Source organism: Pseudomonas sp. XK-1 (assembly GCF_038069885.1).
Classification (GTDB): domain Bacteria; phylum Pseudomonadota; class Gammaproteobacteria; order Pseudomonadales; family Pseudomonadaceae; genus Aquipseudomonas.
The window spans coordinates 392441-448837 of record NZ_JBBPES010000004.1 but is presented as its reverse complement, the minus strand read 5'-3'; the positions used below and the strand labels follow the sequence as shown (position 1 = coordinate 448837).

Below are 56397 nucleotides of genomic sequence, written 5' to 3'. Positions count from 1 at the left end.
TGGCTTGTTGCTCCAGCGTGCTGCGCGCCTGGCTCAATTCCGCTTCCCGGGTGGCCAGGGTTGCCTCGGCGCGTTGCTTGGCCAGCTCGAAGTCAGCGCTTTCTAGCACCAGTAGCAATTCGCCTTGTTCGACGTGTTGGTTGTCCTGCACCAACACTTTGTCGATGCGTGCGCCTAGCTGGCTGGACACGCGGGTAATTTCGCCCTGTACGTAAGCGTTGTCGGTGCTTTCCAAGTAGCGGCCGATCAGCAGCCAGTGGCCGAAGAAGGCGGCGATGATCAAGCCGAGGATGGTCAGGAAGACAAATAGACGGCGTTGCAGTTGGGCGGGCATGGCAGGTGCTCGAAGGTCGGGCAAAAATTGTAAGTGAATCTAACAGTGTTCCTTTCGCGCCTGTAGTCACTAGAATTCATAAACTTTGTTGCTTATAGGGAACAATAATGGGGCTGGATGATGCGCTGATCTTCACTCGCGTGGTCGAGTGCCACAGTTTTACCCAGGCGGCGCAGGGCCTGGGCATGCAAAAGTCGACAGTCAGCCGGCGCATTGCCCTGCTTGAAGAGCGGTTAGGCGTGCGCCTGCTCAATCGCACCACGCGCAAGCTGCGCCTGACCGAAGTGGGGCAGGCCTATTACGAGCGCTGCCGGCAGATCATGCTCGACTTCGCCGAGGCCGAGCAGGCGGTGATGCAATTGCAGCTGGCTCCCGCCGGTCTGTTGCGCATCAGTGCGCCAATCGAATTTGGCCAGCTGTTTCTCGGGCGGGTGCTGGGTGAATTTATGCGTCAGTACCCGCAGATCACGGCCGAGGTGGAGCTGACCTCGCGGCGCGTTGACCCGGTCGAGGAGGGTGTGGATATCGTCATCCTGGTCGGTCAGCCGCAGGACTCCACCCTGATCGCGCGCAAGGTCTATGAGACCAGTCGGTGCCTGTATGCCAGCCCCGACTACCTGGCTCGGCACGGTACGCCGCAGGCCGTTGCCGAGCTGGCCGGGCATCGTGCGGTCGTGCTGCCGAATGATTCGACGCGTTACTGGCCGCTGGAGGGGGAGAGCATTGCCTGCCAGGGCGTGCTGTCGTGCAACAACATCACCTTTGCCCGCGAGGTGGCCATGGCAGGTGCCGGGATTGCCGGCTTGCCGATCATGATCTGCGAGGCGGCGGTGCAGGCCGGGCAGCTGGTCGCGTTGCTACCCGAGGCGCGCCTGCCGGTAGGCGAGCTGTATGCGGTCTACCCGTCACGGCGCTTCCAGGCCATGAAGGTGAAAACCTTTCTCGACTTTCTGATTCACAGTCTGCCGTTGTCAGCTGGTCGGCTGCTGGAGCCGCCCATGGCTGGCCTGTTAACATCGGCGACTTAATCCGCGTTCACTGCAACTCTTCGAGACTTTCCATGACCACCGTCCGCACCCGTATTGCGCCGTCGCCCACTGGTGATCCGCACGTAGGCACCGCCTATATCGCCCTGTTCAATCTGTGCTTCGCGCGTCAGCACGGTGGTGAATTTATCCTGCGTATCGAGGATACCGACCAGCTGCGCTCGACCCGTGAGTCGGAACAGCAGATCTACGACGCCCTGCGCTGGCTGGGTATCGAGTGGAGCGAAGGCCCGGATGTCGGCGGCCCGCACGGCCCCTATCGGCAGAGCGAGCGTGGGCATATCTACCAGAAGTACAGCGCCGAGCTGGTGGACAAGGGCCATGCCTTCCACTGTTTCTGCAGCGCCGAGCGCCTGGACAAGCTGCGCGCCGAACAGATGGAAGCCAAGCAGACGCCGCGTTACGACGGCCACTGCATGCACCTGCCCGCCGCCGAGGTGCAGCAGCGCCTGGCCGCCGGCGAGCCCAACGTAGTGCGCATGAAGGTGCCGACCGAAGGCGTGTGCGTGGTGCCGGATATGCTCCGTGGCGAAGTCGAGATCCCCTGGGATCGCATGGACATGCAGGTGCTGATGAAGACCGATGGCCTGCCCACCTACTTCCTGGCCAACGTGGTCGACGACCATCTGATGGGTATCACCCATGTGCTGCGCGGCGAAGAGTGGCTACCGTCGGCACCCAAACTGATCCTGCTCTATGAATACTTCGGCTGGGACAAGCCACAGCTGTGCTATATGCCGCTGTTGCGCAATCCGGACAAGAGCAAGCTGTCCAAGCGCAAGAACCCCACCAGCATCACCTTCTACGAGCGTATGGGTTACCTCCCCCAGGCGATGCTCAACTACCTGGGCCGCATGGGCTGGTCGATGCCGGACGAGCGCGAGAAGTTCAGCCTCGACGAGATGGTCGAACACTTCGATATCAACCGGGTTTCCCTCGGCGGGCCGATCTTCGACCTAGAGAAGCTGTCCTGGCTCAACGGCCAGTGGATGCGTGAGCTGAGCGTCGAAGAGTTCGCTGCCGGTGCGCAGAAGTGGGCGTTCAATTCCGACTACCTGATGCAGATCGCGCCCCATGTGCAGGGCAGGGTGGAAACCTTCAGCCAGATCGCGCCGCTGGCCAGTTTCTTCTTCGCCGGTGGCGTCAGCCCCGATGCCAAGCTGTTCGAGAGCAAGAAGCTGTCGGCCGATCAGGTGCGTCAGCTGATGCAACTGATTCTGTGGAAGCTGGAAAGCCTGCGGCAGTGGGAAAAAGACAAGATCACGGGCTGCATCCAGGCCGTGGTCGAGCATCTGGAGCTGAAGCTGCGTGATGCCATGCCGCTGATGTTCGCTGCCGTTACCGGCCAGGCCAGCTCGGTGTCGGTGCTCGATGCCATGGAAATTATCGGCCCGGACCTGACCCGCTTCCGCTTGCGCCAGGCTATCGAGCTGCTCGGTGGCGTGTCGAAGAAGGAAAACAAGGAGTGGGAAAAGCTGCTGGCAGCCATTGGCTAAGCAGCTGAATGCCCCGTCCGGCCGTCGTTTTGGCGCGCCTGGATGGGGTAAGTGGTTGTTCTGTCAGCATAAAGAATGCATGTATAGGTAAAAATAATGTTGACAGATGTGGGGCGCGCTCTTAACATGCGCCCCGTCCTTGAGATGGGGCTATAGCTCAGCTGGGAGAGCGCTTGCATGGCATGCAAGAGGTCGACGGTTCGATCCCGTCTAGCTCCACCATCTTCAAAGCCGAAAGGCTTGCCACAATCAGCTCTCGTAGCTGGTTGCGTTGTAGAAGGGTTACGTCCCCTTCGTCTAGTGGCCTAGGACACCGCCCTTTCACGGCGGTAACAGGGGTTCGAGTCCCCTAGGGGACGCCAGTATCAAAAAGCAGTGCCGGTTTGGGCTGTGAGCCGAGAGGCGATAAATCTGGGGGTATAGCTCAGCTGGGAGAGCGCTTGCATGGCATGCAAGAGGTCAACGGTTCGATCCCGTTTATCTCCACCAATTTTGCAGTAGTAATCACTGCCACGGGGCCAGCGTAAAGCTGGCCTTGTTCTTCGAAGGTTTCGTCCCCTTCGTCTAGTGGCCTAGGACACCGCCCTTTCACGGCGGTAACAGGGGTTCGAGTCCCCTAGGGGACGCCATTTTTGCCCGCTCTGCGGGATTTTGAAGGGTCATTCTTTATGGAATGGCCCTTTTGTTTTTATGGCCTGCCATCCCTGGCGGCCACCCTGCGGGCCGTTGCTGCGCAACGTTAAAAATCGCTCCCGACGATTTTTTATGGCCTGCCATCCTTGGCGGCCACTCTGCAGGCCGTTGCTGCGCAGCGTTAAGAATTGCTCCAGGCAATTTCGCCTCCCTCCCGAGAGTTTTTCCTGTCGCCCGATCAGTGGTCGCATTCAGCGCTTGCTATAAATTATTACGAGCATAATATTACGAGCGTAATAATTGTGGAGGCGAGCATGAGCGACAAGAAAGCGCAAACCCGTGAACGCATTCTGGCCGCGGCCAGTACCGCACTGCTGCAGCGCGGTCCGGTTGAACCCAGTGTCGGTGAAGTGATGGGCGCAGCTGGCCTGACCGTCGGCGGTTTCTATGCCCATTTCGAGAGCAAGGACGCGCTGATGCTGGAGGTCTTCCAGCAGATGCTTTGTCAGCGCCGCGAGTTGCTCGGGGCGTTGGATCAGGAGCTGCCGGCGGACCAGCGGCGGGTTCTGGCGGCCGCCTTCTATCTGTCGCGCAAGCACCGCGATGCCGGCGATCAGGGCTGTCCCTTACCCAGTTCGCTGGGGGAGTTGACCCGTTTGCCCGAGGGGTTTCGCCAGGCGTTGGCGCAGCATCTGGAACTGATGACGGCGCAGTTGGCGGGCAGCCCCGAGGAGACCGACAAGGTGCTGGCCGATATCGCTTTGATGGTTGGGGGGCTGGCGCTGGCGCGGGCGCTGGGTCCCTGTGAGTTGTCTGACCGCGTCTTGCGCGCCGCCAAGTCGGCAATCCTGTGAGGAGAATGGCAATGAACAGCATCAGCTGGATTCGTGGTTTCAATGCGTCTGTAGGTCTGCTGGCCCCCCATGCGTTGGCCAGTAGGTTGCGTCGTGAGTTTATAACCCCGCGTGAGTCGTTGCCGCGGGATTGGGAATTGCCGCTGCTGAGTCGGGCCGAGCGCATCACCCTGCGTTTCGGTCTGTCGGCCTTGCGCTGGGGCAGTGGCCCGACCGTACTGCTGATGCATGGCTGGGAAGGGCGGCCAACCCAGTTCGCCGGCTTGATCGGCGCGCTGGTCGAGGCCGGCTATGGCGTGGTGGCGCTGGATGGGCCGGCCCACGGTCGTTCGCCTGGGCAGGAGGCCACCGTGGTGCAGTTTGCCCATGCGCTGCTGGAGGCGGCCAACGAGTTGCCGCCGCTGAAGGCGGTGATCGGCCACTCCATGGGTGGGGCCAGCATGCTGCTGGCCACTCAGATGGGCTTGCGCGCCGAAGCGCTGGTAAGCATTGCCGCGCCGAGCCGGATTCTCGCCGTGCTGCGCCGTTTCGCCCGTTATATGGGTTTGCCGGCGCAGGCCGGGGCGCATTTCGTGCGCCTGGTCGAGGAGAAGGCCGGTATGCCTGCGGGCAAGCTGGATGTTAGGCAATACCAGCTGGATATCCCGGGCCTGATCGTGCACGCCGCGGATGACCCGGTGGTGCCTTTCGACGAGGCCGAGGCCATTCACCAGGCCTGGTTCGACAGTCGTCTACTGCGTCTGGAGGCGGGTGGCCACCAGCGGGTGCTGGCAGATCCGCGTCTGCACGAGGCGGTGGTGCAGTTGCTGGGTGCTGCCCGTCATACCTCGTCGAGCGCGCTGGCTTCGTAGCACTCCACCCGGTTGCGCCCGGCGGCCTTGGCGCGATACAGGGCCTGGTCGGCGCGGCGCAGCAGTTGTTCGCTGTTGCTGTCGGCTTGCGGTACCAGCGCGCAGACGCCGATGCTCAGGCTCAGTGCGATATTGGTACCCTCATGCGGGCAGGGATGGCTGGCCAGGTCGGCGCGCAGCTGTTCGGCCAGTTCGGCCGCGCCAGCTAGGTCGGTGTCGCTCAATATCGCGGCAAACTCTTCGCCGCCGAAGCGCGCCAGCAGGTCGTTGTTGCGCATGCGCTGCTGCATGCGCTGGGCGGCGTGGTGCAGGCAGGCATCGCCGGCCAGGTGGCCGTGCTCGTCGTTGACCCGCTTGAAGTAGTCCAGGTCCATCATCAGGATTGCCATCGGTTGGTGTGAGCGCTTGGCCTGGGCCAGTGTTCGCGCCAGTTCTTCGTTGAGCACCTGGCGGTTGTACAGGCCGGTTAGGCTGTCATGGCGGCTGAGTTCGGCCAGGCGGCGGTTGGCCGCGGAAAGCTCCTGCATGGCCTGCTGCAGTGAGGCGGTGCGTTGTTCTACGCGCAGTTCCAGTCCCTCGCTGATCTGTTTTTGCAGGTCGAGACTTTTCGCCTGTTCCGCGCACAGCTGCTGCTCATGGCTGAGCAGTCGGGCCTGGGCCAGTCGTTCGGCCTGCTGGGCCTGGCGGATGCGCGTGCCCAGGGCGATGGAAAAGATCACCAGTTCGAGCAGGCCGCCGATCTGCTGGGCGTGCAGGGTCAGCAGGGAGTTGGCGATCACCCCCGTGCCGCTGAGGATACTGAACAGGCTGGCGCAGATCAGCATGGACCAGCCCAGGGCAAACAGCTTGGCCGGCTGGTAGCCGGCACGCCAGCGCAGCAGGGTGAAGGCGAAAGCCATTAGCGCGCAGATCACCAACAGAACGAAGCTGGCCATCAGTGCCACGCTGTAGGGAGCGGCCAGTGCCAGGACAATGACTGCCAGGCTGCCGGCCAGCAGGGCCTGAGTGATGCGGGTATAGGGTGCGGGACAATTCTTGAGGTCGAGCACGCCGTAGGTAAAGAGAATGCCGAACAGGGTGGCGAGCGCGGAACTGAACGGAAAGCTCAGCTGTTGCCACCACAGGGCCTGAGGCCATAGCCACTGGAAGGCAAAGCCCAGTTGAATAAACTGATAGAGGCTGAAGCTGGCGACAAACAGGCTGTACCAGAGGTAGTTGCGGTCGCGGGTGATGACGAAGATCGACAGGTTGTAGATCAGCATCACCAGCAAGGCCCCGAAGAACAGGCCCTGCAGCAGCAACATCGACTGCTCGTGGTGGTTGAAGGCGGAGGCCGTCATCAGGCTGGCGCTGAGGTTGGCCGAGCCCTCGGTCTGCATGCGTAGGAACAGTTCGCGCTGCTCGCCAGCGGCCAGGCGCAGGGGCAGCACGAACTGGCGATGTTCGACCCAGCGTTGCTGGAAGGGCCGCTGATCGCCGGCCTGGTACAGCCGTTCGCCATCCAGGCCGTAAGCATCCAGGTAGTCCAGCAAGGGGTTGCCGATCAGCAATACCCAGTCCATGGCCTGTGTTTCGGGGTTGTGCAGCTTCAGGCGCAGCCAGTAGGTCTGGCCGCCATAGCCGAAGCTGGCATCACGCCTGGCCACCGCCTGCCAGGCCGAATCGGGCAGGCTGCGTACGGTGGCTATCTGCGCCTGACCTTCGGGGTCCTGCCAGACCTGCATAAAGGGGGCCGGCAATACGGGCTGTTCACTGGCCGGCAAGGACAGCAAAGCCGTGTGGCCCGTCAGGGGCAGTAACAGCAGTAGGCACAGACGGAGCAGGGCGATCAAATGCAAGTTACTCGCTGTGGTGGGGGCGGGGTGTTCGGCAAGGACGTATTATGTTGCTCCCTTGTACCGTGCCGATAGCTTAGTGCCAGTGTGCGTGCTGGCGTATGCCCTGTGTCAAGTTAACTGGCTGTTGATCGCAATCGCTGGCTAACGGCTTTTGCGGGGCTCGCGACGGTCTGAGTGCGCTGTTTTAATTGGTCAGCCCCTGGGCTGGCGCAACCCGCGTCTTGAGCGCAAACATGGAGCCATAGCCATGAGTTGGGATCTCGCCAACCCGTTTGTTATCGATATCGAGGTCGTTGATGAGGACATCGACGGTCTCGGTCATGCCAATAATGCGGTCTATGTCAGCTGGCTGGAGCGCTGCGCCTGGCGGCATTCGCAATATCTGGGGCTGGACCTGGCCGAGTATCGGCGTCTCGATCGGGCCATGGCGGTGCTGCGTCATGAGATCGATTACCTGGCCAGCGCCTATGCAGGCCAGGCGCTGCAGATGGCCACCTGGATCGTCGAGTCCGACCAGCGTCTGAAGATGGACCGGCGCTTTCAGCTGCTGCGTCCGGAGGATGGCACCACTCTGCTGCGGGCCAAGACCACCTTCGTCTGCATCGAGCTGTCCAGCGGCAAGCCCAAGCGTATGCCGGCGGAGTTCGTTGAGGGGTACGGGCAGGCCCTGCAGCCGCCGTTTCCGCTGGAGCTGTAATGGTTGAGGTCAGTCCAGCTGTGGGGCGAAGAACAGGGCGTCGTTATCGAACATGAGTCGGTAGTGCCGAGTCTCGCCGGGTTCGAGCAGCACCGACTGGCCGCTGGCCAGGCCGCCGGCATTGCAGTCGTCGGCGGTCAGCAGCTCGGCCCTGAGGTAGAGGGTGCCTGGGGTGACCTCCAGCTTGGTGGATTCGCCGGCCGGTAGTTGTGCCACCTGCTTTTCCTCCAGCAGCAAGTCCACCTTGCAGCTGGCGGGGACCTTGGCGTCACGGCTGATAATCAGCTGGGCAGGCTTCTTTTGGCGCGCCTGCGCCTCGCTTTCGGTCGGTTCGGCGGCATGGCTCAGGCCTATGCCGAGGAAGAGGCTGCCAAGCAGTATCAGGTGACGCATCGTGTTCTCCAAGGTGTTTGAGGCTCTTCGAAATGGACTCCCTGAGTGCTGCGGTGTTCCATCCGGTTTATCTGGAGCCCGTTCATTCAGGACGATGCGCCGCGTACACTAGCGCTCCTGCGCAGGCTCCCCGAGGGCTGCGGTTTTCTGAGAATTGATTTATGCAAATCGCCCTGGCCCCGATGGAGGGGTTGGTCGACGAGATCCTTCGTGATGTGCTGACCCGGGTGGGCGGCATCGACTGGTGTGTGACCGAATTTATCCGTGTGACCGAGCGGGTATTGCCGGCCAGCACCTATGAAAAACTCGCTCCCGAGCTCTTCAGCGGAGCGCGGACGGCTGCCGGTACGCCGTTGCGGGTGCAGTTTCTCGGCTCCGATCCGCTCTGCCTGGCCGATAACGCCGCGTTCGCCTGCACCCTGGGGGCACCGGTGATCGACCTGAATTTCGGCTGCCCGGCCAAGACGGTAAACAAGTCCCGCGGCGGGGCGGTGCTGCTCAAGGAGCCGGAGCTGCTCCATGCCATCGTCCGCGAGGTGCGTCGCACGGTGCCGGCGCATATCCCGGTGACCGCCAAGATGCGCCTGGGCTTCGAGCACAAGGACGCTGCCCTGGAGTGCGCCCGGGCTCTGGCCGATGGCGGTGCGGCGCAGATCGTGGTGCACGCCCGGACCAAGGTGGAAGGCTACAAGCCGCCGGCGCACTGGGAGTGGGTGGCGCGGGTACAGGAAGCAGTCAAGGTGCCGGTGTTCGCCAATGGCGAGATCTGGACTCTGGAGGACTGGCGACGTTGCCGCGAGGTCAGCGGGGTCGAGGACATCATGCTCGGTCGCGGCCTGGTGGCGCGTCCGGACCTGGCTCGGCAGATCGCTGCCGCCAGGGCTGGGCAGGTGGTGGAGACCATGGGCTGGGCCGAACTGCAGCCTCTGCTCGCCGATTTCTGGCTGCAGGCGCGGCGCAAGATGTCGCCACGCTATGCGCCGGGGCGGCTCAAGCAATGGCTGGCGATGCTGACCCGCAGTTACCCGGAGGCCACCGAGCTGTTCAACCTGCTGCGCCGCGAGAACGACTGCCTGCGTATTGATGGCTTGCTCGGTACCCAGTTTGCCGAGGCAGAGCCTGTCGAACAGGCGAGCGCCTGAGTTCGTAGGGTGGATCACGCTACACCGATCCACCATGATCTCGACACATGGTGGATGAAAAAGCGTCATCCACCCTACGCGCTGTTTTTAACGCAGCAGGGCCGACGCGCAGCAGATCGTGAATAGGTTCTCAGCGCCCGCCGCTGACATCCAGCAGCGCCCCACTGGTATAGGACGCCTGCGCGCCGGCCAGCCAGAGAATCGCTTCGGCCACTTCCTCGGCCAGACCGCCACGGCCCATGGGCACGCTCTGACTGACCCGCGCGACCCGCGCCGGTTCGCCGCCGCTGGCATGGATGGCGGTGTCGATCACCCCGGGGCGCACGGCGTTGACCCGAATCCCTTCGGCGGCGACTTCCTTGGCCAGGCCCAGGGTCATGCTGTCGATCGCGCCCTTGGCCGCGGCATAGTCGATATATTCGCCCGGCGCGCCGAGGCGGGCGGCAGCCGATGACAGGTTGACGATGCTGCCGCCCTGGCCGCCGTGGGCGGTGGACATGCGCCTGATCGCCTCGCGGGCGCAGAGAAAGCTGCCGAATACATTGGTGGCGAACACCCGCTGCCAGCGCGCCAGGTCCATCTGCTCCAGGGGCATCTGGGTTTCCAGCATGCCGGCGTTGTTGACCAGTACATCAAGGCGGCCGAAGTGGCGGTCGAGCTGGGCGAACAGGTGCAGAACCTGGCTTTCGTCGGCCACATCCGCCTGTACCGCGATGGCTTGTCCGCCGCCCTGGGTGATCTCGGCAACCAGGGCATCCGCTGCGGCTTGTTGCTGGTGATAGTTGAGGCACAGGGCATAACCGCGTGCGGCGGCGAGCCTGGCGGTGGCTGCGCCTATGCCGCGGCTGGCACCGGTAATCAGCATGACCTTGCTCATCGAGTTGCTCCCTGTAAGAACATTCTGCAGAGGCTTGAAATCTACCTGAGTAGCCACATTTTTAGTTATGCGGGATGCCGAAGTCGGGTTCCGCAATTGCAGGGTGTTGAAAAACGTAGCGAGCGAAGGTCAGGCAAGGCGAAACAAGCCGAGGAAGCGCAGTGTACGAGCTGTACATGAGCATGACTCGTTGCACTCGCCCTTCGGGTCGCGCTGAAGCGCGTTAGCCGCCAGCGTCTTCCGAGGCTGGTTTCAACCCAGCATGGCCGAGCGCAGTAGTTTTTAACGCTCTGCATTACTCGCTGAAATTCAGGAGATTTAACTATGAGCACTGCATTTTCCATGACCCCGCTGTTCCGTCAGTCCGTTGGCTTCGACCGTTTCAATGACCTGTTCGAATCGGCCATGCGCAACGAGGCGGGCAGCAGCTATCCACCCTATAACGTCGAGAAGTATGCCGACGATCAGTACCGCATCGTGGTCGCCGCCGCAGGCTTTCAGGAAGAAGACCTGGAGCTGCAGGTCGAGCGCGGGGTGCTGACGGTTAGCGGCGGCAAGCGCGACACCAGTGCCGAGAATGTCACCTACCTGTACCAGGGCATTGCCCAGCGCGCGTTCAAGCTGTCGTTCCGCCTGGCCGACCATATCGAGGTCAAGGCTGCCAGCCTGGTCAACGGCCTGTTGAATATCGACCTGGTGCGCATCGTGCCGGAGGAGGCCAAGGCCAAGCGCATTCCCATCAGCGCCGAGCGCACTGTGTTGCAGCGTTAATCATCCGTCGTCAGGTGGATAAACAAGGGCACCTAGGGTGCCCTTGTTGTTTTTACCGGGTTGGGCTGGCTGTTTTCTTCCAGCAGGCTGCGGAACTGCGTCAGGGGCACCGGTTTGCTGAACAGGTAGCCCTGGTAGTGGTGGCAGCCCTGCTGCTGGAGGAAGTCCAGCTGGTCGCGCTGTTCGACCCCTTCGGCAATCATCGCCAGGCCCAGGCTGCGGGCCATGGCGACGATGGCGCGGATGATTTCCGCATCGTTGACGTCGAGGGTGGCGTCGCGCACGAACGACTGGTCGATCTTCAGCACGTCCACCGGCAGGCGCTTGAGGTAGGTCAGGGAGCTGTAGCCGGTGCCGAAGTCGTCCATGGCGAAGCTGACGCCGACGCGTTTGAGGCGATTCATCTTGGCGATGGTGTCGTCGATATTCTGGATCACGATGCCTTCGGTGATCTCCAGCTTGAGCATCCCGGCGGGTAGCTTGCTGGCGGCCAGGCTGCTTTCCACGCGCTCGACGAAGTCGTTCTGGCGGAACTGCCGGGGGCTGATATTCACGCACAGGCTGAACTGGCTGGCGTCGACCAGGCCGTCCCTGAGCAGCTGGGCGCAGGCGTGGCAGGCTTCGGCCAGAACCCAGCCGCCGACTTCGAGAATCAGCCCGCTTTCTTCCAGCACATGGATAAACAGGGCTGGCGACTGTGCGCCCAGGGTCGGGTGACACCAGCGCAGCAGGGCTTCGGCACCGATGATCTGGTTGTTGCGGGCGTCGACCTGGGGCTGGAAATGCAATTCGAACTCGCCGCGGGCCAGGGCCAGGCGCAGGTCGTTCTCCAGGCGCAGGCGTTCGCTGGCGGCCTTCTGCATGGTGTTGCGAAACAGCTGGATGCAGTTGCGACCCGAGTCCTTGGCGCGGTACAGGGCAATATCGGCGCGCTTGAGCAGGTCCGCCGGGGTGTCGCCATGGTCGGGGATCAGGGCGATGCCGATGCTGGGGGTAACCTGCAGCCTCTGGCCATCGAGCAGCATGGGTTCGGCCAGCAGCTGGCGCAGTTTCTCCGCCACCCCGCGGGCCTGGCGCACCACGGTCGAGCGCTTGCCTTCCAGGCCCGAGAGCAGCACCACGAACTCGTCGCCACCCAGGCGTGCCACCGTGTCTTCCTGGCGCACGCTGGCTTCCAGGCGCGCGGTGACCAGCTTGAGCACCGCGTCGCCGACCGGGTGGCCGAGGGAGTCGTTGATGTGCTTGAAATGGTCGAGGTCGAGAAACAGCAGTGCGCCGCGCAGTTCATGGCGCTTGAGCAGGGCGATCTGCTGGGTCAGGCGGTCGAGCAGCAGGGCGCGATTGGGCAGGTTGGTCAGCGAGTCGTGGTAGGCCAGGTGCTGCACCTGGGCCTGGGCATGCTTGAGTTCGCTGATATCGCGGGCGGTCAGCAGCAGGCAGGGGGTGGCGTTCAGTTCGATCGGTTCGACCGAGACCTCGACCAGCTTGATCGTGCCGTCGCGGTGCCGGCCGTGCATTTCCATATGGTAGACGTGGCCGTCCTGCATCAGCCGCTGCACCATCTGCACCCGCTCCTGCGGGTCGGCCCAGACGTTGAGTTCGCTGGCGCTGCGGCCGATAACCTCGTCGGCCTGGTAGCCGGTCAGGCGGCTGAAACCCTGGTTGACCTCGATATAACGGCCCGTATCGCGCTCGGTGATGGTGATGGCGTCCGGGCTGGAGTGGAAGGCCTTGGCGAACTTCTCCTGGCTGGCTTTGAGCGCGGCTTCGGCCTGCTGGCGCGCGCTGATATCGCGAAACGAGGTGAGAATGCAGGACTGGCTGCCGATTTCGATCGGTCGGGTCGAGACCACGCAGGTGAGTTTGCGGCCCAGGCGGTCGAGAAAGTCGGCGACCTCGTTATCCAGTTTCTGCTGCCGGTGGAACTTTACGAAGAGTGCCGCGCGCACCTCTATATTGGCCCAGAATTTGAGTTCCAGCATGGTGCGCCCCACCACCTGTTCGGGCTGCCAGCCGAACACCTGGGTGAAGCTGGGGTTGATTTCCACTACGCGGCCGTCCGGCACCGTGGTCAGGGCGATGGGGTCGGGGCTGGCCTGGAACAGGGTGGCGAACTTTTCCTCGGATGCCTTCAGGCGCTGCTCGCGGCGAACCCGCTCGCTGATGTCGATCAGGATGCCGGCCATGCGCTCGGGCCTGCCCTGGGCGTCGCGGTAGAGCTTGGCGGTGCTCTCCAGGTAATGCACTTCCTGGTTGGCATAGATGGCGCGGTAGGTTACCTGGTAGTCCTGGGCGCTGCCTTCGACCAGACTCTTGTAGTGGTCGCGCATGGCGCGGCGGTCTTCCAGGGGGACGAAACTGAAGAACTTACGGAAGTCGTCATGAAAGGGTTGCTCCGCCAGGCCGTGGAGCTTCGCAGCGCGCACCGAGCCAAACAGCATATTGCTGGGGATATGCCAGTCCCAGGTGCCCAGGTCGGCGGACTCCAGGGCCAGGTTCAGGCGTTCCTGGCTGTCCTGCAGGGCCTGCTCCTGTTTGCGCTGCTCGGTGATGTCGCGTAGCGACAGCACCAGGCAGGTGCAACCATCCAGCAGTATCGCACCGCCGAACAGGAGGTTGCGGCGCAGGCTGCCATCGCGGTGGTAGAGGCTGACTTCCAGGCCGTCGAGGGCATTGTTCTCGATGGCTTCGAGCATTCGCAGGCGGTCGCCGGGGTGGGCCCAGATGCCCAGTTCCACCGAGGTGCGGCCCAGGGTTTCCTGGCTGGTCCAGCCGAACTGGCGGGTAAAGCCGGCATTGATCTCGATAAAGCGCCCGGTGGCTTTGTCGGAGATGAGCACGGCGTCCGGGGTGTAGTGGAAGGCCTGGGCGAATTTTTCCTCGCTGCTGCGCAGCGCCTGTTCACGCGCCTGCTGCCCGCTGATATCGCGGATCACCCCCATCACCCGTTGTTTGCCGTCGGCATCCAGTTGCAGGCTGCCGCTGATTTCCAGCCAGTGCAGGCTTTCGTCCGGCCAGATGATGCGGTGGCGAAACGCACGGGTGCTGGGGGTGCCGGCCAGCAACTGTTCGAACAGCTGGAGGACTTCGGCGCGATCTTCGGGTGGAATCAGGTCGATATAGTTGATCTGGGTATCCAGGGGTTTCCTGGGGTCGAGGCCGAACAGTGCCTGCGCGCCGCGCGACCAGCTGACCCGGCCGCTTTCGATGTCCCAGTACCAGGTGCCCAGTTTGGCCCCGTTCAAGGCGCGCAGCAGGCGCGGGGCGTCATTCCAGGCGTTTTCGAATTCAGCAGGGTCCAGTGCCGGGATAAAAGGCAGTGGTGGGCGGCGGTCACTGTATTGGGTCACAACCGACTCTTCCTTTGGGCCATCGGGTGGTGTAACCGTGCTCGGGGCGACAGGCTTGGCTCATGGGTGGGCCTTTTTTATCGTTATGCCTCACGTTAGCCTCTTGTCTGTCGGCAGTGCAAGGCTGTCGCGCTGACTGTCGAGCAGGGTCATAAAGGCCCGCGCGGCATTCGACAGGGTACGCTCGGTGTGGGAGATATAGCCCAGTTGGCGCGACAGCTGGATGCCGGGCAGGGGCAGGCGGGCCACCTGGTCGTCGAGCATGGTGCGCGGCAGCACGCTCCAGGCCAGGCCGATGGAGACCATCATCTTGATGGTTTCCAGGTAGTTGGTGCTCATGGCGATGTTCGGTGTCAGCCCCTGTGCTTCGAACAGGCGGCGCACAATATGGTGGGTAAAGGTGTTGCCGCCGGGAAATACCGCCGGATGATGCGCCACGTCGGCCAGGCTGATCGTCTGGCTGCGTGCCAGTGGATGCTCGGGGGCGGCGACGAAATCCAGCGGGTCGTCCCACACGGCCACCGCATGCACCGGCTCGCGAGTTTCCGGGGCCAGGGTGATCACCGCCAGTTCGGCGCGGCCGTGCAGCACCTCTTCATAAGCCACTTCGGAGTCGAGGAACTGGATGTCCAGGGCTACCTGTGGGTGTGCACGGGTAAAGGCGCGCAGCAGCGGCGGCAGGCGATGCAGGCCGATATGGTGGCTGGTGGCGAGGGTCAGGCGGCCGCTTATCTCGCCATTGAGGTTGGTCAGGGCGCGGCGCGTATCATCGAGTACATTGAGAATCTGATAGGCCCGCGGCAGCAGGGCGCGGCCAGCCTCGGTCAGGCTCACCTCGCGGCCCAGGCGGTCGAACAGGCGCACATTGAGCTGCAGCTCCAGGCTGGCGATGCGTTTGCTCACCGCTGGCTGGGTCAGATGCAGGCGCTCGGCCGCCTCCGAAAAGCTGCCCAGCTCGGCGATGGCGATAAAGGCGTTGAGGGTGGCGAGGTCCATAACGCACTAGCTCCAAGTGATAAGCCATAGGCAGCAAGAGCAAGGCTGTGGCTCCTTGCTTGCACCTTGAGGCTTACAGACTATCGCTATTCCTGCAAGGAATCCTTTGAATAAAAAATATGAATTTGAGTAATTCGATGGCAGCCCATAGGATTGCCCCATAAGCCAGAGGGCCATTCGCCCCAGGCATAGAAAGATGCTGATGAGGAAAACGCTGATGGCCGGCAAAACGCTCTACGACAAGCTTTGGGAAATGCATGAGGTCAAGCGCCGCGACGATGGTTCGTCGCTGATCTATATCGACCGGCATATTCTCCACGAAGTGACCTCGCCCCAGGCCTTCGAGGGCTTGCGTCTGGCCGGCCGCAAGCCGTGGCGCATCGACGCCAACATCGCCACCCCCGACCACAACGTGCCGACCACCAAGGCTGAGCGTCAGGGCGGCCTGGAAGCCATCGCCGATGAAGTCTCGCGCATTCAGGTGCAGACCCTGGACGAGAACTGCGACGACTTCGGCATCCTCGAATTCAAGATGAACGACGTGCGCCAGGGCATCGTCCACGTGGTCGGCCCGGAGCAGGGCGCGACCCTGCCGGGCATGACCGTGGTTTGTGGCGACTCGCACACCTCCACCCATGGCGCATTCGGCGCGCTGGCCCACGGCATCGGCACCTCGGAAGTCGAGCATGTGCTGGCGACCCAGTGCCTGGTGGCGAAGAAGATGAAGAACATGCAGGTGCTGGTCGAAGGCAAACTGCCGTTCGGCGTGACAGCCAAGGACATCGTGCTTGCCGTCATTGGCAAGATCGGCACCGCCGGCGGCAATGGCCATGCCCTGGAGTTCGCCGGTAGCGCGATCCGCGAGCTTTCGCTGGAAGGGCGCATGACCATCTGCAATATGTCCATCGAGGCTGGTGCCCGTGTCGGCCTGGTGGCGGTGGATCAGAAGACCATCGATTACGTCGAAGGCCGTCCGTTCGCACCCAAGGGTGCTGATTGGGCCGCTGCAGTGGCGCAGTGGCAGGACCTGGTGTCCGATGCCGATGCTGTATTCGATACCGTGGTCGAGCTGCGTGCCGAGGACATCAAACCGCAGGTCAGCTGGGGCACTTCGCCGGAAATGGTTCTGGCCGTGGATCAAAACGTGCCGGACCCGGCCGCCGAGAGCGACCCGGTGAAGAAGGACTCCATCATCCGAGCTTTGAAATATATGGGCCTGAGTGCCAATCAGGCGATCACCGATATCCAGCTCGATCGCGTGTTTATCGGTTCCTGCACCAACTCGCGGATCGAAGACCTGCGCGCCGCTGCCGAGGTGGCCAAGGGTCGCAAGGTCGCCGCAACCATCAAGCAGGCCATGGTGGTGCCGGGCTCCGGTCTGGTCAAAGCCCAGGCGGAACAGGAAGGGCTGGACAAGATCTTTATCGAAGCCGGTTTTGAATGGCGCGAGCCGGGCTGCTCCATGTGCCTGGCGATGAACCCGGACAAACTCGGCAGCGGCGAGCATTGCGCCTCCACCTCCAACCGCAACTTCGAAGGCCGTCAGGGGGCCGGTGGGCGTACTCACCTGGTCAGCCCGGCGATGGCGGCGGCGGCGGCAGTGACCGGCCGCTTTATCGATGTGCGTGAATTGATCCAGGCCTGAGGACTCGAGCATGAAAGCTTTTACCCAACATACCGGCCTGGTCGCTCCACTGGATCGCGCCAACGTCGACACCGACCAGATCATCCCCAAGCAGTTCTTGAAGTCGATCAAGCGCACGGGCTTCGGCCCCAACCTGTTCGATGAGTGGCGTTACCACGACGTCGGGCAGCCGAATCAGGACAACTCCAAGCGCCCGGTCAATCAGGAGTTCGTGCTGAACTTCCCGCGTTACCAGGGTGCCAGTGTGTTGCTGGCACGGGAGAACTTCGGTTGCGGCTCATCCCGCGAGCATGCGCCCTGGGCGCTGGAAGAGTACGGCTTTCGCACCATCATCGCGCCGAGCTTTGCCGACATCTTCTACAACAACAGTTTCAAGAACGGTCTGCTGCCGATCATTCTCAAGGAAGACGAGGTCGATGCGCTGTTCCAGCAGGCCGAGGCCACCGTCGGCTATCAGCTGACCGTCGACCTGGCTGCGCAAACCGTGACCCGTCCGGATGGTGTGCAGTACAGCTTCGAGGTCGATGCCTTCCGCAAGCATTGCCTGCTCAATGGTCTGGACGATATTGGCCTGACCCTGCAGGACAGCGACGCGATCAAGGCCTTCGAGGTCGGTTACCAGCAGCGCAGCCCCTGGCTGTTCGGCGCGATCAAGTAAGTGAGGGTGGGCGGGGCCGCCTAGGCCGCGCGCACCGGTTCAACGAATAAATGGTGCGCACGGCGCACCCCATGGCGTATTGAGGGCAAGATGAGCAAGCAGATTCTGATTCTCCCAGGCGACGGTATCGGCCCGGAAATCATGGCCGAAGCGGTCAAGGTGCTGGAGCTGGTCAACGACAAGTACAGCCTGGGTTTCGAGCTGAGCTTCGACGAACTGGGCGGCGCGGCCGTAGACAAGTACGGCGTGCCCCTGGCCGATGAAACCCTGGAGCGCGCCCGCGCCGCCGACGCCATTCTGCTCGGTGCCGTTGGCGGGCCGAAGTGGGACAAGATCGATCCGGCCATCCGCCCCGAGCGCGGCCTGCTGAAAATCCGTTCGCAACTGGGGCTGTTCGCCAACCTGCGTCCGGCCATTCTCTACCCGCAGCTGGCTGATGCTTCCTCGCTGAAGCCGGAAGTGGTAGCGGGGCTGGATATCCTGATCGTGCGTGAGCTGACCGGTGGCATCTACTTCGGCCAGCCGCGCGAGAGCAAGGTGCTGGAAAACGGCGAGCGCATGGCCTACGACACCCTGCCGTACAGCGAAAGCGAAGTGCGCCGTATCGCCCGGGTCGGTTTCGATATGGCTCGCGTGCGCGGCAACAAGCTCTGCTCGGTGGACAAGGCCAACGTGCTGGCGTCCAGCCAACTGTGGCGCGCCGTGGTCGAGGAAGTGGCCAAGGATTACCCGGACGTCGAGCTCAGCCATATGTATGTGGATAACGCCGCCATGCAGCTGGTGCGCGCGCCCAAGCAGTTCGACGTGATGGTCACCGACAATATGTTCGGCGACATTCTCTCGGACGAGGCCTCCATGCTTACCGGCTCCATCGGCATGCTGCCGTCGGCGTCCCTGGATGCCAACAACAAGGGCATGTACGAGCCGTGCCACGGCAGCGCGCCGGATATCGCCGGACAGGGCATTGCCAATCCGTTGGCGACCATTCTGTCGGTGTCGATGATGCTGCGTTACAGCTTCAACCAGGCCGCGGCGGCCGATGCCATCGAGCAGGCGGTCAGCCTGGTGCTGGATCAGGGCCTGCGCACTGGCGATATTCTTTCTGCCGGTACGACCAAGGTCGGTACGGCGGCAATGGGCGATGCGGTGGTTTCCGCGCTGCGCAGTCTGTAATCTTCTCTGCCCGTCGGCGCTAACTCCGGCGGTCTGCTTGTTTATAAAGGTGCAGTGGCTATGAAACGTGTAGGTCTGATCGGTTGGCGTGGCATGGTGGGTTCCGTGCTGATGCAGCGCATGCTAGAAGAGCAGGATTTCGACTTGATCGAACCGGTGTTCTTCACCACTTCCAATGTCGGCGGTCAGGGTCCGGCGATTGGCAAGGAGATTGCCCCGCTGAAGGACGCCTACAGCATCGACGAGCTGAAAAGCCTCGACGTGATCCTGACCTGTCAGGGGGGCGACTACACCAGTGAAGTCTTCCCCAAGCTGCGCGAAGCCGGCTGGCAGGGCTACTGGATCGATGCCGCCTCCTCGCTGCGCATGGACGACAGCTCGGTCATCGTGCTCGATCCGGTCAACCGCAAGGTGATCGACCAGCAGCTCGATGCCGGTACCAAGAACTATATCGGTGGTAACTGCACCGTCAGCCTGATGCTGATGGCGTTGGGCGGCCTCTACGAAGCCGGTCTGGTCGAGTGGATGAGCGCCATGACCTATCAGGCGGCAAGCGGTGCCGGTGCGCAGAACATGCGCGAGCTGATCAAGCAGATGGGTGCGATCAACGCCTCGGTGGCCGATGAGCTGGCCGATCCAGCCAGCGCCATTCTGGATATCGACCGCAAGGTGGCCGAGGCCATGCGCGGCGAGTCCTTCCCGGTCGACAACTTTGGCGTGCCCCTGGCAGGCAGCCTGATTCCTTACATCGACAAGGAGCTGCCCAACGGCCAGAGCCGTGAAGAGTGGAAGGGTCAGGCGGAAACCAACAAGATACTCGGCCGTTTCAAGAACCCGATTCCGGTCGATGGTCTGTGTGTGCGCATCGGTGCCATGCGTTGCCACAGCCAGGCGCTGACCATCAAGTTGAACAAAGACGTGCCCATGGCCGATATCGAAGGCTTGATCAGCCAGCACAACCCCTGGGTCAAACTGGTGCCGAACCAGCGTGAGGCGAGCATCCGCGAACTGGGGCCGACCGCGGTAACTGGTACCCTGAGCGTGCCGGTCGGTCGTCTGCGCAAGCTCAACATGGGGTCGCAGTACCTCGGTGCGTTCACCGTCGGTGACCAGCTATTGTGGGGCGCGGCCGAGCCACTGCGGCGCATGCTGCGGATTCTGCTGGAGCGTTGATGTCCTGAGTCTCTGCTGACGAGACTGCGGGGGTGCTGAAGAAGCGGGTTTGCCGGTGATCGAATGAAAGTTCGACCGCTGGCAAGCCCGCTTCTTTGCATTTGGCCGATGCGGTTATACAGTGCTGGGCTTATTTCGCTAGAAGCCTTGCCATGACCCGTAGTTTTGATATCGCAGTGATCGGTGCCACCGGAAGTGTGGGGGAAACCCTGGTGCAGTTGCTCGAGGAGCGCGATTTCCCGGTGGCGAACCTGCATCTGATTGCCAGTGGTGATTCGGCGGGCGGCTCACTGTCCTTCAAGGGCAAGAACCTGCGGGTACGCTCTATCGAGTCCTTCGACTTTGCCAATGTGCGTCTGGCCTTCTTTACTGCCGGCGCGGCCGTGACCCAGGAATATGCCACCCAGGCCAGGGCGGCGGGCTGTGCGGTGATCGATCTGACCGGCGCTCTGCCCGAGGAGCTGGCCCCGCGGGTCATCCCCGAAGTGAATGCCGAGGTTCTGGCGACACTGTCTGCCCCTTATCTGCTGGCCAGCCCGAGTGCGCCGAGTATCGCCCTGGCCACTGTGCTGGCGGTGCTGGGGGCGCACCTGAGCCCGCAGCGGCTGACCGTTACCGCCTGTCTGGCGGTTTCCAGCCGAGGCCGGGCAGGGGTTTCCGAATTGGCGCGGCAGACCGCCGAGCTGCTCAATGGCCGCGCTTTCGAGCCGCAACTGTTTGATCGGCAGATGGCGTTCAATCTGCTGGGGCAGGTCGATGAATGCGATGGTGAAGGTCATGGCGCGCTGGAGCGGCGCATGGCTCTCGAACTGAAAACCCTGCTGGCTGCGCCACAGTTGCAGGTGTCGGCCACCTGCATACAGGCCCCGGTGTTCTTTGGCGACAGTTTCAGCGTATCGCTGCAGTGCGCCTCGGCGTTCGATCTGCAATCTCTGCGTGATGCCCTGGAAGCCGCGCCGGCTGTGGAATATGTAGAATCCGGCGATTATCCGACGGTGGTGGGCGACGCGGTGGGGCAGGATGAGGTCTATGTCGGCCGAGTTCGCGCCGGCCTGGATGATCCCTGTGAACTCAATTTGTGGATTGCGTCTGATAATGTAAGAAAAGGCGCTGCCCTGAATGCTGTGCAATTGGCCGAGTTGTTGATAAAACACTATCTGTAAAAGATACTTAGCTGGAAATTTGAAGAATCTTTCGAGCTTGGCAATACTGGCTGAGTTGATTGCTGGATGGGGCTACACCTTCGGGTGGTGCAGGCAGCAATTTCCAAGATCCTCTCGCCTGGCGAGAAAAAAAGATAAAACAAGGGATAACGCTATGGTTCGGGTTCGCAAACTGGTGCTGGCAATCGCAGCTGCTTCGGCACTGTCCTCCGGTATGGCGCATGCGCTGGGACTGGGTGAGGTGACCTTGCAGTCGGCGCTGAATCAGCCGTTGGTGGCTGAAATCGAGCTGCTGGAAGTGCGTGACCTGACCTCCAGCGAGCTGCGGCCCAGCCTCGCGTCTCCCGAAGAATTCAACAAGGCGGGGGTGGATCGTCAGTATTTTCTGACCGATCTCAAGTTCACTCCGGTACTCAAGCCCAACGGCAAGAGCGTTATCCGCGTTACCTCGAGCAAGCCGCTGCGTGAGCCCTACCTGAACTTCCTAGTTGAGGTGCTGTGGCCTAACGGTCGCCTGCTGCGTGAGTACACCCTGCTGCTCGATCCGCCTCTTTACAGCCCGCAGGCCGTGATCCCTGCAGCGCCGCAGCTACCGGTCGCTGCCCCCGCGCCGCGCCCGCAAGTCGCCGCTGCGCCGCGTCCGGTGCAAGCCAGCGGTGCACCCGTGGCTCCGGCCGCGCCTGCCGCGCCAAGGGCTCTGAATGGCAACGAATACAAGACCACTGCCAATGACACCCTCTGGGAAATTGCCCAGCGCGTACCCGGCGGTAGCGTGCATCAGACCATGCTGGCCATCCAGGCGCTGAATCCGGATGCCTTTATCGGCGGCAATATCAATCGCCTGAAAAGCGGTCAGGTTTTGCGTCTACCGGACGCCGAGCAGGTCAAGAGCCGAGGCCAGGCCGAGGCCATTGCCCAGGTCGCCGAGCAGAACGCCGCATGGCGCGAAGGCCGCAGCCTGGCCGGCGGTACCGCGCGCCAGCTGGATGCCACCAAACGTACCGTGGCTGGCGATGCGCCTGCCAAAGCGGCGGCTGGCGACAGCCTGAAACTGGTCGCGGCCGATACCGGCAAGGCCACCGCCGGTAGCGATACCGGTACTGCCGACAGCAAGGCCCTGGCCGACAAGCTGGCGGTGACTCAGGAAAGCCTCGATTCCACTCGTCGGGAAAATGCCGAGCTGAAGGATCGCATGGGCGATCTGCAGAGCCAGCTCGACAAGCTGCAGCGCCTGATTCAGCTCAAAGACGATCAGATGGCCAAGCTGCAGGCTGACCTGGCTGCCCAGAGGCAGGCCCCCGCAGTGGCTCCAGCGGTCGAGGCCGCTGCGCCTGCGCCGGCACCTGAGGCCAGTGTCGAGGCACCGGCACTCGCGCAAACCCCCGAAGCACAGGTGCCGGCTAGGCCCGTTGAGCCAGTAGCCGAGCCCGAGCAGGATTTCAATTACAGCGAAGAACCGGCTCCGGCCGCTCAGCCTGAGGCGGCTGCGCCGCAAGTCAGCGAGCCGCCTGCGCCGGCCAAACCAGCTCCGGTCAAGCCGGCAGCCCCTGTGGTGGCCGTTGCGCCACCAGTGGTAGAGCCGCCGGTCGAGACCAGTCCACTTGATGAGTTTCTCGCTAACCCGATGATGCTGGGCATCGCCGGTGGTGGTGCTTTGCTGGTTTTGCTGCTGGCGCTGATGATGCTGTCGCGCCGCAATGCCCTCAAGGAAGCCGAACTGCAGGAAAGCCTGGCGGCGGACGGGCAGGGTGTTGATCTGGGTGCCGATATGGCCCTGCCAGCCGATAGCTTCGATGCTGCGGACGATCTGGCTGGCGAGCAGGCGTCTGCTCCGGCTGAAGAGCGTGTAGCCGCACAAACCGGTGATGCTTTGGGCGAGGCCGATATCTACATTGCCTACGGACGCTTCAATCAGGCCGCGGAGTTGCTGCAGGGGGCCATTAATGATGAGCCGCAGCGCAGTGACCTGCGCTTGAAACTGATGGAGGTCTATGCCGAGCTGGGCGACCGCGAAGGCTTTGCCCGTCAGGACAACGAACTGCGTGAAATCGGCGGCAGCGCTTCCGAAGTCGATCAGATCAAGGCCAAGTATCCCGCCATGCTCGTCGCTGCCGGTGCTGCTGGTTTTGCGGCGACTGCCAGTGCTGAGGATGACGACCTGAGCGACTTCAGCTTCGATGACCTGGCGCTGGATGAGCCGACCGCGCCCGCTGCAGGCGGCGATCTGGACGATGCCTTCGACCTCAGTCTGGACGATCTGGAGGCTGATCTGGAGCGTGATCTGCAGGCGGCCGGTAAAGCGGCGGGCTCAAACGATATGGACAGCCTGTCGCTGGATAGCGATATGGACTTCAGTGCGCCGGTCGAGCCGAAAGCCAAAGAAGACGACGAGCTGGGTTTCGATCTGAGCCTGGACGAGGCCGCTGGTGAAAGCCTGGCAACCGAAGATGATCTGGCCGATTTCAGCCTGGATCTGGACGCGCCGCTTGAGCTTGAAACGGCCGCCGAAGACGAGTTTCTGTTGAGCCTGGACGACGAGCCGAGCGCTGCTCCGGTCAAGAATGAGCTGCCCGCAGCGGCCCCCGAGCCTGCAGCAGAGGAGGCTGACAATGGCTTCGATCTGTCGGCCGACTTCGATCTGGCTTTGAATGATGAACTGCCCGCCCAGCCGAGCAGCGACAGCTTTGCTGCCCAGCTCGACGAGGTGAATGCGGAGCTGGATCAGCTGGCTGGTGATCTGGATCAGCCTGATGATCTGGGCATGCCAGCCAGCTCCGGCCTGTCCGATTCAGGCATGGATGGCGATGACGACTTCGACTTCCTCTCCGGTACCGATGAAACCGCGACCAAGCTCGATCTGGCACGCGCCTATATCGATATGGGTGACACCGAAGGTGCTCGCGACATCCTCGATGAAGTCATCGCCGAAGGTAACGATGGTCAGCAGCAGGAAGCCCGCGAGCTGATCGCTAAACTGGTTTGATACATGTCTGATGGTCTCACTACAGCGGCAGCCGATTCGGCTGCCGTTGGCGTTTTCAAAATCGCCCTCGGGGTCGAATACAAAGGCTCGCGCTACCGTGGCTTTCAGCGCCAGCGGGCGGGTGTGCCTTCGATTCAGGAGTCCCTGGAAAAAGCCCTGTCGAAAGTCGCGGGCGGCGCTGCGGTTACCCTGAGCTGCGCCGGGCGCACCGATGCCTTGGTACATGCCAGTGCCCAGGTGGTGCATTTCGCGACCACTGTCGAGCGCTCCATGCATGCCTGGGTGATGGGGGCGAACATGAACCTGCCCGCCGATATCAGCGTGACCTGGGCCAGGTCGATGCCGGCACATTTCGATGCGCGCTTCTGTGCCCAGGCGCGGCGCTATCGCTATGTGATCTACAACGATCAGATCCGCCCGGCGCATATGGCCGAAGAGGTGACCTGGAATCATCGGCCGCTGGATATCGAGCGCATGCGCGAGGCAGCCAAGGCTTTTGTCGGCACCCACGACTTCAGCGCCTTTCGCGCGCGCCAGTGCCAGGCCAAGTCGCCGATCAAGACGGTGCATCACCTGGAGCTGCTGCAGCACGGGCGCTTTATCGTGCTGGATATCCGCGCCAATGCCTTCCTCCACCATATGGTGCGCAATATCGCCGGGGTGCTGATGACCATCGGGGCAGGGGAACGGCCTGTTGAGTGGGCCCAGGAAGTGCTGGAAACTCGCGTGCGGCGCACGGGTGGGGTGACGGCGCATCCTTATGGCTTGTATCTGGTGCAGGTCGATTATCCGGCCGAGTTCGATTTGCCCAGGCGTTATCTGGGGCCGCATTTTCTCTCCGGTTTGGCGGATGTGGCGGCTGACGCCTGAAAGGCTATTTGTTAGCATCCGGCTCTGGTCGAATATCTTGAGGTGATCCTGTTGTCAGTCGTTCGCAGCAAGATCTGTGGCATTACCCGCATAGAAGACGCATTGTCGGCCGCCGAGGCGGGCGCGGATGCCATAGGTCTGGTGTTCTATGCCAAGAGCCCGCGTGCGGTCAGTGTGCAGCAGGCGCGGGCCATCATTGCCGCCTTGCCACCCTTCGTGACCACGGTGGGGCTGTTTGTCGATGCCAGCAGGCAGGAGCTCGACGAAATTCTCGCTGCCGTCCCCCTGGACCTGTTGCAGTTTCATGGGGATGAGAGCCCCGCCTTCTGCGAGGCCTTGCAGCGGCCCTATATCAAGGCGCTGCGGGTCAAGCCCGGCGATGATCTGGCGGCTCAGGTCGCAGCCTATGGCCAGGCGTCGGGGGTTTTGCTCGACACCTATGTGCCGGGCATTCCCGGTGGTACGGGCGAGGCTTTCGACTGGTCGCTGGTGCCGCAGGGTTTGAATAAGCCGATTATCCTGGCCGGTGGCCTGGTGGCGGAGAATGTGGCCGCGGCGATCAGGCAGGTGCGGCCCTATGCGGTCGATGTCAGTGGTGGCGTCGAGGCCGGCAAGGGCATCAAGGATGCAGAAAAGATCCGGGCGTTTATGCGCGCGGTCAAGACGGCCGGCGGGTGATGTGACGACGCGCTGCCCTTGGCCGTCCATACCCCTGTTGCAGGTGTTGCATGAATACTGCAGGCAGTCGAAGTGCAGGTGGCGGGTTTGTTGCGTGAATAGCCCGATGGGCGCGTACGCCGGCCCCTGACATGGCTGCCCTCGTGAATTTGCCTGGATCGGCCCGGCGACCTGGCGTCGCAGGCTTGTCCGGCTCTAACGCTTTGGAGAATCAAGAGCATGAGCAACTGGTTAGTAGACAAACTGATCCCATCGATCATGCGATCCGAGGTCAAGAAGAGTTCGGTGCCGGAAGGCCTGTGGCACAAGTGCCCGTCCTGCGATGCGGTGCTGTACAAACCCGAGCTGGAAAAGACCCTGGATGTCTGCCCCAAATGTAATCACCACATGCGGATCGGGGCCCGTGCACGCCTGGATATCTTTCTCGACGCCGAAGGGCGCGAAGAGCTGGGTGCTGATCTGGAACCGGTTGACCGCCTGAAATTCCGCGATGGCAAGAAGTACAAGGATCGTATCGTTGCGGCGCAGAAGCAGACTGGCGAGAGGGATGCACTGATCGCCATCCGCGGCACCCTTGAAGGCATGCCGATCGTGACCTGTGCCTTCGAATTCTCCTTTATGGGCGGCTCCATGGGCGCGATCGTTGGTGAGCGCTTCGTGCGTGCGGCCAACGCGGCGCTGGAGCAGCGTTGCCCGCTGGTGTGCTTCTCCGCTTCGGGCGGCGCGCGCATGCAGGAAGCGCTGATTTCCCTGATGCAGATGGCCAAGACCTCCGCGGTACTGGCACGCCTGCGCGAAGAGGGGATTCCCTTTATTTCCGTGCTGACCGATCCGGTCTATGGCGGTGTTTCCGCCAGCCTGGCCATGCTTGGCGACGTGATCGTGGCCGAGCCCAAGGCCCTGATCGGCTTTGCCGGTCCGCGGGTGATCGAGCAGACCGTGCGTGAGAAACTGCCGGAAGGCTTCCAGCGCAGCGAGTTCCTGATCGAACACGGTGCCATCGACATGATCATCCATCGTGCCGAACTGCGCCCGCGCCTGGCGCGTCTGCTGGCCCAGTTGATGGGTTTGCCATCGCCAGCTGCGCTGCCGGCCACTGCATGACCGCGCGCTCCCTTGCCGAGTGGTTGGCTTACCTGGAGCAGTTGCACCCCAGTGCCATCGATATGGGACTGGAGCGCTGCGCTGAAGTGGCGCAGCGGCTGGGTCTGACCCGGCTTGCGCCGCGGATGATCACGGTGACCGGCACCAATGGCAAGGGTTCTACCTGTGCGTTTATTGCCTCATTGCTGCAGGAGCAGGGGCTCAGGGTCGGGCTGTACAGCTCACCCCATCTGTTGCGTTACAACGAGCGCGTGCAGATCTCCGGCGTCACCGCCAGCGACGCCGAGCTCTGCCAGGCCTTTGCCGTGGTCGAAGCGGCCCGTGGCGATATTTCCCTGACCTATTTTGAAATGGGCACGCTGGCGGCGTTCTGGCTGTTCCGCGAGGCGAACCTGGATGCGGTGGTGCTCGAGGTCGGCCTGGGCGGTCGGCTGGATGCGGTCAATCTGATGGATGCCGATATCGCCCTGGTCACCAGTATCGGTATCGATCATGCCGACTGGCTGGGCGATACCCGTGAGTCAGTGGCGTTCGAGAAGGCCGGGATCTTCCGCGCCGGCATGCCGGCGCTGTGTGGCGATCTTGAACCGCCGCAGCCTTTGCTTGATCGCGTGGCCGAGCTGGATGCGCCGTTCTTTCTGCGGGGCCGTGACTATGACCTGAGCATCGAGGCGCAGCATTGGTCCTGGTATGGCCTCAATGGCCAGGGCGAAGTGCTGCAACTCGAGCGCTTGCCGCTGCTCGACCTGCCCATGGAAAACGCCGCCCTGGCCCTGCAGGCCTATGCCCTGACCGGGCTGCCCTGGCAGGCGGAGCAGATCGGCAGCGCACTGCTGCGCACCCGGGTAACCGGTCGACTGGATCGCCGGGTTGTGAATTGGCAGGGTAAGTCACTCACGCTGCTGCTCGATGTTGGGCATAATCCCCAGGCGGCCGAGTACCTGGCCCGCCATCTGGCCGAGCGACCGATGCAGGGGCGTCGGGCGGTATTCGGTCTGCTCGCGGACAAGGACCTGGCCGGGGTGGTGAGGCCGCTGCTGAGCGAGGTGCAGGCATGGGCGGTGGCCCCGCTGCCGACCGCGCGCAGCCGTGATGCCGCCGAGCTGCAGGCTCAGTTGCACAATAGCGGTGCCCAGGTAGCGGCCTATGCCGATGTGCAGGCGGCGCTGCAGGCTCAGTGCGAGCAGGCGGCAGCCGGTGATGAAATACTGGTGTTCGGATCTTTCTACTGCGTGGCCGAGGCCCTGGATTGGCTGGCCCGCCAAGCCAATGGGGGCGTGCAGGATGGCTTTGCTGGATAAAGGATTGAAGCAGCGGATGGTGGGGGCGCTGGTATTGCTGGCGCTGGCGGTTATCTTCCTGCCGATGCTGTTGTCGCGTGAAGATGAGCTGCGTCGCGTGGTGGTCGATGCGCCGTCCATGCCCGATGCGCCCGCTATGCCGCAAATCGAGATGCAGCCGGTGGTGGTCCCCGAGCCGCAGCCGCTGACAGATGAATCGCTCGTCGCCAGCGACGATATTCAGGCTGCTGAACCCGCTACTGCCCCCGAAGCTGCTCCAGCTCCAGCTCCAGCTGCCGAGCCAGCCACACCCGCATTGGTACCGGCCAAGCCGAGCGCGCCGACTCCTGCACCCGTCAGCCGCCTGGATGCCAATAGTCTGCCGGTCAGTTGGTCGGTGCAGCTGGCCAGCCTGTCCAGTCGCGATGGTGCGCAGAGCTTGCAGAAAACCCTGCGCAGCCAGGGCTATAACGCCTATATCCGTACCGTGGACGGGATGAATCGGGTCTTTGTCGGGCCGCTGATCGAGCGTGGCGAGGCCGATCGTCTGCGTGATCAGCTCAACCGGCAGCACAAGCTCAACGGTTTTGTCGTGCGTTTCCAGCCCGAGTCCAGCTGAGTCAGGTCGGCCGGGCGCAGTGCCGCGCCCGGCGTTGAGACATTTCGGCGGGCGCTCAAACCTTTGCTTACCCCAGCTCGGGGGCTCTGCTAAAATGCAGCGCCTTTTCCGTCGGTAACCCACATCGTGATATTTACCTGGGTCGATTGGGCGATTATCGCCGTTGTCGCCATTTCCAGTCTGATCAGCCTAAGCCGGGGTTTCGTAAAAGAAGCGTTGTCGCTGCTGACCTGGATTATTGCCGGCGTGGTGGCCTGGATGTTTGGCGGCGCACTGGCGCAGCATCTTGGCGAATTTATTGAAACACCCTCGGCGCGTGTCATCGTCGCTTGCGCCATTCTGTTCGTGGTGACCTTGTTGGTGGGTGCCTTGATCAATTACCTGATCGGCGAGCTGATTCGGGTGACCGGGTTGTCCGGTACCGATCGTCTTCTCGGCATGGTGTTTGGCGCTGCCCGTGGTGGCTTGCTGGTGGTGGTACTGGTCGGTCTGGTCAGCCTGGCCCCGGTGCAGCAGGACAGCTGGTGGCAAGAGTCGAGTCTGCTGCCGCATTTTTTGCTGGTGGCCGACTGGTCGAAGAACCTTATCCTGAGCCTGTCCAGTCAGTGGCTCGCCAGCGGCGTAACTGCGCCGGTTGAATTACCGTTCAAAGAGGTGCTGCAGCAGCCCAGGCTGCCGTAGCGCATTGAGAATCATCCTGTTTCATTGAGTAGGGGTTGCGTTACATGTGCGGCATTGTCGGTATCGTCGGTAAATCGAACGTCAATCAGGCGCTGTACGACGGGCTCACCGTCCTCCAGCACCGCGGCCAGGATGCTGCCGGTATTGTCACCAGCCATGATGGCCGCCTGTTCCTGCGCAAGGACAACGGTCTGGTGCGTGATGTCTTTCAGCAGCGCCACATGCAGCGCCTGATCGGTCATATGGGCATCGGTCATGTCCGTTATCCCACTGCGGGCAGCTCCAGCTCGGCTGAAGCGCAGCCGTTCTACGTCAACTCGCCCTATGGCATCACCCTGGCGCATAACGGCAACCTGACCAACGTCGAGCAGCTGGCCAAGGAGATCTACGAGTCCGACCTGCGCCACGTCAACACCAATTCCGATTCGGAAGTGCTGCTCAACGTGTTCGCCCACGAGCTGGCCCAGCGCGGCAAGCTGCAGCCGACCGAGGAAGATATCTTCGCCGCGGTCAGTCAGGTGCATGAACGCTGCATCGGCGGTTATGCGGTGGTGGCGATGATTACCGGCTACGGCATCGTCGGTTTCCGCGACCCCAACGGCATTCGTCCGATCGTCTTCGGTCAGCGCCACACCGACGAAGGCGTCGAGTACATGATCGCCTCGGAAAGCGTATCGCTGGACGTACTCGGCTTTACCCTGATCCGCGACCTGGAGCCGGGTGAGGCGGTGTATATCACCGAAGACGGCAAACTGACCACGCGCCAGTGCGCGAGCAATCCGCAGCTCTCGCCGTGCATCTTCGAACACGTCTACCTGGCTCGCCCCGACTCGATCATGGACGGCGTGTCGGTGTACAAGGCGCGCCTGCGCATGGGCGAGAAGCTGGCCGACAAGATCCTCCGCGAGCGGCCGGAGCACGATATCGATGTGGTTATCCCGATTCCCGACACCAGCCGTACGGCTGCACTGGAGCTGGCCAACCATCTGGGCGTGAAGTTCCGCGAAGGCTTCGTCAAGAACCGCTATATCGGCCGCACCTTCATCATGCCTGGCCAGGCGGCGCGGAAGAAATCGGTACGGCAGAAGCTCAACGCCATCGAACTGGAATTCCGCGGCAAGAACGTGATGCTGGTGGACGACTCCATCGTGCGCGGTACCACCTGCAAGCAGATTATCCAGATGGCCCGCGAAGCCGGGGCGAAGAACGTCTACTTCTGCTCGGCTGCACCGGCGGTGCGCTACCCGAACGTTTATGGTATCGACATGCCCAGCGCCCACGAGCTTATCGCTCACGGCCGCACCACCGAGGAAGTCTGCGAGCTGATCGGGGCCGACTGGCTGATCTATCAGGATCTGCCTGATCTGATCGAAGCGGTCAGTGGTAGCAAGAAGATCAAGATTGAGCATTTCGATTGCGCGGTGTTCGACGGCAAGTACGTCACCGGCGATGTCGACGCGGCTTACCTGGAGAAGATCGAGCAGGCGCGCAACGATGCCTCGAAGGTCAAGTCCCAGGCGGTCAGCGCGATTATCGACCTGTACAACAACTAGGCGGCAAGCCCTTAGCCTGGCTTGTTCCGGGCTACGTCGGCATGAGGTAGGGATATGAGCGAAGAGTGGCAAGCAGGGCGTCTGGACAGCGATCTGGACGGCGTAGGTTTCGACACCCTGGCGGTGCGTGCCGGGCAGCACCGCTCGCCTGAGGGCGAACACAGCGAGGCGATTTACCCGACCTCCAGCTATGTGTTCCGCACCGCTGCCGACGCCGCCGCGCGCTTTGCCGGCGAGGTGCCGGGTAATGTCTATTCGCGTTACACCAACCCCACGGTGCGCGCCTTCGAAGAGCGCATCGCCGCCCTGGAAGGGGCCGAGCAGGCGGTGGCCACCTCGTCCGGCATGTCGGCGATTCTGGCCATGGTCATGAGCCTGTGCAGCGGCGGCGACCATGTGCTGGTGTCGCGCAGCGTGTTCGGTTCGACCATCAGCCTGTTCGAGAAGTACCTCAAGCGCTTCGGCGTCGAGGTGGACTATGTGCCGCTTTCCGACCTGGCTGCCTGGTCCGCGGCGTTCAAGGAAAACACCCGGCTGCTGTTCGTCGAATCGCCGTCCAATCCCCTGGCCGAACTGGTGGATATCGCCGCTCTGGCGGAGATCGCCCATGGCAAGGGCGCGCTGCTGGCGGTGGACAACTGCTTCTGTACCCCGGCTTTGCAGCAGCCGCTCAAGCTCGGGGCCGATATTGTCATGCATTCGGCGACCAAGTATATCGACGGCCAGGGCCGCAGCATGGGCGGCGTGGTGGCCGGCCGCGCCGAGCTGATGAAGGAGGTGGTGGGCTTTCTGCGTACCGCCGGGCCGACCCTCAGTCCGTTCAATGCCTGGATCTTCCTCAAGGGCCTGGAAACCCTGCGCGTGCGTATGCAGGCCCACTGTGCCAGCGCCTTGCAGCTGGCCCAGTGGCTGGAGCAGCAACCCGGGGTCGAGCAGGTCTACTACGCAGGGTTGCCCAGCCATCCGCAGCATGAACTGGCCAAACTGCAGCAAAGCGCCTTTGGCGCGGTGGTCAGTTTCGAGGTCAAGGGCGGCAAGGAAGCGGCCTGGCGCTTTATCGACGCCACCCGGGTGATCTCCATCACCACCAACCTGGGCGATACCAAGACCACCATCGCCCATCCGGCGACCACCTCCCACGGCCGTCTGACTCCGGCCGAGCGCGCCAATGCCGGTATCCGCGACAACCTGATCCGCGTCGCGGTGGGGCTGGAAGATCTGGCCGATCTCAAGGCGGATCTGGCCCGCGGTCTGGCGGCGCTCTAAGTCGGTAGATAGCAAGTCTGCAGCAAAGAGGCCTCGGTAAATCCGAGGCCTTTTTGTATCTGCGTCGCGGTAGCGTTTTTATCCGTAGGCGCTGTCCATGGCCGCGAATCTAGTCGCGCAGGTCGATCGCTTCTGGCTCGGCCTGGTCGAACAGTTGCACCGGGTTGCGCGGCAGGATGCCGGGGCGGTAGTTCTCGCGGATATCGCCGAGTACGCGGATATCGCTGTATTTCTTCCCGGAGAGCGCCGCCATGCCTGCCGCGTCGCGGATCACCGTGGGACGCAGAAACACCATCAGGTTGCGCTTGATGCGGGTTTCCTTGGTCGAGCGGAACAGCCGGCCAAGCAGGGGAATATCGCCCAGCAGCGGCACCTTGGAGTCGGCCTGGGTGACGTCATCCTGAATCAGCCCGCCAAGCACGATGACCTGGCCGTTTTCGGCGAGGATGGTGCTCTTGATCGAGCGCTTGTTGGTGATCAGGTCGACCGCATTGACGCCCTGGCTGGTGGGGGCGATGGAGGAGATTTCCTGCTCGATTTCCAGACGCAGCGAGGCTCCGTCGTTGATATGCGGGGTGACCTTGAGGGTCACGCCGATGTCCTGGCGTTCGATGGTGGTGAAGGGGTTGTCGGCACCCGAACCGCTGGTGGTAAAGGAGCCGGTCTGAAACGGTACGTTCTGCCCGACCAGGATTTCCGCCTTCTGGTGGTCCAGGGTCAGCAGGCTGGGAGTGGACAGCAGGTTGCTCTTGCTGTTGGCCGACAGTGCGGTGATCAGTACGCCGAAGCTGTCGGTGCCCAGGCCGATGATCGCGCCATCTGGCAGATTGTTCAGAGTGTTGTTGTCGGTGCCATTGCCCTGATCCTGAATGGCCTGCAGCACGCTGCCGACCGACAGGCCGGTGCCGCTGAAGTTGGTGCCGCCCAGGCCGCCGGTGCTGCCGCGGGCGTCCACCGCCCACTGCACGCCCAGGGCGTCGCTGATATCGCCGGATACCTCGACAATCGCCGCTTCGACCATCACCTGAGCGCGTGGCACATCGAGCTGGCGCACGATGTCTTCCAGGGTTGCCACCACATCGGGTTCGGCCAGCAGTACCAGGGCGTTGAGGCTCTCGTCGGCGCGGATCAGCACCGTCTGCGGCTTGCCGGTGCCTTCGCCGCCGGACTCCGGCTTGAGCTTTTCGGAGATCTCGCCGAGGGTTTCCGCCAGGCTCTTGGCATCACTGTGGCGCAGGCGAATCACCCGGGTATTGGCCGAGCGGCTGGTGGGGGTGTCCAGCGATTTTGCCAGGGCCATCAGCTTGGCGCGTGCAGCCGGTGGGCCGAGCAGGATCAGGCGGTTGGTACGGCCGTCGGCCACCACCTGGGTGCCGGTTGCACCCTTGGCCTGGCCGCGGTCGATGGCGCTGCGCAGCACCTCGGCGGTGTCCATGACCCAGGCATGTTGCAGGTTGAGCACGCTGTAATCATTCTGGCCCTTCTGGTCGAGCTGGCGCAGCAGGTCTTCGATGCGTTCGATATTGGCGCTGCGGTCGCTGATGATAATGGCGTTGGCCGAGCTGACCGCGGCCAGATGGCCGTACTGCGGAATCAGGGGGCGAATCAGTGGGATCAGCTCGGTCGCCGAGCCATGTTGCACCTGGATCAGGCGGGTCTCCAGACGGTCCGGGGCGGCGCGGCCGGAATCGGCGTCAGCCTTGGCTTCGGCATTGGGTACGATGCGCGCCTGGTCGCCCTGGGTCATCACGCTGAAGCCGTGGGTGGCCATGACCGAGAGAAACAGCTGGTAGACCTCGGTGAGATTCAGCGCGGTATTCGACACCACGCTGACCTGGCCCTTGACCCGGGGGTCGACGACAAAGGTCTGCCCGCTGATCTGCGCCACCTGATCGATAAACTCGCGGATATCGGCACCCTTGAGGTTGATGGTCCAGCTTTCTTCCTGCTGGCTGGCGCTCGGGGTCACGGCATTGACGGCGGCGCTCAGCGGCAGCGGGCTGCAAGCCAGGCCGGCGGCGAGCAGGGCGAAGGTAAGGCGCGAAAGGATCGGGGTCATCGGTTCAGTCGTTTTCCGTAGGCTGATCGGTGGGTTCAGCGTCCGCCGGCAAGGTGCCGGAGGCTTCCATCTGCTGGCGCAGGGCATCCATGCGTTCGCGCAGTTGCGCCAGGTTGTCGTTTTCCATTTCGCTCAGCTGTTCGAGTGAGTCCTCGGCGCTGTTGCTGTTATAGGTGTTGGCGCTGTCCTGGGCCTGGCTGAGCGGGAAACTCAGGCTCTCGCGGCGGCCATTGCGCAGCAGCTCGACCCGATCGGCGCTCACCGCATGCAGGCGCACGCCGCTGCTAATTTCGCTGTCCACGCTGTAGCGCTGAGCCGGGCTGCCTTCGCTGCGGATAATCGCGCTGGAACGTTTGGGGTCGGCATGCACGAAGCTGCCCAGCAGGGTCAGGCGCAGGTTGGTGGCCGGGGCGTCGGCGCTGCCAGGCTGGCTGTGGCCGAACAGCTGGCCGAGTTGCGGGTGGCTTGCCGGGGCGTTGGGGGTATTGGGGTTGAGCTCGCTGGTCGCCGGCGGGGTACGCAACGAGCGCAGCCAGTCGGCGCTTTGCCAGGCCAGGCTGATGCTCATGGCGAGAACTACAGCGATGGCTGCCAGGGCGATGGCATGCCGCTGGAGCCAGTGTTGGGTTGCCGAAACGGGCAAAAGCGTCACTCCGAATTTTATTATTCTGTGGTCTGGATCGCGCGCTGATCATAGACAGTTGCCGCCGATTTGACAGCCCCCCGTCAGGGGCGTGTGTCGCTCGGCTCAATGTGCTAAAGATAGCGCGCCCTTGTTTGCGTTCTAATTGCAGGCAACTTACAACAATTAACTCGTGGAACCCTAGGTGTTGAGCGCTCGGTTGCTGCTTTTGCGACAGACGCCTGGTTACCGTGGTCAAGGTCCGTTACCCCATGAATGCGCTGCTAACCGAAGTGCCACTACGGCGTTTACCGTTCAGCTTTGCCAGGCGCCACGGCGTGGTTCTGCTGAGCGAATGCGAGGGCCCGTGCCTGGCTTATCGTCCGGGTGTCGAACTGGTGGCCCTGGCCGAAGCCCAGCGGATGATCGGCGCGCAACTGGCGCTGCGTGGCCTGACCCAGGAGGCCTTCGAACAGGCACTGGGCCAGGCCTATCAGCATGATTCGGCGTCCATGCAGCTGGCCGAGGACATCGGCGGCAGCCTGGATCTGGCGGCCCTGGCCGAGCAGGTGCCGGAAACCGAGGATCTGCTGGAGCAGGAGGACGACGCGCCGATCATTCGCCTGATCAACGCCATCCTCGGCGAGGCGATCAAGGAAAACGCCTCGGACATCCACCTGGAAACCTTCGAAAAACGTTTAGTCGTACGCTTCCGGGTCGATGGCATTCTGCGCGAGGTGCTCGAGCCCAAGCGCGAGCTGGCGGCCTTGCTGGTCTCGCGGATCAAGGTCATGGCGCGCCTGGATATCGCCGAGAAGCGTATTCCCCAGGATGGGCGGATTTCCCTGAAAGTTGGCGGCCGCGAGGTGGATGTACGGGTCTCGACCCTGCCTTCGGCCAATGGCGAGCGGGTGGTGCTGCGTCTGCTCGACAAGCAGGCCGGCCGTCTCAACCTGCAACACCTGGGCATGAGCGCCCGCGACCGTGACCTGATGGAAGCCACCGTGCGCAAGCCCCATGGCATCCTGCTGGTGACCGGCCCCACCGGCTCGGGCAAGACCACCACGCTGTACGCCAGCCTGGTCAGTCTGAATGACCGCAGCCGCAATATTCTTACCGTCGAGGACCCGATCGAATATCACCTCGAAGGTATCGGCCAGACCCAGGTCAATGCCAAGGTCGATATGACCTTTTCCCGCGGCCTGCGCGCCATCCTGCGTCAGGACCCGGACGTGGTGATGGTCGGCGAAATCCGCGACAAGGAAACCGCCGAGATCGCCGTGCAGGCCTCCCTGACCGGTCACCTGGTGCTCTCGACCCTGCACACCAATAGCGCCATCGGGGCCATTACGCGCCTGGTGGATATGGGCGTCGAACCCTTTCTGCTGTCCTCGTCCTTGCTCGGCGTGCTGGCCCAGCGCCTGGTGCGAGTGCTCTGCCCGCACTGCAAGGAGGCCTACCAGGCTGATGCGGCGGAATGCACGCTGCTGGGGGTAAGTGCTGTATCGCCGCCGAACCTGTATCACGCCCGCGGCTGCGCCGAATGCCATCAGCAGGGTTATCGCGGGCGTACCGGCATCTATGAGTTGGTGGTGTTCGATGATCAGCTGCGCACCCTGATCCACAATGCCGCCTCCGAGCAGGACATGGTTCGCCATGCCCGCACCCTGGGTTCGAGTATCCGGGCCGACGGCATGCGCAACGTACTGGCCGGGGTGACCACCCTGGAGGAAGTGCTGCGTGTGACCCGCGAGGAATAGGGCATGGCCGCTTTCGAATACCTCGCCCTCGACAGCAAGGGCCGCCAGCAGAAAGGCGTGCTGGAGGCCGACAGCGCCCGCCAGGTGCGCCAGGTGCTGCGCGACCGCCAGCTCGCTCCGCTGGACGTCAAACCGACCCGGACCCGCGAGCACGCCGGCGGCGGTAGCCATTTCAGCTTTAGTCGCGGCCTTTCGGCCAGCGATCTGGCGCTGTTGACGCGCCAGTTGGCGACGCTGATCCAGGCGGCTTTGCCGATCGAGGAAGCCCTGCGCGCGGCGGCGGCCCAGGCTCGTTCGCCGCGGGTGCAGAGCATGCTGCTGGCCGTGCGCGCGCGGGTGCTGGAGGGCCATGACCTGGCCAGCAGCCTGAAGGAATTCCCCTCGGCCTTTCCCGAGCTGTACCGCGCCACGGTGGCGGCGGGCGAGCACGCCGGGCATCTGGGGCCGGTGCTGGAGCAACTGGCCGACTACACCGAGCAACGCCAGCAGTCGCGGCAGAAGATTCAGCTGGCGTTGCTCTATCCGCTGATCCTGATGTGCGCCTCGCTGCTGATCGTCGGCTTTCTGCTCGGCTATGTGGTGCCGGATGTGGTGCGGGTGTTCGTCGATTCCGGGCAGACCCTGCCGGCCCTGACCCGCGGCCTGATCGGCCTGAGCGACTGGGTCAAGAGCTGGGGCTGGTTGGCGGTGATTCTGGCCGTGGCGGCGGTGTTCGCCCTGCGCCGGGCGTTGCGTGACGATGCGCTGAAGGCGCGCTGGCATGGCCTGCTGTTGCGTCTGCCGCTGATCGGACGGCTGATTCGGGCCACCGATTGCGCGCGCTTTGCCTCGACCCTGGCGATCCTGACCCGCAGCGGCGTGCCGCTGGTTGAGGCCCTGGGTATCGGCGTACAGGTGATCGCCAACCGGGTGATCCGCGCCGATGTGGTCATCGCCGCGCAAAAGGTTCGCGAAGGAGGCAGCCTGACTCGCGCGCTGGAGGCCAGTGGTCAGTTTCCGCCGATGATGTTGCATATGATCGCCAGCGGCGAACGCTCCGGCGAACTGGATCAGATGCTGGCGCGCACCGCGCGCAATCAGGAAAACGATCTTGGGGCCCAGGTGGCGCTGCTGGTCGGGTTGTTCGAACCCTTTATGCTGGTTTTTATGGGAGCAGTGGTGCTGGTCATCGTTCTGGCCATCCTGCTGCCGATTCTGTCGCTCAATCAATTGGTGGGGTAAGCATGTGAACAAGGCGCAAAAGGGTTTTACGCTGATCGAAATCATGGTGGTGGTGGTGATCCTGGGCATTCTTGCCGCCCTGGTGGTGCCGCAGGTGATGAGCCGGCCGGATCAGGCCAAGGTCACCGTGGCCAAGGGTGATATCAAGTCGATTGCCGCCGCCCTGGATATGTACAAGCTGGACAATCACAGCTACCCGAGCACCCAGCAGGGCCTGGAAGCCCTGGTGAAAAAGCCTTCGGGCAATCCGCAGGCGAAGAACTGGAACCGCGATGGCTACCTCAAGCGCATGCCGGTGGACCCCTGGGGCAATGACTACCAGTACCTGGCACCGGGCACCAAGGGCGCGTTCGACCTCTATTCGCTAGGGGCCGACGGCAAGGAAGGCGGCAGCGAAAATGATGCCGATATCGGTAACTGGGACCTCTGATGGGGCGCTGCTGAGTGCGCCGCGCCGCCATGCAAGCCTCGACAGCAGTCGGGTCGCGGGCCTTTACCCTGATCGAGTTGCTGGTGGTGCTGGTAATTCTTGGCAGTCTGATCGGCCTGACGGTGCTCAGCCTGGGCATCGTCGGTCCGGGGCGGGAGCTGCACAGCGAGGCCGAGCGCCTGGCCGGCCTGATCGGCGTGCTGGCCGAGGAGGCGGTGCTGGATAACCGTGAATATGGTCTATTGCTCAGCCCTGACAGCTACCAGGTGCTGCGCTACGACTCGCTGACCCTGAGCTGGCAGGCGCTGCCCGGCAAACCCCACCGATTGCCCGCCTGGGCCGAGCTGAGTGTCGAGCTGGAGGGCGCAGCCCTGGCCCTGCCGCTGCCCGAGGACAAGGCCGAGGGCGACGAGGGCGTGGCGTTGCTGCCGCAGTTGCTGTTGCTGTCTAGCGGCGAAATGAGCCCCTTTCGCCTGCGTCTGGCGGAGCGGCGTGCCGATGGCCTGCGTCTGCTGCTGAGCAGCGACGGTTTTCGCCTGCCCAGGGTGGAAGTCGAATCGCCACCAGGACGCGCCGGATGAAGCGTGCAAGCGGTTTTACCCTGCTCGAGGTGCTGGTGGCGCTGGCCATCTTCGCCATGGTCGCGGCCAGCGTGCTGACCGCCACCGCGCGCAGCCTGCAAACCGCTTCGCGCCTGGAAGACAAGACCCTGGCGATGTGGATCGCCGACAACCAGCTGACCGAACTGCAGCTGGCGCAAACTCCGGTGGCCGATGGCCGCGCGCAGGGTGAGCTGATGTTCGCCGGGCGGCGCTGGCAGTGGCAGAGCGAAATCCGGGCGACCAGCGAGCCGGCGCTGCGCCGCGTCACCCTGTGGGTGGCGGAGCGTGCCGAGCAGGGCAATAGCGGCGAGGTGCGCGAGCGCGCTCTGGTCAGCCTCGACGGTTTCCTCGGGGAAGGGCTGTGAAGGCGGCGCGGGGTTTCACCCTGCTCGAATTGCTGATCGCCATCGCAATTTTCGCGCTACTGGGCCTGGGTACCTACCGCATGCTCGACAGCGTATTGCAAACCGACAAGGTCACCCGTAGCCACGAGGCGCAGCTGCGCGAGCTGGTGCGGGCCATGGCGGCATTCGAGCGGGATCTGCTGCAGGTGCAGGCCAGGCCGGTGCGCGACCCCTTTGGCGAACCGCGGGCGGCGCTGCTTGCCGAGGCGGGCGATGAGGGTGCGCTCGAACTCAGCCGCAGTGGCTGGCGCAATCCCCTGGCGCAGCCGCGAGCCTCGCTGCAGCGGGTGCGCTGGCAGCGCAGTGGTGAGCAATGGCAACGCCTGTACTGGACGGTGCTTGATCAGGCCCAGGACAGTCAGCCCCAGGTGCAGCAGGCGCTGGATGGGGTCACGGCCCTGCAGCTGCGCTATCGGGACGCCAAGGGTGTGTGGCACGACAGCTGGCCGCCCGAGGCGGGGCCGGGGGAAGACGGCCTGACCCGGCTGCCCCAGGCCCTTGAATTGCTGCTGGAACATCGTCGCTATGGTCAGCTGCGCCGCCTGCTGCGTTTGCCTGAGGGGCTGCCCGAGCGCCAGGGTCAGATCCCCGGGCAGGACCCCGAGGCCCCGCAGGACGAAGCGGGCGACGAGCAGGGGGTGCCACAATCATGAGGCCCCAGCGCGGCATGGCCCTGATCACCGTATTGCTGGTGGTGGCGGTGGTTACGGTGGTCAGTGCCGGGATCATCGCCCGCCAGCAGCTGTCGATTCGCAGCAGCAGCAACCAGCTGCATGTGCGCCAGGCCTGGCACTACGCCCTGGGCGGCGAGACCCTGGCCAAGGCGGTGCTGCTGCGCGATCTGCGCCAGGGCGATCCGCGTGCGCCGGTCGATCACCTGAACGAGCCATGGGCCAAGCCTCTGGCACCCTTTGCCCTGGATGAGGGCGGCGAATTGCGGGTGCAGATCAGTGATCTGAGTGCGCGCTTCAACCTCAACAGCCTGCTGCGCCAGGGGCAGCCCAACGACGCCGCCATGGCCCAGTTCCGCCGGTTGCTGCTGGGCCTGCAGATCGAAACGCCCTATGCCGAGCGCCTGCTCGACTGGCTGGATGCCGACGACCAGGCCAGCGGAGCTTACGGAGCCGAGGACAATCAGTACCTGCTTCAACAGCCGCCCTACCGCGCCGGTAATCGGGCGCTGGCGGATGTATCGGAACTGCGTCTGCTGCTGGAAATGAACGAGGTCGACTACCAGCGCGTGTCGCCCTATGTCACTGCCTTGCCGGCGGAGGCGACCCTGAACGTCAACACCGCCAGCGCCAGAGTGCTGGCCAGCGTGGCCGATGGCTTGTCGCTGAGCGCGGCCTTGGGGCTGGTCGCCGGACGCGGCAGCGAGGGCTACGACAATCCGGCGAGCTTTACCGCGCAGCTTGCTGGCCTGCAGCCGCAGAGCCAGGCCCTGGGTGTCGGTAGCCAGTATTTTCAGGTGGTCAGCGAAGTCCATATCGGCGATCGCCGACAGGTTCTGCGCAGCACCTTGTACCGCGCCAGCGATGGCCGGATATATGTTTTAGCCCGTGATCTGGGGCTCAGCGGCATGCCGGCTGCGCCCGTCGAGGAAGTCGAGCCATGAGTCAGTTGCATATATTTCTACCGCCCGCGGCCTGCGCTGGTGCCCGCCTGGATCTGCCGGTGCAGCGGGTCGCGGAGGGGCACAGTGAGTGCCTGCCGTTCGCCGAGGTGCAGGCGCAGCTGTCGGGCAGCTGGACCCTGGTGCTGCCGGTTGAGGCGGTGACCGCCTGCGCGGTCAATCTACCGACCCGCAAGGCGCGCTGGCTGCGTCAGGCGCTGCCCTTCGCCGTGGAGGAGTTGCTGGCCGAGGATGTCGAGTTGATGCATTTGGCGCTGGGCGAGCCCCTGGCTGATGGTCGCTATCGGGTGATTGCCGTACGCCGCAGTTGGTTGGCTGCCTGGTTGGCGCTATGCGATACGCCCCCGCAGCGCATCGTCGTCGATGCCGATTTGCTGCCGGCAACCGGCAGCCAATTGCTGGAGTTGCATGGCCGCTGGTTGCTGGGTGGTGAAGGGGTTGCCCGCCTGGCCCTGACCGCTGCCGACTGGCCGGCCTTGGCGGCGCTTTGCGCGCATCCGCAGCAGGCCTGGTGTTGCCCCGGCCAAGAGGCCCCGCAGCCGGTGGATGAGCGTGTGCAGATCGACGCGCCGTTCCTCTGGCTGGCGCAGCAGACAACCGGCACCAACCTGGCGCAGGAGACCTTTGCCGTGCAGTCGAGTGGCGGCCAGTGGCAGCGCTGGAAGCCACTGCTGGGCGTGCTTGGCATCTGGCTGGTGCTGCAATGGGGCTTCGACCTGGCCCAGGGCTGGCATTTGCAGCGCCAGGCCGACAACTACGCCGCGGCCAGCGCCGCGCTCTATCAGGAGCTGTTTCCCCAGGACAGCAAGCTGGTCAATCTGCGGGCGCAGTTCGATCAGCATCTGGGGGCGGGCAGCGGGCCTGGTCAGGCCCAGTTGCTGAGCCTGCTGGCGCAGGTCAGTCAGGCCGTGGTGGCCGAGGGCGGGCAGGTGCAGATCAGGCAGGTGGACTTTAGCGAGAACCGCGGCGACCTGGCCATGCAGGTGCAGGCCGCGGGCTTTGCCGAGCTGGAGCGCTTGCGTGAGCGTCTGCAGGAAAGCGGGCTGGCCGTGCAGCTGGGCTCGGCTAGCCGGGAAACCGATGGTGTCAGTGCCCGCGTGGTGATCGGAGGATGAGTATGCTCGAGCTCGATAAAGGTTTTACCGTCCAGCTGGAACGTTCGCAGCTGGTCCAGCGCTGGCGCGCCCTGGCCCCCCGCGATCGGCTGTCGTTGACCTGCTTGGCGCTGTTCGTTCTGCTGGTGCTGCTGTACCTGACCCTCTGGCAGCCGGCTCAGCAGCGTTTGGCGAATGCGCGCAGTGCCTTCGAAACCCAGCGCGAATTGCATGCCTACCTGCAAAGCCGGGCTCCGCTGGCGCGCAGCCTGGCGAGCCGGCCGCAGGTGAGTATCGAGCCGGCGCGCCTGCAGGGCCTGGTGACTGCCAGTGCAGGGGCGCAGGGCCTGACCATCGAACGGCTGGACAGCGACAGTGATGGGGCCTTGCAGGTCAGTGTGCAGCCGGCACCTTTTGCCCAGTTGCTGCGCTGGTTCGCTGCGCTGGAGGCTCAGGGGGTGCAGATCGCCGAGGCGGGCCTGGACCGTGCCGAGGACAGCAAGGTGGCCGCGCGTTTGAGCCTGCGGGTCGCGCCATAAGCGCTGCGCCAGGCTGCAGGGTGGTGCGCGGTGCGGCAAATGGGCACCGCATGGGGGCACCGGGTTTTCCATCTTTTTAGAAAAACTTTAAGCAGGGTATTGACTTAGCTTCGGCCCTTGCGTAAATTTCGCGCCTCGCAAGCAGCGGGTGATTAGCTCAGCTGGGAGAGCAGCTGCCTTACAAGCAGCGGGTCGGCGGTTCGATCCCGTCATCACCCACCACTCTTGTGAAACCGGACGAAAGTCCACCGACGCGCAGCGGTAGTTCAGTCGGTTAGAATACCGGCCTGTCACGCCGGGGGTCGCGGGTTCGAGTCCCGTCCGCTGCGCCATATTTTCCAGTCTGAGTTCGCTCAGGCTGAGATGAAAAAGCCCTCACCGGCGGCCTCATCAGATGAAGCAAGAGTTCCATGGACGCAAGTCCACCGACACGCAGCGGTAGTTCAGTCGGTTAGAATACCGGCCTGTCACGCCGGGGGTCGCGGGTTCGAGTCCCGTCCGCTGCGCCATATATGAAGCCCGCTGATAGCGATATCAGCGGGTTTTTTATTGCCTGTAATTTATGGTGGTAGCCCCAGTGGGCCGCATCGTTCAGGCGCTTTTGTAGCGGCCGCGACAACCTGTCATCTTGTATTCATCTGCATCTTTTAGTCTGTTTGGCATGCTCCTTGTTAGGAGCTTGACGCCAATCGGGAGGATGCCGCTATGGATGAGTATGTTGAGGAATTGCTGGAGCTGCATGCTCTGGAAGAAGATGGGGTGGAGCTGGCGGAAGACGCCACCGAACTCTAGCAGTCCGTTGAAAAGTGCTGTTTGAGGCGCGGCATATGGCTTGCGCCTCCCTTGATTATTGTGCCCGCCGTTGCTCGCGGCGGTATTCCCCTGGGGTTTGCTGGTTCCAGCGCTTAAAGGCGCGCTGGAAGGCCTCCGCCGAGGCAAAACCGAGCAGGTAGGCGATCTCGCCGAACGCCAGTTCGGTGTCGCGGATATAGGCCATGGCCAGGTCGCGGCGGGTGTCGTTGAGGATGGTGCGAAACTGCGTGCCTTCTTCGGCCAGCTTGCGCCGCAATGTCCAGCTCGGCAGTTGCAGGCGCGCCGCCACCTCGCTCAGGTCCGGTTCGCGGCCATGCAGCAGGGGGCCGAGCAACTGGGTGATGCGCTCGCGCAGGCTGCGGGTGCGGGTCAGTTGCTCCAGTTCCCCCTCACAGATTTCCAGCAGGTGTTTCCAGGTGCTCGGGCAGTGTTCCGGATTGCGCATATTCAGGCTGTGCTGGTTCAGGCGCAGCTGGTTGTGGGTACAGGCGAACTCCACCGGGCAGGCAAAGAGTTCGGGGTATTGCGCGGCATAGTCGGGGGCAGGGAATTCGATCTGCACCTTCTCCACGGGCAGCGGCTGCTGCACCAGCTTGCTCAGTTGCTGGGCCCAACTGGCCAGCACCGAATCGATCACGAAGCGGTTGTAGTCGTTGTAGGGGCTGATCGAGTAGAAGCGCAGCCAGGCACCCTGGGCATCTTCGTGCAGGCTGGCTTGGCCGCGGTAGTTGGCCGCATACAGCGGCTCGAAGCGGATCAGGGTGCGCGCCGCTTCGCGCACGGTCGGGGCCTGGGCCGCAGTCACGCCGGCCAGGCCGACCTGGCTGAGACGGCTGCAGCGGCCCATCAACAGGCCGATGCCGGGCTCTGCGGTTTGCTGAATGGCGCTATGGCCCAGGCGCATATAGCGTGGAATCGACAGTCGCGCACGGGGTTCGGCCAGGCGCGCGGGGTCGAGGCCGTAGCTGAGCAGCAGAGGCTGTGGATCCTGGCCCAGGCTGCGCATGGCGGCCGCCAGGCTGTCGACAAAACCCACCGCGAGGTCGCCCAGGCGGACTCTTGAGCGTTTCATCGGCATTCCCTGAGAAAAGACTGGCTGAGGCGTTCAGGCATGGCTCGGACGCTGCTGAAATAGCGGAGGCTCAGAGTAGGCTGCAGCACTGTGCTTGCCAAGCAACGCTGCGCGTTTTGATCAATAAGTTGTAACTTTGGGTCATTGAGCCGTGCGGTTGGGCTCTTTATCGTCTATCCCATATCGACTGTGGCTCGATTGAAGCCGCGGCATTTTCGTGAAATAGCTATGTCTGATGTGGAGACTTCCATGACCGCCGTTCCTTACCCGTACCTGCTTGCCCCGCTGGACCTGGGTTTTACCACCCTGAAGAACCGTGCGCTGATGGGTTCCATGCACACCGGCCTGGAAGAGAAGCCGGGCGGCTTCGAGCGCATGGCCGCCTATTTCGCCGAGCGTGCCCGTGGCGGTGTCGGCCTGATGGTGACCGGCGGTATCGGCCCGAACGAGGAAGGTGGGGTGTATTCCGGTGCAGCCAAGCTGACCACCGCCGAAGAGGCCGAGAAGCACAAGGTCGTCACCCGTGCCGTGCATGAGGCCGACGGCAAGATCTGCATGCAGATCCTCCATGCCGGGCGTTATGCCTACAGCCCCAAGTCGGTGGCACCGAGTGCCATTCAGGCTCCGATCAACCCGTTCAAGCCGCGCGAGCTGGACGAAGAGGGCATCGAGAAGCAGATTCAGGACTTTATCAACTGCTCCGTGCTGGCCCAGCAGGCCGAGTACGACGGCGTCGAGATCATGGGTTCGGAAGGCTACTTCATCAACCAGTTCCTGGTGGCCCACACCAACCACCGCACTGACCGCTGGGGCGGCAGCTACGAAAACCGTATGCGCCTGCCGGTGGAGATCGTTCGCCGTGTGCGTGAGGCGGTAGGGCCGAACTTCATCATTATCTACCGTCTGTCCATGCTCGACCTGGTCGAGGGTGGTAGCACCTGGGACGAAATCGTGCTGCTGGCCAAGGCCATCGAGAAAGCCGGTGCGACCCTGATCAACACCGGTATCGGTTGGCATGAAGCGCGTATTCCGACCATCGCCACCAAGGTGCCGCGTGCGGCCTTTACCAAGGTCACTGCCAAGCTGCGTGGCGAGGTGAGCATTCCGCTGATCACCACCAACCGCATCAACACCCCGGAAATCGCCGAACAGGTGCTGGCCGAGGGCGATGCGGACATGGTGTCGATGGCGCGTCCCTTCCTCGCTGACCCGGAGTTCGTCAACAAGGCTGCAGAAGGTCGCAGCGACGAGATCAATACCTGTATCGGCTGCAACCAGGCCTGCCTGGACCATACCTTTGGCGGCAAGCTGACCAGTTGCCTGGTCAACCCGCGTGCCTGTCACGAAACCGAGCTGAACTATATCCCCACCGCTCAGGTGAAGAAGATTGCCGTGGTCGGTGCCGGCCCTGCCGGGCTGTCCGCGGCCACCGTGGCCGCCGAACGCGGCCATAGCGTGACCCTGTTCGATTCGGGCAGCGAGATCGGTGGCCAGTTCAACGTGGCCAAGCGTGTGCCGGGCAAGGAGGAGTTCTTTGAAACCCTGCGCTATTTCAAGCGCAAGCTGGAAACCACCGGCGTCGATCTGCGCCTCAATACCCGCGTTTCGGCCGCCGAGCTGGCTCAGGGTGGCTATAACGAGATCATCCTGGCCACCGGTATCGCGCCGCGTACCCCAGCCATTCCGGGGATCGAGCATGCCAAGGTGATCAGCTATCTGGACGCCATCCTCGAGCGCAAGCCGGTTGGCCAGCAGGTCGCGGTGATCGGGGCGGGCGGCATCGGTTTCGACGTGTCCGAGTTCATCACCCATCAGGGCGAGTCGACCAGCCTCAACCGCGAGGAGTTCTGGAAGGAATGGGGCATCGACGCGGCCCTGGAGGCTCGCGGCGGTGTTGCCGGGATCAAGGCCGAACCTCACGCCCCGGCGCGTCAGGTGTACCTGCTGCAGCGCAAGAAGTCCAAGGTCGGCGACGGCCTGGGCAAGACCACCGGCTGGATTCATCGCACCGGCTTGAAGAACAAGCAGGTACAGATGCTCAACTCGGTGGAATACCTCAAGGTCGATGACGCTGGCCTGCATATCCGTATCGCCGATGGCGAGCCGCAGGTGCTGCCGGTTGACACCGTGATCGTCTGCGCCGGCCAGGACCCGCTGCGCGAACTGCAGGATGACCTGCTCGCCGCCGGGCAGAACGTGCACCTGATCGGCGGTGCCGATGTGGCCGCGGAGCTGGATGCCAAACGCGCGATCAACCAGGGCTCACGCCTCGCCGCCGAACTCTAAAGCAACTGACGCCCCGCCTAGTGCGGGGCGTTTTGTATGTGGCTGACAACAATAAGGAAAAGCCCGTGTTCCATAACCCTCAACTGCAGCCGGCCGCGGCCGCCACGCTGGCACAGTGGCATGCTCTGATGCAGAAAAACGACCTGAGCGCCTTGACCGAACTGCTGCATCCGCAGGCAGTGTTCCGCTCGCCGGTGGCGTACAAGCCCTATGCCGGTGCGCCCGTGGTGTCGCTGATTCTCAATACCGTGAGCAAGGTTTTTGTCGATTTTGCCTATCACCGCGAGCTGGCCAGCGCCGATGGTTTCAGCGTGGTGCTGGAGTTCAGCGCCAAGGTGGGCGAGCGTGAGCTCAAGGGCATCGATATGATCCGCTTCGACGAGGCCGGCAAGATCGTCGAGTTCGAGGTCATGATTCGCCCGCTCAGTGGCTTGCAGGCGCTCGGCGAGGAGATGGGGCGACGCCTGGCTCCCTACCTGGCCGGCACGAAAGCCTGAACCGTTGCACCAAACCCATCACAGTTTTGCCCCGCCGCAGGCGTTTATCGGCCTGCTGGCCGGGCGACTGCCAACCCAGTCACATTGCTGGCTGCGGTTTTTCCCCTAGACTTGCCTGAATATAGGTGTAGCGCCTGAAATTGAGGCGGCGTATAACCTGCCAAAACCTTGCTGGTGCATGCTGGGCGTGGCGGTTTCTCGCTGTCGTACGGGCTGTGCTGCCAGTTGAACGGATTGTTCCGTTTCGGCCCTAGAGGGAAACCGATGAGCATGCAGAACAAGCCGCAGATGGTTGAAGCCGTGATGTTCTTCAGTGAGCGCGGCGGTATCTGCAAGCAAATGTTCTTTACCGAGTTCGAGGCCTTGCTCGACGGCGTAGTCAATATGCCGGAGTTTGCCGACCAGCAGATGCGCATTGCCTATGTCTCGATCAACCCGCGCCTGATGATCAAGGCCGCGGTGTTTTTCTACCTGGATTTCGACGAAAAGGGCGCTCCCGATTCCGGCTGGAATATTCCCCTGCAGCACCTGGCCGAGCGTGCCGGGCGCGGTCCCGACCTGGGTGCCGGGCCGATTCGGCTGTGCTGCCGTAGCCAGTGCCCGGTGTCCTGGCACCAGATGCACCTGTGGGACCCCAACCTGGCCCCTGGGCAGAATGATCTGGTGCTGCTGCGTGACGCGGTGCGGCGCAATAACCTGGGCATTCTGGTCGAAGAGGAAAACGCCCAGGCGGTGGTGACCGAGCGCCTGCAAATGGCCTCCGAAGACAAATGGTACGCTCCGGACTTCGTTCCGGAGGAGGGTGCCAAGGCCAAGGACAAGCTCGACCAGGAGCATCGGTTGAAAACCGCGCAACTGATCAAGCAGCAGCGTTTGCGCATCAGCAGCCTCAGCCAGCAGCATGAGGAAGAGCTGGCCAAGCTCAAGCTGGCCAGTGAGGCCGATAACAAACAGCGTCAGGTGCAGGTCGAGGAACTGCAGCAGGCGCTGCGTCAGCAGGCCGAACTGAATGCCAGCCTCAAGGAGCAACTGGCGGTGCAGGCCGCCAGCTTTCAGTCCTCGCGCGAGGAGATGACCAAACAGCTGCGCAATCTGGAACTGCATGGCCGCAGCGAGAGCGACGTGCTGCGCGCGCAGTTCGAGAGCGAAATGCAGGCCAAAATCGCTTCGGCGGTGGTGGAATACAAGGAACAGATTGCCATTCGCGATGTGGAACTGGCCTACCGCAAGGAGCAGGATACGCAGTCGCTGCAGGAAATCACCCGGCTCAAGCGCGCTTATGCCGAACTCGCCAGCCAGGGTGGGGATCAGATTCTGGAGCGCCTGGCCAAGCTCGGCGTGGTGTTTGTGGTGTATCACCCGGGTGCCGGGCACCTGACCATTCCATTGCAGGACATCTCTGCCTATCAGGACAATCCCATGGCCTATGCGGCGGCCAAGTGTTTTGTCACCGAAGAGCAGTACCGCCACTGGTTGCTGCACTATCAACAACCGAGCTGCGAGGCCCTGTTGCCCAGCGGCGAACGCTGCGCCATTCCAATCGATCGGGTAGACACGCCGAGTCGCTTTATCCTCGGTGACAGCAATTGCTGTGCCCGGCACAAGGCCAGTAGCCGCCTGCGTACCGTCAGTTAGTGCCAGTCGTTCTGCCTGACTGGAGCCCCGATGCACCGCTGCAGCCTCTGGGGTTCGCCTGGTCGGCCGCTGCCGGTATCGAACTGGCGGTGCTGCGCCTGGACCTGATCGACCCGCTGATCAGCGGCAACAAGTGGTTCAAGCTGCGTCACCATCTGCAGGCCGCCGCCGCTGCGGGGGCCGAGGGCCTGATCAGCCTCGGTGGGGCCCATTCCAATCATCTGCATGCCCTGGCCGCGGCCGGTCGGCGTTTCGGCTTTGCTACTGTGGGCTTGCTGCGTGGAGAGCCTCAGGACACGCCCACTGTGCGCGATCTGCGGGCATTCGGCATGCAACTGCACTGGCTCGGCTATGGCGGTTATCGCGCCCGCCATCAAGCGGGATTCTGGGAGCCATGGCTGGCACTTTATCCGGGCTTCTCTGCGGTGCCCGAGGGTGGCGGTGGTTTGCCCGGTGCCCTGGGCTGCGCCGCCTTGCTGCCCCTGGCACGTCGGCAATTGGCTGGGCTTGGCTGGGACGATTATGACGGCTGGTGGCTGGCCGCGGGTACCGGCACTACTCTGGCTGGCCTGTTGTTGGCCGAGGCGGGGGGCCACCCGGTGTATGGCGCGCTGGCGGTGCCGGCCGATCACGGTGTGCCGCAGCAGGTGCAGGCCATCCTTCAGGCCGCTGGGGTGACGGGCGGTTCCTTTCAGTTGCTGGAGGCCTGTCGTGGCGGCTTTGCCGCGGTCGATGACGAGTTGCTCGAGTTTATCGTCGCCAGCGAGGCAGCCAGCGGTTTGCCGCTGGAACCGCTGTATACCGGCAAAGCGTTAATGGCGTTGCGCGTGCAGGTCGAGGCCGGTTACTTTGCCCGTGGCAGCCGCCTGTTGTTTGTCCACACGGGTGGCCTGCAAGGGCGTGCAGCAGCAATGCAGCGATACCAGCAAGCCGGCCGACTAGGCTGACTCTTGACCAGCGGAGCCTGAGCATTTCCATGAGCGAACCCCTCAATCCCGAACAGCTGCGCAGCCTGACGCCACTCAATGTGCTGTCCGAGCAGCAGTGGCGTGAATTGCGTGGGCAGCTGGTGCCGCAGCCGTTGTTGGCTGGACAATCGCTGTTCCGTCTGGGCGATCAGGCCCGTGTCACCTATTACCTGCTGGCCGGTGAGCTGCAATTGCAGTCCGCCGATGGCCAGCAGCAGCTTTTGCGCGCCGGTACTGAGGCCAGCTGTCACCCCCTGTCACCCAGCCTGCCGCGTTTGCACGAGGCGCGCGCCCTCAGCGATGCCAGTGTGCTGGCGCTCGATAGCGCAACGCTCAACCGTCTGCTGACCTGGCGGCTGGCCTATCAGGACCTGTTGCTCGAGCTCGGCCAGAATCACGAAGAGGTGGAGTGGCTGGAGCAGTTGCTGGCAAATCCGCTGTTCGCCAAAGTGCCGCCTTCCAATGTGCGTGCCATGCTTGAACGGTTGCAGCGGATCGAGTTGCCCGCGGGCAGTCGGGTACTCAGTGAAGGCGAGCCGGGCGATTGCTGCTACTTCCTCAACAGCGGCCGGGCCGAGGTGATGCGCGGGGCTGGCAGCGATCAGCAGGTGCTGGCCGAGCTGGAAGTAGGGGCCTGTTTCGGTGAGGAGGCGCTGCTCGCCGACAGCCCGCGCAATGCCACGGTGACCATGCTCGAAGCCGGTGTGGTGCTGCGCCTGGATCGGCAGGATTTCTTTTCCCTGCTCAAGGCTCCGGTGGTCGATGAGGTTTCCCTGGGTGAGGCCTCGCGCCTGCTCAGCGCGGGCGCGCAGTGGCTGGATGTGCGCCTGCAGAGCGAATACGAGCGTGCCCATGCCCTGCAGTCGCTGAATATGCCCTTGCAGTTGCTACGCCTCAAGGCGCGGCTGCTGGATAAGCAGCGCATCTACCTGTGCTACTGCGACAGCGGCAAGCGCAGCGCCAGTGCGGTCTTCCTGCTCTCGCAGCTGGGATTTAGTGCCTACGCCCTGCGTGATGGGGTCGATGCCCTGCCGGCGGTGCAGCGCGATGCCTTGCTCTGTGAAAGTGGCTCGGGCTATCTGGCCCGTTCGGGTGGGCGCACCGAGCGCAGCCGCTAAGCGCTCAGATCGCCTGGTCGGGCCAGTGGTCATTGAGCAGAAACGCCCGTTCGGCTTCCAGCCAATCCCCCGTGGGGCTTTCGACTAGACGCACCAGCAGCTGTGCATTGGCCTGTGCCGGCAATGCCTCCAGCCACTGTTCGAGCTGTGCGGGCGTGTACGGCACCGTGTTTGCCAGACGCGCCGGTGCCAGCCAGGCCTGGCGCGGCAGAGGCTGCCAATAGCCGGCAGCGGGGTGGCTGACGAATTCCGCCCAGTCACGCCTGTGCAGCCAGCGCCCGCGCAGGTGCTGCGGATTGGCTCCTTGTGGGGCCTCGCAGCTGTCCCGCCAGGGGTAAAACAGGTAGCCCGCCAGCCAGAGGGCGGCCTGAGCCTGTTGAATATCCAGTTCGGCGAGTACCGACAGGGCCTGGCTGCCGGCCGAGAGGGGCAGCTGATGCTGGCACAGGTGAGCGAGCTTGAGGTCCAGACGGTCATGGCTGCCGGGGCCTAACCAGTGGGCCTGGTCCTCGCCGCCGGCCTTTTCCGGGCCCAGGTAGAGCTTGAACGCCAGTTCCAGGTGATGCACCCCCTGTTCATCGCGCAGCAGCAGATCCAGCTCACCCAGGGTGTGGCCCTGTTGCCTAATGGGCAGGTTGGCCGCGAGCACATCGACATCGGGGGCGGCGTTCAGGGCGAACTGCCAGAGCCGTTCGTAGTACAGGCCGAGACGGCGTACCGAGCTTTGCGCCAGCCATTGCTGCAGCGCGCCGCTGTCGGCATCCAGGCCGCGTAGCCAGTCGGCCAGCAGGTCCGGCTTGCGGCTCCAGCGGCTGGCACTGAGCGGATGGCGCTGGAGCAGGGGTGTGCTGTCGAGCAGCGGTGGCGAGAGCAGCGTCCACGCCAGGTCGCGCACCGGGGGTTGGCACAGTTGCGTGGGCAGGTCGGTCAGCGTGTCGAAGGGCGTCATGCTCCGAGCATAGCCCCGAATACCCGGTCGGCTAAAGTCGGCCGGCCCCGTCAGTGCCGACGAAACCGTCAAGTTTGCCGCTGTCGCCGGCTTTCGCCCATAATCGAAACCCTCTAGATCCAGAGTCTTGCGGGAGCACCATGGAACAGTTTCGTAATATCGGCATTATCGGTCGGCTGGGCAGTACCCAGGTGCTCGACACTATTCGCCGACTGAAAAGGTTTCTGCTCGACCGCCATCTGCATGTGATCCTCGAGGACACCATCGCCGAGGTGCTGCCGGGCCATGGCCTGCAGACCTCGTCACGCAAGATCCTCGGCGAGGTGTGCGACCTGGTGATAGTGGTCGGCGGCGATGGCAGCATGCTCGGCGCGGCCCGTGCCCTGGCCCGGCACAAGGTCCCGGTACTGGGGATCAACCGCGGCAGCCTGGGCTTTCTGACCGATATTCGTCCCGACGAACTGGAGCTCAAGGTCGCCCAGGTGCTGGAAGGCAATTACCTGACCGAGAACCGCTTTCTGCTCGAGGCCGAAGTGCGCCGGCATGGCGAGGCCATCGGTCAGGGCGATGCCTTGAATGATGTGGTGCTGCATCCCGGCAAGTCGAACCGGATGATCGAGTTCGAGCTGTATATCGACGGCCAGTTCGTCTGCAGCCAGAAGGCCGACGGCCTGATCGTCGCCACCCCGACCGGCTCCACCGCCTATGCGCTGTCCGCCGGCGGGCCGATCATGCATCCCAAGCTGGATGCCATCGTCATCGTGCCGATGTACCCGCATACGCTGTCCAGCCGGCCCATCGTGGTGGACGGCAACAGCGAGTTGAAGATCGTCGTATCCAAGGATTTGCAGCTCTATCCGCAGGTGTCCTGCGACAGCCAGAACCACTTCACCTGTGCCCCCGGCGACACCGTCACCGTGGCCAAGAAGTCGCAGAAGCTGCGCCTGATCCACCCGCTGGACCACAACTACTACGAGGTCTGTCGGACCAAGCTGGGCTGGGGCAGTCGGCTCGGTGGCGGGGGCGACTGAATGGACCTCGATCCTGCCCGTGGCTACGACCTGATCGGCGATATCCATGGCTGTGCCAAGACCCTGGCGCGCCTGCTGGAGACCCTGGGTTATCGCCAGCAGGCGGGCGTCTGGCGTCATCCGCAGCGCATGGCGATCTTTCTCGGTGACCTGGTCGATCGCGGCCCGCGTATCCGTGAGGCCTTGCACCTGGTGCGCGATATGGTCGTCGCCGGCCAGGCGTTGTGCATCATGGGCAATCACGAGTTCAACGCCCTGGGCTGGAGCACCCCGGCGGCCCCCGGCAGTGGCCGGCAGTTCGTTCGCGAGCATACGCCGCGGCACGCCCGGCTGATCAGGGAAACCCTGGAGCAGTTCGAGGCCTATCCGGCGGAATGGCGCGAGTTTCTCGACTGGTTCTATGAATTGCCGCTGTTTATCGACGCCGGACGTTTCCGCGTGGTGCATGCCTGCTGGGATGTCGGGCTGATCGAGCCGCTGCGCGGGCTGTTCGCTGATGCCTGTATCGACGAGCACTTCCTCCAGGCTTCGGCGGTGCCCGGAAGCTTTGCCAATACCGTGCTCGACCGCCTGCTGCGCGGCACCGATATGCGCCTGCCCCATGGCATGACTCTGACCAGCGACGACGGCTTTACCCGCGCACACTTTCGCACCAAGTTCTGGGAAGAAGACCCGCAGACCTATGGCGATATCGTTTTCCAGCCCGATGCCCTGCCGGAGCTGGCGGCGCAGATGCCCTTGACCGAAATGCAGAAAACCGAGCTGTTGAAATACGCGGCCGATGAGCCGCCGCTGTTCGTCGGCCATTACTGGCGCAGTGGCAAACCCGCACCGATTCGGCCCAACCTGGCCTGCCTGGATTACAGCGCGGTGCTCAATGGCAAGCTGGTGGCCTACCGCCTGGATCAGGAACAGCGCCTGGACCCGCACAAGTTCGTCTGGGTCGAGGTGCAACCATGAGTGCGGTAGCCGCCATGCGCCTGCCGGCGCAGGTCGATCTGAGCGCCTTTATCGCCTTGTTGCAGCGTCTGCAGGTGCCGCACCGGGTCGCCGAAGAAGCCGGCGAACAGGTGCTCTGGGTGCCCGGCGAACAATTGGCCGAGCAGGTGCGCGAGCTGTATGCGCGTTATCCCCAGGGCGACGACGCCCTGCTGGTGCCGCCATCCGCGGCCTTGGCCGCAGACCCGGCTTCGGGCTTTATCGGCCAGCTGAAAAACAGCCTGCTGACCTCCAGCCTGTTGCTGCTGACCTTCGTGGTCGCCGGACTGACCCTGCTGGGCGATAACTACGAAGCGATCGGCTGGCTGAGCTTTGTCGATTTCCGTATCCAGGGTGAGTACATCTACTTCAGTAATCTGAGCGAGACCCTGGCCAGCGGTCAGTGGTGGCGGCTGCTGACGCCGATGCTGATCCATTTCGGCATTCTCCACCTGGCGATGAATACGCTCTGGTATTGGGAACTGGGTCGCCGTGTCGAGGCGCGCCAGGGGCCGTGGATTCTACTTGGACTGACCCTGGTATTCAGCCTGGCGGCCAATTTCGCCCAGTACCTGTGGGCCGGGCCTTCGCTGTTTGGCGGCCTGTCCGGGGTGCTCTATGGCCTGCTCGGGCATTGCTGGCTGTTCCAGCGCCTGGCCCCCAGCGCGGCCTATCGTCTGCCGCCGGGTGTGCTGGTGATGATGCTGGCCTGGTTGCTGATCTGCATGACCGGCATCTTCGAACTGCTGCAATTCGGTGCCATCGCCAATGCCGCCCATGTCGGCGGCCTGCTCGCCGGCTGCCTGACCGGGCTGGTGGGCGGTGCGCTGGCGCGCCGGTCTGGTTAAACTGCCACTTTGTATTTGGAGGCGTCCATGTCGTCCTTTCTTGAAGCAATCGAAAACATCACCCCGGAGATCTACCAGAGCCTCAAGCTGGCCGTGGAAATCGGCAAATGGCCCGATGGCCGCAAGCTGAGCCAGGAGCAGAAGGAGCTGACCCTGCAGGCCTTGATCGCCTGGGAAATCCAGAATCTGCCGGAAGAACAGCGCATCGGTTACATGGGCCCGCAGGAATGCGGCTCCAAGTCCGAGCCAATACCCAATCTGCTGTTCAAGTCCACGGATACCCTGCACTGATGAGTGAGCTGGCCCGTGGTGCCCTGAGCAAAATGGCGGCGCAGCTGGATGCGCCGGTGCAGTACAGCTTTCGCCTGGGCGATGAATTGCTGCCGGTCAATCCGCTGATCGGCAAGAGTCTGCGTCTGGAATTTCTTGGGGCGATCCACTGCAGCCATTGCGGGCGCAAGACCAAGAGCAGTTATAGCCAGGGTTATTGCTACCCCTGCATGCAGAAGCTGGCGCAGTGCGATATCTGCATCATGAGCCCGGAGCGTTGCCACTATGAGGCCGGCACCTGCCGCGAGCCGAGCTGGGGCGAGCAGTTCTGCATGACCGATCATGTGGTCTACCTGGCCAACTCCAGCGGGGTCAAGGTCGGTATCACCCGCGCCACCCAGATTCCCACGCGCTGGATCGACCAAGGCGCGAGCCAGGCCCTGCCGATTTTGCGCGTCGCCACCCGCCAGCAGTCCGGCTTTGTCGAAGACCTGCTGCGTAGCCAGGTGGCGGACAAGACCAACTGGCGCGCGCTGCTCAAGGGCGATGCCGCGCCGGTGGACCTGCTGGCCGTGCGCGAGCAGCTCTTTGCCAGTTGCGGCAGCGGGCTCACCGAGTTGCAGCAGCGCTTCGGCATCCAGGCGATTCAGCCGCTCAGTGATCAAGCGGTGGTGCAGATTGCCTACCCGATTGAGGCCTATCCGGCCAAGATCAACAGCTTCAACCTGGACAAGAATCCGCTGGCCGAAGGCACGCTGCTGGGCATCAAGGGCCAGTACCTGATGTTCGACACCGGCGTGATCAATATCCGCAAATACACTGCTTACCAGCTGGCCGTTCACGAACTGGCCGCCTGAGTTTTCTATTCGCGAACCCGGCGCTCGCGCGCCGCAGACAAAGGGCCACAAGCCATGCGCACCGAACAGCCGAAGATGATCTACCTCAAGGACTACCAGGTACCGGATTATCTGATCGATGAAACGCACCTGACCTTCGAGTTGTTCGATGACCATACCCTGGTGCACGCGCAACTGGTGATGCGCCGCAATCCGGCTGCCGGCAGCGGTCTTCCGCCGTTGGTGCTGGACGGTCAGCAGCTGGAGCTGCTCAGCGTGGCGCTTGACGACCGCGAGCTGAGTGCCGGCGATTACCAGCTGAGCGACAGCCACCTGAGCCTGCAGCCAACCGCAGCCAGCTTTGTGATCGACAGCAGCGTGCGCATCCACCCGGAAAGCAACACAGCTCTGGAAGGCCTGTACAAGTCCGGCAGCATGTTCTGCACCCAGTGCGAGGCCGAGGGTTTTCGCAAGATCACCTACTACCTCGACCGCCCGGACGTGATGAGCAAGTTCACCACCACCCTGAGCGCCGAGCAGCACAGCTACCCGGTGCTGCTGTCCAACGGCAACCCGATTGCCAGCGGCAGTGAAGAGGGCGGCCGTCA

51 protein-coding genes and 7 tRNA genes (2 of these 58 only partly in view) are annotated in these 56397 nt (G+C 63.3%); 48 read left to right on the top strand and 10 right to left on the bottom strand.

All coding sequences use genetic code 11. The annotated features are described in order from the left end of the window. A protein-coding gene (locus WMW70_RS13160; protein WP_341437948.1) for an HlyD family secretion protein crosses the window boundary here: on the bottom strand, window positions 1–334 show its beginning. The gene continues 704 nt to the left of window position 1, outside the view; the window shows 334 of its 1038 coding nt (coding positions 1–334); its start codon is at window positions 332–334; its stop codon lies beyond the left edge, outside the window. 107 nt (window positions 335–441) lie between these two features. Here WMW70_RS13160 and WMW70_RS13155 point away from each other — a divergent pair, with 107 nt between their 5' ends. From WMW70_RS13155 to WMW70_RS13120, 8 genes are all read left to right on the top strand, one after another. Further along, window positions 442–1362: a LysR family transcriptional regulator gene (locus WMW70_RS13155; protein ID WP_341437947.1), complete on the top strand. Its 921-nt coding sequence runs from the start codon at window positions 442–444 to the stop codon at window positions 1360–1362. A gap of 32 nt (window positions 1363–1394) precedes the next feature. Continuing rightward, window positions 1395–2876 carry a glutamate--tRNA ligase gene (gene gltX / locus WMW70_RS13150; protein ID WP_341437946.1) on the top strand — a complete coding sequence of 494 codons (1482 nt, stop codon included), beginning with the start codon at window positions 1395–1397 and terminating at the stop codon, window positions 2874–2876. 146 nt (window positions 2877–3022) lie between these two features. Then, window positions 3023–3098 (top strand) — tRNA-Ala (locus tag WMW70_RS13145). A 64-nt stretch (window positions 3099–3162) separates the two neighbouring features. Beyond that, window positions 3163–3238, top strand: a tRNA-Glu gene (locus tag WMW70_RS13140). 51 nt (window positions 3239–3289) lie between these two features. Beyond that, window positions 3290–3365, top strand: a tRNA-Ala gene (locus WMW70_RS13135). A gap of 64 nt (window positions 3366–3429) precedes the next feature. Beyond that, window positions 3430–3505 (top strand) — tRNA-Glu (locus WMW70_RS13130). 318 nt (window positions 3506–3823) lie between these two features. Continuing rightward, on the top strand, window positions 3824–4363 hold the full coding sequence (locus WMW70_RS13125; protein ID WP_341437945.1) for a TetR/AcrR family transcriptional regulator: 540 nt from the start codon (window positions 3824–3826) through the stop codon (window positions 4361–4363). A gap of 11 nt (window positions 4364–4374) precedes the next feature. Beyond that, the gene (locus tag WMW70_RS13120) at window positions 4375–5214 is read left to right on the top strand and encodes an alpha/beta fold hydrolase (protein ID WP_341437944.1); all 840 of its coding nucleotides are present in this window, start codon (window positions 4375–4377) and stop codon (window positions 5212–5214) included. Here the strand turns inward: WMW70_RS13120 and WMW70_RS13115 are convergent. Next, window positions 5184–7046 (bottom strand): sensor domain-containing diguanylate cyclase, encoded by a 1863-nt coding sequence (locus WMW70_RS13115; protein ID WP_341437943.1) that lies wholly within the window; start codon window positions 7044–7046, stop codon window positions 5184–5186. The two genes, WMW70_RS13120 and WMW70_RS13115, sit on opposite strands and share 31 nt — an antisense overlap. A gap of 253 nt (window positions 7047–7299) precedes the next feature. Between WMW70_RS13115 and WMW70_RS13110 the strand changes: the two genes are divergently transcribed. Next, window positions 7300–7749, top strand: a complete 450-nt coding sequence (locus WMW70_RS13110; RefSeq protein WP_341437942.1) for an acyl-CoA thioesterase — start codon at window positions 7300–7302, stop codon at window positions 7747–7749. Between the two features lie 9 nt (window positions 7750–7758). Here the strand turns inward: WMW70_RS13110 and WMW70_RS13105 are convergent, their stop codons facing one another. After that, entirely contained in the window at window positions 7759–8142 is a 384-nt protein-coding gene (locus WMW70_RS13105; RefSeq protein ID WP_341437941.1) for a hypothetical protein, read from the bottom strand. A gap of 161 nt (window positions 8143–8303) precedes the next feature. Here WMW70_RS13105 and WMW70_RS13100 point away from each other — a divergent pair, with 161 nt between their 5' ends. Continuing rightward, on the top strand, window positions 8304–9284 hold the full coding sequence (locus WMW70_RS13100; protein ID WP_341437940.1) for a tRNA dihydrouridine synthase: 981 nt from the start codon (window positions 8304–8306) through the stop codon (window positions 9282–9284). Between the two features lie 130 nt (window positions 9285–9414). On the opposite strand, the gene WMW70_RS13095 is transcribed toward WMW70_RS13100, so the two are convergent. Continuing rightward, a complete protein-coding gene (locus WMW70_RS13095) occupies window positions 9415–10161 on the bottom strand; it encodes an SDR family oxidoreductase (RefSeq protein WP_341437939.1) in 747 nt (248 codons plus the stop codon). 324 nt (window positions 10162–10485) lie between these two features. Here WMW70_RS13095 and WMW70_RS13090 point away from each other — a divergent pair, with 324 nt between their 5' ends. Continuing rightward, window positions 10486–10932, top strand: a complete 447-nt coding sequence (locus WMW70_RS13090) for an Hsp20 family protein (RefSeq protein WP_341437938.1) — start codon at window positions 10486–10488, stop codon at window positions 10930–10932. A 32-nt stretch (window positions 10933–10964) separates the two neighbouring features. On the opposite strand, the gene WMW70_RS13085 is transcribed toward WMW70_RS13090, so the two are convergent. Next, complete coding sequence (locus tag WMW70_RS13085; protein WP_341437937.1) at window positions 10965–14282, bottom strand: PAS domain S-box protein; 3318 nt, start codon at window positions 14280–14282, stop codon at window positions 10965–10967. A gap of 90 nt (window positions 14283–14372) precedes the next feature. Beyond that, the gene (locus WMW70_RS13080; protein ID WP_341437936.1) at window positions 14373–15278 is read right to left on the bottom strand and encodes a LysR family transcriptional regulator; all 906 of its coding nucleotides are present in this window, start codon (window positions 15276–15278) and stop codon (window positions 14373–14375) included. A 217-nt stretch (window positions 15279–15495) separates the two neighbouring features. Here WMW70_RS13080 and leuC point away from each other — a divergent pair, with 217 nt between their 5' ends. The 14 genes from leuC to WMW70_RS13010 all read left to right on the top strand — a co-directional run bounded on the left by leuC (window position 15496) and on the right by WMW70_RS13010 (window position 32124). Further along, complete coding sequence (gene leuC / locus WMW70_RS13075) at window positions 15496–16923, top strand: 3-isopropylmalate dehydratase large subunit (RefSeq protein WP_341437935.1); 1428 nt, start codon at window positions 15496–15498, stop codon at window positions 16921–16923. 10 nt (window positions 16924–16933) lie between these two features. Then, complete coding sequence (gene leuD, locus WMW70_RS13070) at window positions 16934–17581, top strand: 3-isopropylmalate dehydratase small subunit (protein WP_341437934.1); 648 nt, start codon at window positions 16934–16936, stop codon at window positions 17579–17581. A gap of 90 nt (window positions 17582–17671) precedes the next feature. Further along, window positions 17672–18754 carry a 3-isopropylmalate dehydrogenase gene (gene leuB, locus WMW70_RS13065; RefSeq protein WP_341437933.1) on the top strand — a complete coding sequence of 361 codons (1083 nt, stop codon included), beginning with the start codon at window positions 17672–17674 and terminating at the stop codon, window positions 18752–18754. 60 nt (window positions 18755–18814) lie between these two features. Next, a complete protein-coding gene (gene asd, locus WMW70_RS13060; RefSeq protein ID WP_341437932.1) occupies window positions 18815–19927 on the top strand; it encodes an aspartate-semialdehyde dehydrogenase in 1113 nt (370 codons plus the stop codon). Window positions 19928–20079: 152 nt separating this feature from the next. After that, entirely contained in the window at window positions 20080–21090 is a 1011-nt protein-coding gene (locus WMW70_RS13055; protein WP_341437931.1) for an aspartate-semialdehyde dehydrogenase, read from the top strand. Window positions 21091–21244: 154 nt separating this feature from the next. Then, entirely contained in the window at window positions 21245–24073 is a 2829-nt protein-coding gene (locus WMW70_RS13050) for a FimV/HubP family polar landmark protein (RefSeq protein WP_341437930.1), read from the top strand. Between the two features lie 3 nt (window positions 24074–24076). Continuing rightward, entirely contained in the window at window positions 24077–24943 is an 867-nt protein-coding gene (gene truA, locus WMW70_RS13045) for a tRNA pseudouridine(38-40) synthase TruA (protein ID WP_341437929.1), read from the top strand. Between the two features lie 51 nt (window positions 24944–24994). Continuing rightward, window positions 24995–25621 (top strand): phosphoribosylanthranilate isomerase, encoded by a 627-nt coding sequence (locus tag WMW70_RS13040; RefSeq protein ID WP_341437928.1) that lies wholly within the window; start codon window positions 24995–24997, stop codon window positions 25619–25621. A gap of 219 nt (window positions 25622–25840) precedes the next feature. Next, a complete protein-coding gene (gene accD / locus WMW70_RS13035) occupies window positions 25841–26725 on the top strand; it encodes an acetyl-CoA carboxylase, carboxyltransferase subunit beta (RefSeq protein WP_341437927.1) in 885 nt (294 codons plus the stop codon). Continuing rightward, entirely contained in the window at window positions 26722–28026 is a 1305-nt protein-coding gene (gene folC / locus WMW70_RS13030; RefSeq protein ID WP_341437926.1) for a bifunctional tetrahydrofolate synthase/dihydrofolate synthase, read from the top strand. The genes accD and folC overlap by 4 nt, the downstream gene beginning before the upstream one ends. Further along, window positions 28010–28624 carry an SPOR domain-containing protein gene (locus WMW70_RS13025; RefSeq protein ID WP_341437925.1) on the top strand — a complete coding sequence of 205 codons (615 nt, stop codon included), beginning with the start codon at window positions 28010–28012 and terminating at the stop codon, window positions 28622–28624. Before folC ends, WMW70_RS13025 begins: the two co-directional genes overlap by 17 nt. 126 nt (window positions 28625–28750) lie before the next feature. Continuing rightward, on the top strand, window positions 28751–29305 hold the full coding sequence (locus tag WMW70_RS13020) for a CvpA family protein (RefSeq protein ID WP_341437924.1): 555 nt from the start codon (window positions 28751–28753) through the stop codon (window positions 29303–29305). A gap of 44 nt (window positions 29306–29349) precedes the next feature. Further along, complete coding sequence (gene purF, locus WMW70_RS13015) at window positions 29350–30858, top strand: amidophosphoribosyltransferase (protein ID WP_341438051.1); 1509 nt, start codon at window positions 29350–29352, stop codon at window positions 30856–30858. Between the two features lie 54 nt (window positions 30859–30912). Beyond that, on the top strand, window positions 30913–32124 hold the full coding sequence (locus tag WMW70_RS13010) for an O-succinylhomoserine sulfhydrylase (protein WP_341437923.1): 1212 nt from the start codon (window positions 30913–30915) through the stop codon (window positions 32122–32124). A 109-nt stretch (window positions 32125–32233) separates the two neighbouring features. On the opposite strand, the gene gspD is transcribed toward WMW70_RS13010, so the two are convergent. Together gspD and WMW70_RS13000 are read right to left on the bottom strand one after the other, a co-directional pair. Further along, entirely contained in the window at window positions 32234–34183 is a 1950-nt protein-coding gene (gene gspD, locus WMW70_RS13005; protein WP_341437922.1) for a type II secretion system secretin GspD, read from the bottom strand. Window positions 34184–34187: 4 nt separating this feature from the next. Further along, a complete protein-coding gene (locus tag WMW70_RS13000) occupies window positions 34188–34835 on the bottom strand; it encodes a type II secretion system protein N (RefSeq protein ID WP_445942141.1) in 648 nt (215 codons plus the stop codon). A gap of 242 nt (window positions 34836–35077) precedes the next feature. On the opposite strand from WMW70_RS13000, the gene gspE reads away from it, so the two are divergent. The 12 genes from gspE to WMW70_RS12940 all read left to right on the top strand — a co-directional run bounded on the left by gspE (window position 35078) and on the right by WMW70_RS12940 (window position 42997). Further along, on the top strand, window positions 35078–36565 hold the full coding sequence (gene gspE, locus WMW70_RS12995; protein WP_341437920.1) for a type II secretion system ATPase GspE: 1488 nt from the start codon (window positions 35078–35080) through the stop codon (window positions 36563–36565). Between the two features lie 3 nt (window positions 36566–36568). Continuing rightward, complete coding sequence (gene xcpS / locus WMW70_RS12990) at window positions 36569–37786, top strand: GspF family T2SS innner membrane protein variant XcpS (protein WP_341437919.1); 1218 nt, start codon at window positions 36569–36571, stop codon at window positions 37784–37786. A 4-nt stretch (window positions 37787–37790) separates the two neighbouring features. After that, the gene (gspG, locus tag WMW70_RS12985) at window positions 37791–38216 is read left to right on the top strand and encodes a type II secretion system major pseudopilin GspG (RefSeq protein WP_445942140.1); all 426 of its coding nucleotides are present in this window, start codon (window positions 37791–37793) and stop codon (window positions 38214–38216) included. Between the two features lie 29 nt (window positions 38217–38245). Further along, window positions 38246–38797, top strand: a complete 552-nt coding sequence (gspH, locus tag WMW70_RS12980) for a type II secretion system minor pseudopilin GspH (protein ID WP_341437918.1) — start codon at window positions 38246–38248, stop codon at window positions 38795–38797. Continuing rightward, entirely contained in the window at window positions 38794–39183 is a 390-nt protein-coding gene (gspI, locus tag WMW70_RS12975) for a type II secretion system minor pseudopilin GspI (RefSeq protein WP_341437917.1), read from the top strand. The genes gspH and gspI overlap by 4 nt, the downstream gene beginning before the upstream one ends. Further along, window positions 39180–39875, top strand: a complete 696-nt coding sequence (gene gspJ / locus WMW70_RS12970) for a type II secretion system minor pseudopilin GspJ (RefSeq protein WP_341437916.1) — start codon at window positions 39180–39182, stop codon at window positions 39873–39875. Before gspI ends, gspJ begins: the two co-directional genes overlap by 4 nt. After that, entirely contained in the window at window positions 39872–40837 is a 966-nt protein-coding gene (gspK, locus tag WMW70_RS12965; RefSeq protein WP_341437915.1) for a type II secretion system minor pseudopilin GspK, read from the top strand. Before gspJ ends, gspK begins: the two co-directional genes overlap by 4 nt. Continuing rightward, on the top strand, window positions 40834–41970 hold the full coding sequence (gene gspL / locus WMW70_RS12960) for a type II secretion system protein GspL (RefSeq protein ID WP_341437914.1): 1137 nt from the start codon (window positions 40834–40836) through the stop codon (window positions 41968–41970). Before gspK ends, gspL begins: the two co-directional genes overlap by 4 nt. Before the next feature lie 2 nt (window positions 41971–41972). Then, window positions 41973–42488, top strand: coding sequence for a type II secretion system protein M (locus tag WMW70_RS12955; protein WP_341437913.1), 516 nt, complete (start codon window positions 41973–41975; stop codon window positions 42486–42488). 146 nt (window positions 42489–42634) lie between these two features. Next, window positions 42635–42710, top strand: a tRNA-Val gene (locus WMW70_RS12950). Window positions 42711–42743: 33 nt separating this feature from the next. Next, window positions 42744–42820, top strand: a tRNA-Asp gene (locus WMW70_RS12945). A 100-nt stretch (window positions 42821–42920) separates the two neighbouring features. Next, window positions 42921–42997, top strand: a tRNA-Asp gene (locus tag WMW70_RS12940). Between the two features lie 338 nt (window positions 42998–43335). Here the strand turns inward: WMW70_RS12940 and WMW70_RS12935 are convergent. Next, complete coding sequence (locus tag WMW70_RS12935) at window positions 43336–44373, bottom strand: AraC family transcriptional regulator (protein ID WP_341437912.1); 1038 nt, start codon at window positions 44371–44373, stop codon at window positions 43336–43338. 249 nt (window positions 44374–44622) lie between these two features. Between WMW70_RS12935 and WMW70_RS12930 the strand changes: the two genes are divergently transcribed. From WMW70_RS12930 to WMW70_RS12910, 5 genes are all read left to right on the top strand, one after another. Then, the gene (locus WMW70_RS12930) at window positions 44623–46659 is read left to right on the top strand and encodes an NADPH-dependent 2,4-dienoyl-CoA reductase (RefSeq protein ID WP_341437911.1); all 2037 of its coding nucleotides are present in this window, start codon (window positions 44623–44625) and stop codon (window positions 46657–46659) included. Between the two features lie 65 nt (window positions 46660–46724). After that, entirely contained in the window at window positions 46725–47156 is a 432-nt protein-coding gene (locus tag WMW70_RS12925) for a nuclear transport factor 2 family protein (RefSeq protein ID WP_341437910.1), read from the top strand. A gap of 264 nt (window positions 47157–47420) precedes the next feature. Beyond that, on the top strand, window positions 47421–48791 hold the full coding sequence (locus WMW70_RS12920) for a chromosome partitioning protein ParA (RefSeq protein WP_341437909.1): 1371 nt from the start codon (window positions 47421–47423) through the stop codon (window positions 48789–48791). Then, entirely contained in the window at window positions 48791–49738 is a 948-nt protein-coding gene (locus WMW70_RS12915; protein ID WP_341437908.1) for a 1-aminocyclopropane-1-carboxylate deaminase/D-cysteine desulfhydrase, read from the top strand. The genes WMW70_RS12920 and WMW70_RS12915 overlap by 1 nt, the downstream gene beginning before the upstream one ends. A 29-nt stretch (window positions 49739–49767) precedes the next feature. Next, window positions 49768–50877, top strand: coding sequence for a cyclic nucleotide-binding domain-containing protein (locus WMW70_RS12910; RefSeq protein ID WP_341437907.1), 1110 nt, complete (start codon window positions 49768–49770; stop codon window positions 50875–50877). Between the two features lie 4 nt (window positions 50878–50881). On the opposite strand, the gene WMW70_RS12905 is transcribed toward WMW70_RS12910, so the two are convergent. Beyond that, the gene (locus WMW70_RS12905; protein WP_341437906.1) at window positions 50882–51826 is read right to left on the bottom strand and encodes a DUF1853 family protein; all 945 of its coding nucleotides are present in this window, start codon (window positions 51824–51826) and stop codon (window positions 50882–50884) included. A 140-nt stretch (window positions 51827–51966) separates the two neighbouring features. Between WMW70_RS12905 and WMW70_RS12900 the strand changes: the two genes are divergently transcribed. The 6 genes in view from WMW70_RS12900 to pepN are tightly spaced (at most 54 nt apart) and all read left to right on the top strand, a layout consistent with a single transcriptional unit that may run on beyond the window. Beyond that, window positions 51967–52857: an NAD(+) kinase gene (locus WMW70_RS12900; protein ID WP_341437905.1), complete on the top strand. Its 891-nt coding sequence runs from the start codon at window positions 51967–51969 to the stop codon at window positions 52855–52857. Continuing rightward, window positions 52858–53817: a metallophosphoesterase gene (locus tag WMW70_RS12895; RefSeq protein ID WP_341437904.1), complete on the top strand. Its 960-nt coding sequence runs from the start codon at window positions 52858–52860 to the stop codon at window positions 53815–53817. Next, entirely contained in the window at window positions 53814–54683 is an 870-nt protein-coding gene (locus tag WMW70_RS12890; RefSeq protein ID WP_341437903.1) for a rhomboid family intramembrane serine protease, read from the top strand. Before WMW70_RS12895 ends, WMW70_RS12890 begins: the two co-directional genes overlap by 4 nt. Window positions 54684–54710: 27 nt before the next feature. Beyond that, window positions 54711–54974 (top strand): YeaC family protein, encoded by a 264-nt coding sequence (locus WMW70_RS12885; RefSeq protein ID WP_341437902.1) that lies wholly within the window; start codon window positions 54711–54713, stop codon window positions 54972–54974. Next, window positions 54974–55810: a DUF2797 domain-containing protein gene (locus tag WMW70_RS12880; RefSeq protein WP_341437901.1), complete on the top strand. Its 837-nt coding sequence runs from the start codon at window positions 54974–54976 to the stop codon at window positions 55808–55810. Before WMW70_RS12885 ends, WMW70_RS12880 begins: the two co-directional genes overlap by 1 nt. 54 nt (window positions 55811–55864) lie before the next feature. After that, a protein-coding gene (gene pepN, locus WMW70_RS12875; RefSeq protein WP_341437900.1) for an aminopeptidase N crosses the window boundary here: on the top strand, window positions 55865–56397 show its 5' end (the start). The gene runs 2128 nt beyond the window's last position; 533 of the gene's 2661 nt are visible here — the first part of the coding sequence; its start codon is at window positions 55865–55867; its stop codon lies off the right edge, out of view.

Excerpts from the sequence above, each read along its gene's own strand:
- WMW70_RS13155 (WP_341437947.1), top strand. The coding sequence starts at position 442 with ATGGGGCTGGATGATGCGCTGATCTTCACTCGCGTGGTCGAGTGCCAC.
- gltX (WP_341437946.1), top strand. The coding sequence starts at position 1,395 with ATGACCACCGTCCGCACCCGTATTGCGCCGTCGCCCACTGGTGATCCG.
- WMW70_RS13125 (WP_341437945.1), top strand. The coding sequence starts at position 3,824 with ATGAGCGACAAGAAAGCGCAAACCCGTGAACGCATTCTGGCCGCGGCC.
- WMW70_RS13120 (WP_341437944.1), top strand. The coding sequence starts at position 4,375 with ATGAACAGCATCAGCTGGATTCGTGGTTTCAATGCGTCTGTAGGTCTG.
- WMW70_RS13110 (WP_341437942.1), top strand. The coding sequence starts at position 7,300 with ATGAGTTGGGATCTCGCCAACCCGTTTGTTATCGATATCGAGGTCGTT.
- WMW70_RS13105 (WP_341437941.1), bottom strand. The coding sequence starts at position 8,142 with ATGCGTCACCTGATACTGCTTGGCAGCCTCTTCCTCGGCATAGGCCTG.
- WMW70_RS13100 (WP_341437940.1), top strand. The coding sequence starts at position 8,304 with ATGCAAATCGCCCTGGCCCCGATGGAGGGGTTGGTCGACGAGATCCTT.
- WMW70_RS13095 (WP_341437939.1), bottom strand. The coding sequence starts at position 10,161 with ATGAGCAAGGTCATGCTGATTACCGGTGCCAGCCGCGGCATAGGCGCA.
- WMW70_RS13090 (WP_341437938.1), top strand. The coding sequence starts at position 10,486 with ATGAGCACTGCATTTTCCATGACCCCGCTGTTCCGTCAGTCCGTTGGC.
- WMW70_RS13080 (WP_341437936.1), bottom strand. The coding sequence starts at position 15,278 with ATGGACCTCGCCACCCTCAACGCCTTTATCGCCATCGCCGAGCTGGGC.
- leuC (WP_341437935.1), top strand. The coding sequence starts at position 15,496 with ATGGCCGGCAAAACGCTCTACGACAAGCTTTGGGAAATGCATGAGGTC.
- leuD (WP_341437934.1), top strand. The coding sequence starts at position 16,934 with ATGAAAGCTTTTACCCAACATACCGGCCTGGTCGCTCCACTGGATCGC.
- leuB (WP_341437933.1), top strand. The coding sequence starts at position 17,672 with ATGAGCAAGCAGATTCTGATTCTCCCAGGCGACGGTATCGGCCCGGAA.
- asd (WP_341437932.1), top strand. The coding sequence starts at position 18,815 with ATGAAACGTGTAGGTCTGATCGGTTGGCGTGGCATGGTGGGTTCCGTG.
- WMW70_RS13055 (WP_341437931.1), top strand. The coding sequence starts at position 20,080 with ATGACCCGTAGTTTTGATATCGCAGTGATCGGTGCCACCGGAAGTGTG.
- WMW70_RS13050 (WP_341437930.1), top strand. The coding sequence starts at position 21,245 with ATGGTTCGGGTTCGCAAACTGGTGCTGGCAATCGCAGCTGCTTCGGCA.
- truA (WP_341437929.1), top strand. The coding sequence starts at position 24,077 with ATGTCTGATGGTCTCACTACAGCGGCAGCCGATTCGGCTGCCGTTGGC.
- accD (WP_341437927.1), top strand. The coding sequence starts at position 25,841 with ATGAGCAACTGGTTAGTAGACAAACTGATCCCATCGATCATGCGATCC.
- folC (WP_341437926.1), top strand. The coding sequence starts at position 26,722 with ATGACCGCGCGCTCCCTTGCCGAGTGGTTGGCTTACCTGGAGCAGTTG.
- WMW70_RS13025 (WP_341437925.1), top strand. The coding sequence starts at position 28,010 with ATGGCTTTGCTGGATAAAGGATTGAAGCAGCGGATGGTGGGGGCGCTG.
- purF (WP_341438051.1), top strand. The coding sequence starts at position 29,350 with ATGTGCGGCATTGTCGGTATCGTCGGTAAATCGAACGTCAATCAGGCG.
- WMW70_RS13010 (WP_341437923.1), top strand. The coding sequence starts at position 30,913 with ATGAGCGAAGAGTGGCAAGCAGGGCGTCTGGACAGCGATCTGGACGGC.
- gspD (WP_341437922.1), bottom strand. The coding sequence starts at position 34,183 with ATGACCCCGATCCTTTCGCGCCTTACCTTCGCCCTGCTCGCCGCCGGC.
- gspE (WP_341437920.1), top strand. The coding sequence starts at position 35,078 with ATGAATGCGCTGCTAACCGAAGTGCCACTACGGCGTTTACCGTTCAGC.
- xcpS (WP_341437919.1), top strand. The coding sequence starts at position 36,569 with ATGGCCGCTTTCGAATACCTCGCCCTCGACAGCAAGGGCCGCCAGCAG.
- gspH (WP_341437918.1), top strand. The coding sequence starts at position 38,246 with ATGCAAGCCTCGACAGCAGTCGGGTCGCGGGCCTTTACCCTGATCGAG.
- gspI (WP_341437917.1), top strand. The coding sequence starts at position 38,794 with ATGAAGCGTGCAAGCGGTTTTACCCTGCTCGAGGTGCTGGTGGCGCTG.
- gspK (WP_341437915.1), top strand. The coding sequence starts at position 39,872 with ATGAGGCCCCAGCGCGGCATGGCCCTGATCACCGTATTGCTGGTGGTG.
- gspL (WP_341437914.1), top strand. The coding sequence starts at position 40,834 with ATGAGTCAGTTGCATATATTTCTACCGCCCGCGGCCTGCGCTGGTGCC.
- WMW70_RS12955 (WP_341437913.1), top strand. The coding sequence starts at position 41,973 with ATGCTCGAGCTCGATAAAGGTTTTACCGTCCAGCTGGAACGTTCGCAG.
- WMW70_RS12935 (WP_341437912.1), bottom strand. The coding sequence starts at position 44,373 with ATGAAACGCTCAAGAGTCCGCCTGGGCGACCTCGCGGTGGGTTTTGTC.
- WMW70_RS12930 (WP_341437911.1), top strand. The coding sequence starts at position 44,623 with ATGACCGCCGTTCCTTACCCGTACCTGCTTGCCCCGCTGGACCTGGGT.
- WMW70_RS12920 (WP_341437909.1), top strand. The coding sequence starts at position 47,421 with ATGAGCATGCAGAACAAGCCGCAGATGGTTGAAGCCGTGATGTTCTTC.
- WMW70_RS12910 (WP_341437907.1), top strand. The coding sequence starts at position 49,768 with ATGAGCGAACCCCTCAATCCCGAACAGCTGCGCAGCCTGACGCCACTC.
- WMW70_RS12905 (WP_341437906.1), bottom strand. The coding sequence starts at position 51,826 with ATGACGCCCTTCGACACGCTGACCGACCTGCCCACGCAACTGTGCCAA.
- WMW70_RS12900 (WP_341437905.1), top strand. The coding sequence starts at position 51,967 with ATGGAACAGTTTCGTAATATCGGCATTATCGGTCGGCTGGGCAGTACC.
- WMW70_RS12895 (WP_341437904.1), top strand. The coding sequence starts at position 52,858 with ATGGACCTCGATCCTGCCCGTGGCTACGACCTGATCGGCGATATCCAT.
- WMW70_RS12890 (WP_341437903.1), top strand. The coding sequence starts at position 53,814 with ATGAGTGCGGTAGCCGCCATGCGCCTGCCGGCGCAGGTCGATCTGAGC.
- WMW70_RS12885 (WP_341437902.1), top strand. The coding sequence starts at position 54,711 with ATGTCGTCCTTTCTTGAAGCAATCGAAAACATCACCCCGGAGATCTAC.
- WMW70_RS12880 (WP_341437901.1), top strand. The coding sequence starts at position 54,974 with ATGAGTGAGCTGGCCCGTGGTGCCCTGAGCAAAATGGCGGCGCAGCTG.